Source organism: [Clostridium] saccharolyticum WM1, from assembly GCF_000144625.1.
Lineage (GTDB): Bacteria > Bacillota > Clostridia > Lachnospirales > Lachnospiraceae > Lacrimispora > Lacrimispora saccharolytica.
In genome coordinates this window covers 1,556,382-1,614,052 of sequence record NC_014376.1, presented here as the reverse complement: position 1 = coordinate 1,614,052, position 57,671 = coordinate 1,556,382, and the positions used below count along the sequence as shown (strand labels likewise).

The 57,671-nt window shown below is 44.8% G+C and carries 62 protein-coding genes (2 of these 62 cut by a window edge); 5 read left to right on the top strand and 57 right to left on the bottom strand.

What is annotated here, in order from left to right:
* The 31 genes from CLOSA_RS07690 to CLOSA_RS07540 all read right to left on the bottom strand — a co-directional run.
* Positions 1-268, bottom strand: the beginning of a protein-coding gene (locus CLOSA_RS07690; RefSeq protein WP_013272207.1) for a YitT family protein. Its footprint begins 605 nt before the window's first position; only the first 268 of its 873 coding nucleotides appear in the window; the start codon lies at positions 266-268; its stop codon lies beyond the left edge, outside the window.
* A gap of 139 nt (positions 269-407) precedes the next feature.
* Positions 408-1,565, bottom strand: a complete 1,158-nt coding sequence (locus tag CLOSA_RS07685) for a Sapep family Mn(2+)-dependent dipeptidase (protein WP_013272205.1) — start codon at positions 1,563-1,565, stop codon at positions 408-410.
* Positions 1,566-1,568: 3 nt separating this feature from the next.
* The gene (locus CLOSA_RS07680) at positions 1,569-2,537 is read right to left on the bottom strand and encodes a N(4)-(beta-N-acetylglucosaminyl)-L-asparaginase (RefSeq protein WP_013272204.1); all 969 of its coding nucleotides are present in this window, start codon (positions 2,535-2,537) and stop codon (positions 1,569-1,571) included.
* Positions 2,538-2,551: 14 nt separating this feature from the next.
* Positions 2,552-3,076, bottom strand: coding sequence for a GrdB-related putative oxidoreductase (locus CLOSA_RS07675; RefSeq protein WP_013272203.1), 525 nt, complete (start codon positions 3,074-3,076; stop codon positions 2,552-2,554).
* Positions 3,077-3,091: 15 nt separating this feature from the next.
* Positions 3,092-4,423: a PTS cellobiose transporter subunit IIC gene (gene celB, locus CLOSA_RS07670; protein WP_013272202.1), complete on the bottom strand. Its 1,332-nt coding sequence runs from the start codon at positions 4,421-4,423 to the stop codon at positions 3,092-3,094.
* A 55-nt stretch (positions 4,424-4,478) separates the two neighbouring features.
* Entirely contained in the window at positions 4,479-4,799 is a 321-nt protein-coding gene (locus CLOSA_RS07665) for a PTS sugar transporter subunit IIB (protein ID WP_013272201.1), read from the bottom strand.
* A gap of 36 nt (positions 4,800-4,835) precedes the next feature.
* On the bottom strand, positions 4,836-5,174 hold the full coding sequence (locus CLOSA_RS07660) for a PTS lactose/cellobiose transporter subunit IIA (RefSeq protein ID WP_013272200.1): 339 nt from the start codon (positions 5,172-5,174) through the stop codon (positions 4,836-4,838).
* Positions 5,175-5,323: 149 nt separating this feature from the next.
* A complete protein-coding gene (locus CLOSA_RS07655; RefSeq protein WP_013272199.1) occupies positions 5,324-7,243 on the bottom strand; it encodes a BglG family transcription antiterminator in 1,920 nt (639 codons plus the stop codon).
* Positions 7,244-7,289: 46 nt separating this feature from the next.
* Positions 7,290-8,381, bottom strand: coding sequence for a DUF871 domain-containing protein (locus CLOSA_RS07650; RefSeq protein ID WP_013272198.1), 1,092 nt, complete (start codon positions 8,379-8,381; stop codon positions 7,290-7,292).
* A gap of 129 nt (positions 8,382-8,510) precedes the next feature.
* Positions 8,511-8,768, bottom strand: a complete 258-nt coding sequence (locus CLOSA_RS07645) for an HPr family phosphocarrier protein (protein WP_013272197.1) — start codon at positions 8,766-8,768, stop codon at positions 8,511-8,513.
* A gap of 292 nt (positions 8,769-9,060) precedes the next feature.
* Positions 9,061-9,528, bottom strand: a complete 468-nt coding sequence (locus CLOSA_RS07640; protein ID WP_334299325.1) for a cupin domain-containing protein — start codon at positions 9,526-9,528, stop codon at positions 9,061-9,063.
* Positions 9,529-9,562: 34 nt separating this feature from the next.
* The gene (locus CLOSA_RS07635) at positions 9,563-10,648 is read right to left on the bottom strand and encodes an ethanolamine utilization protein EutH (RefSeq protein WP_013272195.1); all 1,086 of its coding nucleotides are present in this window, start codon (positions 10,646-10,648) and stop codon (positions 9,563-9,565) included.
* Positions 10,649-10,672: 24 nt separating this feature from the next.
* Complete coding sequence (locus CLOSA_RS07630) at positions 10,673-10,945, bottom strand: EutN/CcmL family microcompartment protein (RefSeq protein WP_013272194.1); 273 nt, start codon at positions 10,943-10,945, stop codon at positions 10,673-10,675.
* A gap of 13 nt (positions 10,946-10,958) precedes the next feature.
* Positions 10,959-11,576 carry a hypothetical protein gene (locus CLOSA_RS07625; protein ID WP_013272193.1) on the bottom strand — a complete coding sequence of 206 codons (618 nt, stop codon included), beginning with the start codon at positions 11,574-11,576 and terminating at the stop codon, positions 10,959-10,961.
* 5 nt (positions 11,577-11,581) lie between these two features.
* Positions 11,582-12,217, bottom strand: a complete 636-nt coding sequence (gene eutD, locus CLOSA_RS07620) for an ethanolamine utilization phosphate acetyltransferase EutD (protein ID WP_013272192.1) — start codon at positions 12,215-12,217, stop codon at positions 11,582-11,584.
* Between the two features lie 4 nt (positions 12,218-12,221).
* Positions 12,222-12,869, bottom strand: a complete 648-nt coding sequence (locus tag CLOSA_RS07615) for a hypothetical protein (RefSeq protein ID WP_013272191.1) — start codon at positions 12,867-12,869, stop codon at positions 12,222-12,224.
* A gap of 92 nt (positions 12,870-12,961) precedes the next feature.
* Positions 12,962-13,261: a BMC domain-containing protein gene (locus tag CLOSA_RS07610; protein ID WP_013272190.1), complete on the bottom strand. Its 300-nt coding sequence runs from the start codon at positions 13,259-13,261 to the stop codon at positions 12,962-12,964.
* A 55-nt stretch (positions 13,262-13,316) separates the two neighbouring features.
* Positions 13,317-14,795, bottom strand: coding sequence for an acetaldehyde dehydrogenase (acetylating) (locus CLOSA_RS07605; protein WP_013272189.1), 1,479 nt, complete (start codon positions 14,793-14,795; stop codon positions 13,317-13,319).
* The gene (locus CLOSA_RS07600) at positions 14,782-15,303 is read right to left on the bottom strand and encodes a BMC domain-containing protein (protein ID WP_013272188.1); all 522 of its coding nucleotides are present in this window, start codon (positions 15,301-15,303) and stop codon (positions 14,782-14,784) included. The genes CLOSA_RS07605 and CLOSA_RS07600 overlap by 14 nt, the downstream gene beginning before the upstream one ends.
* Before the next feature lie 11 nt (positions 15,304-15,314).
* Entirely contained in the window at positions 15,315-15,968 is a 654-nt protein-coding gene (eutL, locus tag CLOSA_RS07595) for an ethanolamine utilization microcompartment protein EutL (protein WP_013272187.1), read from the bottom strand.
* 31 nt (positions 15,969-15,999) lie between these two features.
* Positions 16,000-16,905 (bottom strand): ethanolamine ammonia-lyase subunit EutC, encoded by a 906-nt coding sequence (eutC, locus tag CLOSA_RS07590; RefSeq protein ID WP_013272186.1) that lies wholly within the window; start codon positions 16,903-16,905, stop codon positions 16,000-16,002.
* Positions 16,905-18,284, bottom strand: coding sequence for an ethanolamine ammonia-lyase subunit EutB (locus tag CLOSA_RS07585; RefSeq protein WP_013272185.1), 1,380 nt, complete (start codon positions 18,282-18,284; stop codon positions 16,905-16,907). The genes eutC and CLOSA_RS07585 overlap by 1 nt, the downstream gene beginning before the upstream one ends.
* A gap of 19 nt (positions 18,285-18,303) precedes the next feature.
* Positions 18,304-19,764 carry an ethanolamine ammonia-lyase reactivating factor EutA gene (gene eutA, locus CLOSA_RS07580; RefSeq protein ID WP_330362193.1) on the bottom strand — a complete coding sequence of 487 codons (1,461 nt, stop codon included), beginning with the start codon at positions 19,762-19,764 and terminating at the stop codon, positions 18,304-18,306.
* A gap of 42 nt (positions 19,765-19,806) precedes the next feature.
* Positions 19,807-20,151: a BMC domain-containing protein gene (locus tag CLOSA_RS07575; protein WP_013272183.1), complete on the bottom strand. Its 345-nt coding sequence runs from the start codon at positions 20,149-20,151 to the stop codon at positions 19,807-19,809.
* A 24-nt stretch (positions 20,152-20,175) separates the two neighbouring features.
* The gene (locus tag CLOSA_RS07570; protein ID WP_013272182.1) at positions 20,176-21,315 is read right to left on the bottom strand and encodes a 1-propanol dehydrogenase PduQ; all 1,140 of its coding nucleotides are present in this window, start codon (positions 21,313-21,315) and stop codon (positions 20,176-20,178) included.
* A gap of 29 nt (positions 21,316-21,344) precedes the next feature.
* Positions 21,345-21,923 carry a cob(I)yrinic acid a,c-diamide adenosyltransferase gene (locus tag CLOSA_RS07565; protein WP_013272181.1) on the bottom strand — a complete coding sequence of 193 codons (579 nt, stop codon included), beginning with the start codon at positions 21,921-21,923 and terminating at the stop codon, positions 21,345-21,347.
* Between the two features lie 2 nt (positions 21,924-21,925).
* The gene (locus CLOSA_RS07560) at positions 21,926-22,366 is read right to left on the bottom strand and encodes a EutP/PduV family microcompartment system protein (RefSeq protein ID WP_013272180.1); all 441 of its coding nucleotides are present in this window, start codon (positions 22,364-22,366) and stop codon (positions 21,926-21,928) included.
* 16 nt (positions 22,367-22,382) lie between these two features.
* On the bottom strand, positions 22,383-22,727 hold the full coding sequence (locus CLOSA_RS07555; RefSeq protein WP_013272179.1) for a BMC domain-containing protein: 345 nt from the start codon (positions 22,725-22,727) through the stop codon (positions 22,383-22,385).
* A 188-nt stretch (positions 22,728-22,915) separates the two neighbouring features.
* Complete coding sequence (locus tag CLOSA_RS07550; protein WP_013272178.1) at positions 22,916-24,904, bottom strand: oxidoreductase; 1,989 nt, start codon at positions 24,902-24,904, stop codon at positions 22,916-22,918.
* A 22-nt stretch (positions 24,905-24,926) separates the two neighbouring features.
* Positions 24,927-25,367 carry an aconitase X swivel domain-containing protein gene (locus CLOSA_RS07545; protein WP_013272177.1) on the bottom strand — a complete coding sequence of 147 codons (441 nt, stop codon included), beginning with the start codon at positions 25,365-25,367 and terminating at the stop codon, positions 24,927-24,929.
* Positions 25,368-25,369: 2 nt separating this feature from the next.
* Complete coding sequence (locus tag CLOSA_RS07540; RefSeq protein ID WP_013272176.1) at positions 25,370-26,641, bottom strand: aconitase X; 1,272 nt, start codon at positions 26,639-26,641, stop codon at positions 25,370-25,372.
* A 172-nt stretch (positions 26,642-26,813) separates the two neighbouring features.
* Between CLOSA_RS07540 and CLOSA_RS07535 the strand changes: the two genes are divergently transcribed.
* Together CLOSA_RS07535 and CLOSA_RS07530 are read left to right on the top strand one after the other, a co-directional pair.
* Complete coding sequence (locus CLOSA_RS07535) at positions 26,814-27,404, top strand: TetR/AcrR family transcriptional regulator (RefSeq protein WP_013272175.1); 591 nt, start codon at positions 26,814-26,816, stop codon at positions 27,402-27,404.
* Between the two features lie 284 nt (positions 27,405-27,688).
* The gene (locus tag CLOSA_RS07530) at positions 27,689-28,084 is read left to right on the top strand and encodes a RidA family protein (protein ID WP_013272174.1); all 396 of its coding nucleotides are present in this window, start codon (positions 27,689-27,691) and stop codon (positions 28,082-28,084) included.
* Between the two features lie 137 nt (positions 28,085-28,221).
* Here the strand turns inward: CLOSA_RS07530 and fsa are convergent, their stop codons facing one another.
* From fsa to CLOSA_RS07420, 22 genes are all read right to left on the bottom strand, one after another.
* Positions 28,222-28,875 (bottom strand): fructose-6-phosphate aldolase, encoded by a 654-nt coding sequence (gene fsa, locus CLOSA_RS07525; RefSeq protein ID WP_013272173.1) that lies wholly within the window; start codon positions 28,873-28,875, stop codon positions 28,222-28,224.
* Between the two features lie 221 nt (positions 28,876-29,096).
* The gene (locus CLOSA_RS07520; RefSeq protein WP_013272172.1) at positions 29,097-30,296 is read right to left on the bottom strand and encodes an ROK family protein; all 1,200 of its coding nucleotides are present in this window, start codon (positions 30,294-30,296) and stop codon (positions 29,097-29,099) included.
* A gap of 383 nt (positions 30,297-30,679) precedes the next feature.
* Positions 30,680-31,693 (bottom strand): SIS domain-containing protein, encoded by a 1,014-nt coding sequence (locus tag CLOSA_RS07515; protein WP_013272171.1) that lies wholly within the window; start codon positions 31,691-31,693, stop codon positions 30,680-30,682.
* A gap of 27 nt (positions 31,694-31,720) precedes the next feature.
* Complete coding sequence (locus CLOSA_RS07510; RefSeq protein WP_013272170.1) at positions 31,721-32,554, bottom strand: PTS system mannose/fructose/sorbose family transporter subunit IID; 834 nt, start codon at positions 32,552-32,554, stop codon at positions 31,721-31,723.
* On the bottom strand, positions 32,544-33,335 hold the full coding sequence (locus CLOSA_RS07505) for a PTS mannose/fructose/sorbose/N-acetylgalactosamine transporter subunit IIC (protein ID WP_013272169.1): 792 nt from the start codon (positions 33,333-33,335) through the stop codon (positions 32,544-32,546). Before CLOSA_RS07505 ends, CLOSA_RS07510 begins: the two co-directional genes overlap by 11 nt.
* A gap of 11 nt (positions 33,336-33,346) precedes the next feature.
* Positions 33,347-33,817 (bottom strand): PTS sugar transporter subunit IIB, encoded by a 471-nt coding sequence (locus CLOSA_RS07500; protein ID WP_013272168.1) that lies wholly within the window; start codon positions 33,815-33,817, stop codon positions 33,347-33,349.
* A 12-nt stretch (positions 33,818-33,829) separates the two neighbouring features.
* Positions 33,830-34,255, bottom strand: coding sequence for a PTS sugar transporter subunit IIA (locus CLOSA_RS07495; protein ID WP_013272167.1), 426 nt, complete (start codon positions 34,253-34,255; stop codon positions 33,830-33,832).
* An 18-nt stretch (positions 34,256-34,273) separates the two neighbouring features.
* A complete protein-coding gene (locus CLOSA_RS07490; protein WP_013272166.1) occupies positions 34,274-35,389 on the bottom strand; it encodes an SIS domain-containing protein in 1,116 nt (371 codons plus the stop codon).
* Positions 35,390-35,706: 317 nt separating this feature from the next.
* Positions 35,707-36,462, bottom strand: a complete 756-nt coding sequence (locus tag CLOSA_RS07485) for a GntR family transcriptional regulator (protein ID WP_242647787.1) — start codon at positions 36,460-36,462, stop codon at positions 35,707-35,709.
* Positions 36,446-37,201 carry a GntR family transcriptional regulator gene (locus tag CLOSA_RS07480; protein ID WP_013272164.1) on the bottom strand — a complete coding sequence of 252 codons (756 nt, stop codon included), beginning with the start codon at positions 37,199-37,201 and terminating at the stop codon, positions 36,446-36,448. The genes CLOSA_RS07485 and CLOSA_RS07480 overlap by 17 nt, the downstream gene beginning before the upstream one ends.
* 362 nt (positions 37,202-37,563) lie before the next feature.
* Positions 37,564-38,406 carry a sugar phosphate isomerase/epimerase family protein gene (locus CLOSA_RS07475; RefSeq protein ID WP_013272163.1) on the bottom strand — a complete coding sequence of 281 codons (843 nt, stop codon included), beginning with the start codon at positions 38,404-38,406 and terminating at the stop codon, positions 37,564-37,566.
* Positions 38,407-38,425: 19 nt separating this feature from the next.
* Positions 38,426-39,439 (bottom strand): SIS domain-containing protein, encoded by a 1,014-nt coding sequence (locus CLOSA_RS07470; protein ID WP_013272162.1) that lies wholly within the window; start codon positions 39,437-39,439, stop codon positions 38,426-38,428.
* Between the two features lie 15 nt (positions 39,440-39,454).
* Positions 39,455-40,183 carry a GntR family transcriptional regulator gene (locus CLOSA_RS07465; RefSeq protein ID WP_013272161.1) on the bottom strand — a complete coding sequence of 243 codons (729 nt, stop codon included), beginning with the start codon at positions 40,181-40,183 and terminating at the stop codon, positions 39,455-39,457.
* Positions 40,184-40,242: 59 nt separating this feature from the next.
* Positions 40,243-41,028 (bottom strand): fructoselysine 6-kinase, encoded by a 786-nt coding sequence (frlD, locus tag CLOSA_RS07460; protein WP_013272160.1) that lies wholly within the window; start codon positions 41,026-41,028, stop codon positions 40,243-40,245.
* A gap of 29 nt (positions 41,029-41,057) precedes the next feature.
* Positions 41,058-41,780, bottom strand: a complete 723-nt coding sequence (locus CLOSA_RS07455) for a GntR family transcriptional regulator (protein WP_041708993.1) — start codon at positions 41,778-41,780, stop codon at positions 41,058-41,060.
* A 108-nt stretch (positions 41,781-41,888) separates the two neighbouring features.
* Positions 41,889-43,250: an amino acid permease gene (locus tag CLOSA_RS07450; protein ID WP_013272158.1), complete on the bottom strand. Its 1,362-nt coding sequence runs from the start codon at positions 43,248-43,250 to the stop codon at positions 41,889-41,891.
* 96 nt (positions 43,251-43,346) lie between these two features.
* The gene (locus CLOSA_RS07445; protein ID WP_041708555.1) at positions 43,347-43,757 is read right to left on the bottom strand and encodes a secondary thiamine-phosphate synthase enzyme YjbQ; all 411 of its coding nucleotides are present in this window, start codon (positions 43,755-43,757) and stop codon (positions 43,347-43,349) included.
* A 32-nt stretch (positions 43,758-43,789) separates the two neighbouring features.
* Positions 43,790-44,674: an amidohydrolase family protein gene (locus CLOSA_RS07440; RefSeq protein ID WP_013272156.1), complete on the bottom strand. Its 885-nt coding sequence runs from the start codon at positions 44,672-44,674 to the stop codon at positions 43,790-43,792.
* Between the two features lie 26 nt (positions 44,675-44,700).
* Positions 44,701-45,531 carry a fructoselysine 3-epimerase gene (gene frlC / locus CLOSA_RS07435; protein WP_013272155.1) on the bottom strand — a complete coding sequence of 277 codons (831 nt, stop codon included), beginning with the start codon at positions 45,529-45,531 and terminating at the stop codon, positions 44,701-44,703.
* Positions 45,532-45,635: 104 nt separating this feature from the next.
* On the bottom strand, positions 45,636-46,262 hold the full coding sequence (locus tag CLOSA_RS07430) for an SGNH/GDSL hydrolase family protein (RefSeq protein ID WP_013272154.1): 627 nt from the start codon (positions 46,260-46,262) through the stop codon (positions 45,636-45,638).
* A 2-nt stretch (positions 46,263-46,264) separates the two neighbouring features.
* Positions 46,265-47,059 (bottom strand): fructoselysine 6-kinase, encoded by a 795-nt coding sequence (gene frlD / locus CLOSA_RS07425; RefSeq protein WP_013272153.1) that lies wholly within the window; start codon positions 47,057-47,059, stop codon positions 46,265-46,267.
* A 298-nt stretch (positions 47,060-47,357) separates the two neighbouring features.
* Positions 47,358-48,170: a BtpA/SgcQ family protein gene (locus CLOSA_RS07420; RefSeq protein ID WP_013272152.1), complete on the bottom strand. Its 813-nt coding sequence runs from the start codon at positions 48,168-48,170 to the stop codon at positions 47,358-47,360.
* Between the two features lie 294 nt (positions 48,171-48,464).
* Between CLOSA_RS07420 and CLOSA_RS07415 the strand changes: the two genes are divergently transcribed.
* From CLOSA_RS07415 to CLOSA_RS07405, 3 genes are read left to right on the top strand one after another with little or no spacing between them, the layout of a single operon-like run.
* Positions 48,465-50,009 (top strand): amidohydrolase, encoded by a 1,545-nt coding sequence (locus CLOSA_RS07415; RefSeq protein WP_013272151.1) that lies wholly within the window; start codon positions 48,465-48,467, stop codon positions 50,007-50,009.
* Between the two features lie 32 nt (positions 50,010-50,041).
* On the top strand, positions 50,042-51,598 hold the full coding sequence (locus CLOSA_RS07410) for a Na+/H+ antiporter NhaC family protein (RefSeq protein WP_013272150.1): 1,557 nt from the start codon (positions 50,042-50,044) through the stop codon (positions 51,596-51,598).
* Positions 51,599-51,620: 22 nt separating this feature from the next.
* Entirely contained in the window at positions 51,621-53,159 is a 1,539-nt protein-coding gene (locus CLOSA_RS07405; protein WP_013272149.1) for an FGGY-family carbohydrate kinase, read from the top strand.
* A gap of 165 nt (positions 53,160-53,324) precedes the next feature.
* Here CLOSA_RS07405 and CLOSA_RS07400 read toward each other — a convergent pair whose 3' ends face one another.
* The 4 genes from CLOSA_RS07400 to CLOSA_RS21705 form a co-directional block, all read right to left on the bottom strand.
* A complete protein-coding gene (locus tag CLOSA_RS07400; RefSeq protein WP_013272148.1) occupies positions 53,325-53,993 on the bottom strand; it encodes a hypothetical protein in 669 nt (222 codons plus the stop codon).
* Positions 53,994-54,167: 174 nt separating this feature from the next.
* Positions 54,168-54,899: a LytR/AlgR family response regulator transcription factor gene (locus CLOSA_RS07395; RefSeq protein ID WP_013272147.1), complete on the bottom strand. Its 732-nt coding sequence runs from the start codon at positions 54,897-54,899 to the stop codon at positions 54,168-54,170.
* 1 nt (position 54,900) lies between these two features.
* Positions 54,901-56,721 carry a sensor histidine kinase gene (locus CLOSA_RS21710; protein ID WP_166431299.1) on the bottom strand — a complete coding sequence of 607 codons (1,821 nt, stop codon included), beginning with the start codon at positions 56,719-56,721 and terminating at the stop codon, positions 54,901-54,903.
* A gap of 285 nt (positions 56,722-57,006) precedes the next feature.
* On the bottom strand, positions 57,007-57,671 hold the 3' end of the coding sequence (locus tag CLOSA_RS21705) for a hypothetical protein (protein WP_157669005.1). Its footprint extends 2,902 nt past the window's final position; the window shows 665 of its 3,567 coding nt (coding positions 2,903-3,567); its start codon lies beyond the right edge, outside the window; the stop codon is at positions 57,007-57,009.

Below are 57,671 nucleotides of genomic sequence, written 5' to 3'. Positions count from 1 at the left end.
AGGTAAAACGCATACTGATGCTTCTGCTGCACAGAATGGCCACTGGAATATTTAAAGCCAGCATCCCAAAGGATGTGGAGATATTGCGGCCGTACAGGGAGGCGATCCGGTCAATCAGGATAGCCACTCCGGTAAATCCGCTGGAGAGTAAGCTGGCAGGCCGGATGAAAACCTGGATGACATAGGTCTGAAGAAAAGCCGATGCAATCACTGCCCCAATGGTTATCAGTCTTCGGACCATCACATTTTTCTTGTATTTTGAAAGCATTGCCCTATCTCCCCTGTTCACCCATACGCTCTTGAAGTACCACATTCCAATCGGTGGCAGAGTCTGCAATCCGGTCCTTGCCGGAAGCATCATAGCAGCTGCTGCTGCAAATTACCAACATCCTTGTGTCCTCCATCTCTTATAATTGTCCCAGGCGGTACAGAGCCAGTGCATAGACCTTTGCATTGGTCATCAGATCATCCACACTCATCCATTCATTGGGATTGTGGCTGATGCCTTTCTGACCCGGAAAGCTTGGACCAAAGGGGACAATGCCCGGCATGGCCTTGGCATAAGTCCCCCCGGTGGTGGTTACAGGGGTGCCGTCAAGTCCAGTGACCCGTTCATAACTCTCCTGCATGGCTTTTACCATGGGTGTGTCCTTTGGAAATACTACCGGATCATAATTATGAACCAGCTGAGCAATAAGCCCCTCTGCCTCTGCCTTATTGCAGATCCGTTTCATGATTTCTTCTATGGTGACTCCTCCCGGATAACTTAAGGTGACATCAAAGGCTGCCTGTCTCTTGCCGCTGAAACGGTCTGAAGCCACGCCCAGCTTATATCCCCGCATCTCCATCACTCCATATTCCTGGTGACTAAAGTCAATCCCCAGCCGGTCTCCTGTATTCCTGGCTCCTATAAAATATTTATTTACAAACTCAAAAAATCCTTCCAGCTGCTTAAGACTTCCTGTGATCCGCACCAGTGCCCTGCCCCGCTCACTGTACACCACCGGATACTTACAGTCCGGTGTAAAACCATAAAGAGGCGGTTTCTCCTTGGAAAGATAATATTTCAGGTCCTCAAACCCGGTTTCTTCGTCGCATCCGAAGATGATACGCACCGGATTCTTAAGGGAAATTCCTGCCTCCTTAATAGCGGCCAGACCATAGAGGCAGGCCATAATCGGCCCTTTATTATCCAGCACTCCCCTGCTGTATATCACTCCGTTCTCCGTATAACCGCTGAAGGGCGGATGCTTCCAGCCTTCTCCTGCCGGAACCACATCCACATGACCAATGGCGCAGACATAGTTTTCTCCTCTGCCATACTGGGCATAGCCCATATAATGATCCAGGTTCACCGTGTCAAACCCCAGCTGTCTGCTGATGTCCAGGGCGCATTCCAAGGCACGCTTCACTTCCCTGCCAAAGGGAGCGCCATCATAAGCCTCCCTTTCCACACTGTCAATGCGCACCAGCTCCAGGACACTGGGGATGAACCGGTCCTTCAGCCGGTCCACCCAGTCCAGAATTATTTTATCTGATTCATTTTCCATCTGTCCGTATTCCATACCTTACTCCACCATAGGCGCCATACGCGTCTTCATATAATTTTCCATCCATTCATCAGAAGCTTTCTCATAAGTACATCGGCCGTCCCGCTCCCGGGTTACTAAGTATACCGTGGGTTCCAGTTCCTCAGTGACCACTGCAAAGGAAAATCCCTCTATATTTGTGGCAACGCCCCACTCTCCCTTCGGATTCATGGCAATAAGAGATATGTCGCCTGCTTCGCCCCGGCGTTCCCGAAGTTCCCTGTCCAGGCGGTACACCGCTGTTTCACAGGCATCCTGAGGATGCATCCCCTCTCCCATAAGACGGACAATCTCATAAGAAATACAGCCTTTCATCAGATCCTCTCCCAGGCCGGTGGCGCTGGCGGCTCCTTTTCTGCTGTCGGCATAGAATCCGGAACCGGATATTGGAGAGTCTCCTACCCTTCCCTTTTTTTTCATAAACAGACCGCTGGTCGAGGTGGCTGCCGTCATTTTACCCATTCTATCCAGGCAGGCCATACCCACGGTGTCATGGCCGGAATAGGGCTTAAGCTCCTTTCCAGCCGCCTGGGCCGTCATCTCCTTCACCCGCTTCTTATAATGGGCCCTGGCCCGGTCAGTCAGCATATTCTTACGCTCAAAGCCTTCCTTGTGGGCAAACTTCTCGGCCCCCTCAGCCACCAGCATGCTGTTAACTTTCTCCCGGCTTAAACGTCTGGCAATGGACACCGGATTGGCAAAATCCCTGATGGCTGCCACGGCTCCTATATCCAGTGTATCGCCGTCCATATAGGCGGCGTCCAATTCCACTTCCATTTCCTCATTGGGAAGTCCGCCGTAGCCCACGGATTTATAATAAGGGAAGTCCTCCACCTGACGGATGGCTGCCTCGATGGCATCCCCTGCGTTGCCGCTATTGGTTAGCATCTCAGCACCCTTTGTAATTCCTTCTACGGCCATGCGCCAGGTTGCTATCATACCCCACATGCAAAGACCTCCTTTTATCTAAAACAGAATTCATGAATCATCTCTGAAGTGTCCGCACCGTCAGCCAGGGCCCTGGCCAGAGTACACATGTTTCTTAAGGCGTCATTAAGGCCCAGGCCGCCCTTTTTCGGTGTTTCTACAATCGCTACTTTATCCTTATAAGCCGCAATGGTATCTGTATTTTCCACAGACATGGCTGCAAATGCCCTTGCCTCGGTGGTGGCGTTGATATCGCAGGCCACTTTGGCGCACATCTGTGCGTAGTCCGCATAGTTAAAGGCCGGCCCGCACATTACCACATCCGGCTGCAGCTTATTCACCATGGCACAAAGCTTGCGGCTGACCTCTTCCGGATCGGCAAGGTATGTGCCGCTGCCGCAGCACAGACAGGCCATTACGTAACCATCCACCTGCTTTAAGAAAGGCTCCATCATAATGGCCGGTCCGATGGGCTCCTTTTTCCCTGTAAGGGGAACCATAGTGTCGTCCTTGGTCCCAAGTCCTGACTGAATCTGGTCATATATCATAATAAGCTTCATACCATTCACCTCATTTTAAAGATCATCAAAGGAAAGGTCGTTAAGATCAATATCGTCATCATCGTTTTTCTCAGCGCCCTTTGTTTCGTCTTCCAGATATTGTTTATCCATCATCTTGATGAACGGCATATAGATGAACACGCCCATTACAAGAAGAAGCAGCTGAAGCACGGCTCCCTGCCAGCCGGTTGCCAGGAACCCGGAAAGGATCACAGGCATGGTCCATGGAATCGCTACACCGGAACACAAAGGAACCAGGCCGATGCTCATGCAGAAGTAGGATATCACTATGTTGATGGTGGGCACCAGCATGAAAGGAATGAGTATCATCGGGTTCAGCAAGATCGGCAGTCCGAATACGATGGGCTCATTGATGCCGAACAAGCCTGGGATAAATGCCAGTTTTCCCAGCTCCTTGATACGCTTGGAACGGCAGAAAAAAAGCATTGCGATCAGCAGAGACAGCGTGGAGCCGCAGCCGCCGAAGGTGGCGAACAGATCCTGGAACTGCTGGGATATAATATTGGGCAGCGGCTGGCCTGCCTGGAAGGCAGCTAAGTTCTCGGCGGACAAGGTCTGAAGGATGGGATTGAATACCGCACCCACCACGGAACCGCCGTTTACTCCGAAGAACCAGAAGAGATGGAGGAAGATATAAGCGATTACCATAGCCGGAAGGGTATTGCCCAGCTTAAGAAGAGGCGTCTGCAGGATGGTGAATACAAAGTTGAATGCGTTATCATAGGGAGTCATGGCAAAAACAATGTTGATGATGAAGAACACCAGCACAGAAATTCCGGCAGGAATCAGGGCAGAGAAGGACTTTGCCACTGTAGGCGGAACTCCGTCAGGCATCTTGATGATCCACCCCTTTTTATTGACCCATGCATAGATGTGTACAGACAGGAATGCCACAATAATTCCTACGAAAATCCCCTTGGACCCCACCCAGCCCAGCGGAATGCCGGACACAGCAGTATCATTTACCAGGATCTTATAAGGCATGATTAAAAACCAGCATACCAGTGATACGGCAGCGCCGAACAGTTTATCTACCTTCATCTGCTCGGAAAAGGAATAGCCGATTCCAACGACTGCCAGCATTGCCATAATGGAGAACGTGGCGTCGGTCGGCTTGGCGAAGTAGGCAGCCCAGTTCTCCCCAAAGAACCTTGCCCAGAAATTAGTCCACCCCGGAATCGGGAAATTGGCAATGAGCAGGAAAAAGGACCCCACGATTAACAGCGGCATGGACAGTAAAAAACCATCACGAATTGCAATGAGATATTTGTTCTTTCCGATTCTCTCCGCCAAAGGCATGAGTATTGACTCTAATTTACTTAACATATTGTTATTCCCCCATTTTTATTTTTACTATTATGAAAGTTCTGATTAATAAACCTTATTTAGCAGCTTTTAAAAGTTTGATTGCTGATTTCAGGACCTTTTCACCATTCATCATGCCGTAATCGGTCTGGTCAATGACCTGTATGGGGATACCTTTGCTTCCATACTTTTCCACAATCTCCCCGTAACGGTATTTGACCTGGGGCCCTAGAAGAATCACATCCGGATGCTTTTCATCGATGATCTGACCGATCTTGCCATCCGGGAAAGCTTCCACTTCAATGGGTAGGTTATGCTCGTTGGCAACGCTCTGCATCTTGCTTGCCAGCATACTGGTTGACATTCCTGCACTGCAGAATAAATACACTCGTTTCATTGTAAAACCTCCTTGCTATTTCATTTTTTATTTTGATTATTTACTCCCCATCTTCTTTTCCAGCTCTGTGATCCTTCCATAGCTGGCAATCAATTCTTCTGCGATGATTTTAAATCCTTCTGCACTCATAAGCTGGTCTTCCGCATGGATCAGAATCAGGGAACCGCCTACCGATTCCCCCTGGGCCTCTTTCTGGATCAGTTCAAAGTGGGCCTCATGTCCTGCCAGAAACATCTCCTGACCGGCCTTCATACATTCTCCGGCACCTCCAAAATCTCCATGCTTTGCTTTCTGGATCGCCTCAATGTAGCTGGACCTTGCGCCGCCTACATTGGAAATGATTTTAAAGCAAATCGTTTCTAACCCCTCTAACATATTGCTGCCTCCTGAATGTGTTAATAAATGCAAAATGCAGCAAAACCGTTTTGTTTGCTGCATCTTAACTTAAGCTGCCTTAATTAATTATAATGATAAGGCTTTTATTCGATTTTTCCCTTAAAAGCATTTCCTAGCTCTTAGGAAATTCACACCGTAATCCGGTCGATAAATTCCTCATATCCGCAGGGGGCCGCCAATTTTGCCAGCTCCTCCGGTTGATTCACGATGTTGGATATCCAGTCAAAAAAGATTTTAATCATCCGGGCATCCCCTATATTAATAGCAAACAGCATTACCAGCCGCACCTCAAAGACCCCCCATTTGACAGGATTCTTAAGCTGGGCCACCGCAATGGTGGAATTCCCGGCAAAGGCTCCGAACGCATGAGGAATCGCAAATGTATTCACAAAGGATGTTGGTGACATCTGCTCCCTTTTTAATACCACATCTGTAAATTCCGGATCCACAACGCCCTCCTGTACCAGACTTAAGCACAGCATGCGGATGATTTCCTCCGGGCTGGTGCAGCTCACCCCTGTATGGTAGTGCTCCCGTCGGATTAAACTGCTGATGTGGGAGGAAAATTCCAGCCGGAATCCTTTCTTATCCAACCGGTTGATGGCCTGGAGAATCCTTGATTCTGTCTCCGAATCCACGAATAAGTTAATGGAGACGGTCTCTACGTTTAACCCATGTTCCAGGGGAAATGTACTGAGCAGAAGATCCGGGTCCAGGGAAGATACTACCTCCTCTTCAAAATAACCAAAGACCTTTACCACTTCCATCCTCTCACGAAACATATCAGAAATCTTCTTCACGCACATATCAGAAAAAGACTGGTTATGAGGCAGGATCATGACGGCATGATATTTTCTTTCTGTTTTCATACGCTCACTGGCAGCTCCCAGGTGAAGGGCGATATAACAGCTCTCTGCATCGGATATGGGTGTCTGAAGCCTTTCTTCCAGAAAAACTACCACGTAGATGCCCATCTCGAAGACCAGAGGGTATTTGCGCTTGATCTCTTCCACAAACACGTCCTCCATCCGAACGTGGTTTGTGACACGCTCTACCAGTCCGTGGATGTGCATCTTAAGACCGGCGACTAGGTCTCCATCCTCACGGAAATCCAGCCCGAACAGCGTGTATATCTGCTCCAGGGCCTCTCCCACCAGCTTTCTGGTACTCAGCCACCTGCCTCCAAAATTCACATAATCGTCGGTATAATTGGAAGCTTTTCTGCCCATGACCACCAGGGCAAACATCCCCACTTCTCCCTCATGGATCTTTATATGCAGGCGTCTGGAGATCCGGTCAAAGAAGTCCTTGGAAATCTGGTACTCGATGGTATCCTCCACCCCCTGCATCTCCGCTTCCATACTGATGTAGTTGGCGCAGTTCATCCTCTCTATACTGGTGCCGGCGTGCAGAATAAGCATGGGAAACATGGATTCATGAATGGAATAATCGTATTCCTTCAATACATCCACGAAAATGTCCTTTACCTCAATTAAATTGAAGCTTTTGTATAAATTGGCCAGCATATTTAAATTGAGAAAATTTTCCTGCACCTCAGCCATCAGTAAATCCCTGTAAAACCGCCGTTTTCCGGCCTCATCCCCCTTTAGGGATATGCATTCCTTATTGCGGACCAGCCTTAAACCTGGATAGGGTTCCAGCATCTTGCGTATACGCTTTAAGTCATTGTCAATGGAGGCTCCGCTGACATAGATCTGACTCTGGAGAAGGGTAAGGTTCAGTTCCTTCACCTCGAATAACAGCTTCTGAATCATATAGGCGCAGCGGGCACCTGGAGTCTGGGGAATCCCCGTCCCCCTGGTTTCTTTTGGCTGCAAAGGCGATAGACCGGCCTTTTCACAGATGCGGTAGCCCCTCCTCACATTAGACTCTATGAGAGGAGGAATCATATGTCTGTTAATGGTTTCTACATCGGAACGTATGGTGCGGTCCGATACCTGCAGAAGAACGGCCAGGCGCCGGCTGGTGATCCAGTCTCCCCGCTCTGTTAATATGGCAAGCAGCTGCTCCTGTCTTTGATTCTGCATGTCTTAATACTCCTTTTCTTCCTATGTTCTTCCTCAAAAACCCTGTTTAGAGGATGCAGAACGCAAACATCTTCCATGGTTCTGCGTAATCCATCAGAACGTGTTCATGCTCAGGAAGATGACCGATCACATTCTTGCGGCCGTCATTTGGCATGTCTTTGGTGACGATTTGCAGTTCCCCCTTATATTTGGGATAGCCATCATTTAATATAACCACATCGCCAGGTTTTAAGTCTCTGGTATTAGCAGCAGGAATAGACCGGTCCGCATAAGTGACTCTGGGACCGGAGGAACGGATCATATAGTCGTTTAAATCCCCTCTTACTACATGATGGAGTTCATAATCCAGAATCTGGCGTTCGGTCTCAGTCAGTTCTTTCTCCATCTGGATATGAAAGGTCAGGATGCTGGAATTGAGAGCGGCGCAGGCTCTAAGCTCCTCATCCGTGGCATAGGCGTTGGCGATCAGCACATCATCTACCATTCCGGTAGCATACAGATGACGAACCTGAAAATCAATTGGCAGTCCACGATGCATCTCCAGAGTACACAGTCCCTCGTTTACGGGCCATGGGCCGTATGCTCCGGGTGCGTTGCTGGATACAAAGGCAGCTACCTTAAGCCCAAGTGATTTCATCTTTTTATTACAGGTATTAAAATGCTGAAGGCTTAATCCTGTATACTTCTGCGGATAAAAATTGTGGCAGGTAATCAGCTTATCACGATCTGGATGGTAGTTTATGATATTCTCCACATATGCCAGTCTGGTGCTGGCATTAAGCTCCACTTGAAGCCCCTGGGGATTGTAGGTCATAAGGCTTTCCTTCATGCCGTCAAAGCCTTCGTCAAGACGGATGCCATCCACATGCATTTCCTGAAATATGGATAGGTCTTCGTAGGAGATTCCCAGCCGGGAGAATACGGCAGGGCTCACATCCGGTATGATCTCCATACCCCAGGCGTGGGCTTCATCTGCCAGTCTGCGAAAACGGCCGGTCACCTCTTCCCTGCTTTCCTTCACACTTAAGAGGCAGGTAAAGATTCTCTTATACCCCAATCTCCCCGCCTTTCTAATATATTCCATGTCTTTTTCTTCGGTAGAATGTTCCGGATAAACGGAAATGCCCAATCTTGCCATATGATTTACCCCTCTCTTATTTTTAACCGGCCGGTACTTACGTACCGGATGGTCTTTGACATTAACTATAGTCTGTCAATAAAGAATTCGGAGGTAAATCTGTTTCCTAATTGTTAGGAAATAGTACTGCTATAAATTGGCCGGAAGAAACCCCTTAAGGAAATCACATGCTTTGTTTTCATCCGGCCCCTCTGCAATAAACTCCAGACATTCCCCAATGCGTACTCCAAGACCCAGGAGTGAGAGCACATCTTTGCAGTCCGCTGTGCCTTTGCTGCTCTTAAGGGTTATATGGCTTTCATATTCTGATGCTGCCCTGCTCAGCCTCAAAGCATTCATGGCGTGAAGGCCCTGCCTATCCGTTACTATGTATTCATAACTAATCATTTCATCACCCTTTTTATGTTTTGAAACACTCCTGATTCGAATCAGGCAGAAGTTCCATTCATACCCTATGGGTCTGACCCTAAAATAAATTCCGCCAATCAAAACATTGGCGGAATCGCATCTCTTTCTTCCGTTACAATCTATATTTTATAATCGCATTATATCATCTTTATACTTAAAAGTATAGGATTTATAGATCCGTGGCTTCATCGCCTGCTTCGCGGCATTTATGTTATGTAATAAAAAGAGTGTGCGAACAGCCCCTACTCTTTTCATATATTGGACAGTTTTATTATTTATGCTGCCAATCAGCCGGATAAGTCACATAGATAAATCTTGCCTTTCCTTCCACTGAAAACTGAATCCTTGATCCACTTGGAATCAAAATCAATTCTCCTGCATTGGCAGTGATACGACGGCCATCTATAATAATAGTTAAAGTACCTTCTATGATATAATCAATTTCATCATACCCTAACGTCCAATCGAAGGTAGTATCTTCCATTACCATCAGCCCGCAGCCTAGTCTGGGGCTTTCAGCAAGTGACACCAAATCCTTCGTATACACTTTATGATTCGGGTCGCCTGTGTCCAATCGGTCTTCTTCACTTACAGAAAACAGCGGCAGCGAAATGGACATTATGCCACTAGAATCAACATGCCTCTTTGATGAATCATTTATCTGATTGCTGTATTCTTCCATTATGATACTACGAACCAGCTTTTCAATTTCTGATCTGTCAATATTCAATCTCTTCACCTCCATCCGTACTTAAATTGCTATCGTATTCGCTTTATTCAATCCTAAATACACGTTTCGATAAAAATATGGCAACAAAAATGGCAGAAATACCGCCGATCAGCTTGCCAATAATCATAGGAGTAATCAACTCTGGGGCAACACCGGCTGTAAATCCTAAATGGTCACCAAAGGTAAACGATGCTGAAACTGCAAAAGCGATATTAATCACCTTTCCACGTTTATCCATATCCTTTACGGTTTGGAACATGGCAATATTGTTGGCAAGAGATGCAATGAGACCTGCTGCTGCAATATCATTCATACCTAACAAATGACCTAGTTTCATCAATGGTTTCTTGAATAACTTTGTGATCAGGAACACCAACCCATAAGCACCAGCTAACGTAATGGCAATACCGCCAACTGTCTGGAATCCAACCTCCAGTGTATCTTGATTTTCAAATACTTTGAACCCTAATAGTAAGTCTAACCCTCCAATGGCCAATCCAATGGCTCCAACAGCCACTATAATTTTCCCAAATACATTAAACCCTTTAATCATTCCTTCCGGGATTTTAAATAGTCCAATGGAAATTAAAACCGCTACAACTATGATAGGTATTAAATTCATAAAGACTTTAACGATTGGCATACCCATCAATATTCCAGAAACCAATGCTCCGATTGGAATCGTAACAATCCCACATAATACTCCTTGTGCCAGATACTTTGTATCTTCGTTGCTGATAAGCCCCAGTCCAACCGGGATGGTAAATACAAGTGTTGCTCCCATCATGGCACCTAAAATACCACCTGAGAAAAGTACAATGAATGGATCAGTCGTCATTTGTTGTGCCAGGAAAAAACCACCCATATCATTTGCTAATAGAGTTCCTGCAAACATTGCCGGATCTGCTCCTAACAATTTGTATAAAGGAACTATGATAGGACTTAGCCAGTCCGATAACTTCGGTGCTAAAACAATGATACCCGCCATTGAAAGTGCTAAGGAGCCCATTGCCAGTATTCCTTCTTCAAATTGTTTTCCTAAACCAGTTTTATTGCCCAGGGAACGGTCGATTGAACCTATGACCATTATAATTACCATAAGCCAAATTATGATTTCATTTATACTCATTCATTTCACTCCATTCAGTTTTTATCATTCCTTTGGATAGTCCACGGTGTCTATAATACCGACAATAACCATATCAACAGGAATACTTTTACCATCAAACGATAGGCGGCCGGAGCTGCCAGTCGTAATCAATACAGATTCTCCAATGCCTGCACCTACATGATCAACGGCAACAACCAGAGCAGGATCAGCCTCATGTTCGTTTCGTTGTTTTTCAATGAGCAGGAACTTTAAACCATTTAACTTTTCATCCTTACGAGTAGCCCATAAACTGCCAACAACTTTTCCAATGAACATCGCATGCTCCTTTCTATATGATCTCAACACCTGAATCACGCAAATAATCCCTGGCCAATGCTGTAACAATGAGGTTCTTATCTGCTTCAAAGATGTCACCTGCATGTAGGTTCATTTTTCGCACTTTTGCTATGGTAAGAAGCTCCTTCCTATCACTTTTATGAGTTTTATCTTCTGCTTCCTGATGGATTGCCTCATTGATCTTTTCAAAATGCTTTAACGGAAGTATAGAAGCACCATATCTTACCAATTGGTTTTTATAATTCTCAAGGACCTGCACCAATGCCCGCGGGGCCGTTTGCTGACTTGCATGAAGTTCCATTCCTTCTTCTAAAAATAAAACATTTTTCTTATTTAATAAATGCCGGAAAACAACACCTTCTTCTTCTGTTTGAGGAAGTCCCAGGGCAATACGATTCATACTTAAAATAGGAAGTTCCGTAACAATTACTAGATCCATATCAGATTGATCTTTTACTGACACTATTTTATAGCCTCTATTTTCATAGTATGTCCGAATACTTGCATATTCTTTCCCCAAAAATAAAACGGTCTTTCTATATTCTTCTTTCTGCAAACGTTGTATGATAATATCTGTGATTTTTTGCACTGCTGCTTCAATATGATCCATTCATATCACCTCTTAACAATACACCCACGTACTCCTTTATTATGGCCGCAAGCATTTGCTTCATCGTAATCAATGTGCATATATGTTTCAAACTTGGGGCTTATTCTCACCAGAACATCCTCAAAGATAAGGGGTCTTTTACTAAACACCCGAACAGCTACACTTTCTTGATCCTTCACACCTAACCTTTCAGCATCGGTATCTTTTACATGAATATGGCGTTTTGCAACTATGACACCCCGATCTAAAACAATGGACTTAGCGCCATTCCGCACAATAATCCCTGGAGTGTTTTCAATATTTCCACTTAATTGAACCGGCGCATTTACACCCAGAGAACGTGCATCGGTGAATGAAACCTCCACCTGGCAGTTTTTTCGCTCTGGTCCAAGAATGATAACATCGTGAATCGTGCCTTTCGGTCCTTCAATACTCACTCGTTCCTCTGATGCGAATTCACCTGGCTGAGACAAATACTTTGTTGGGTGTAATTGATAACCCACACCAAAGAGGATATCGATTGCCTCCCGATTCAGATGGATGTGGCGCCCACTTGCTTCAATTTCAAACGATTGATCCATTACTTCTTGTATTCGGGAGACAACGGTATCTACAATTGCATCAATACTATAATCCTTCATATTATTACCCCTGATTTTCTTTCATCTGCACCATCAAAACCCAACAATATTCCTTCAACGCAGTTGCTATGGAAATGCATTTTAAATAATCCTCAAATTTCAGGCCGTCCTTCATTTTTTTTGCAATAAAATGTTCTAATTCTTGTAAATATGCATGTAACTCAAATAAAGCTATGACACATTCTTCATCTTTATAGGTTGGAATAAAGGAACCTTCTGGATAGTAACTGTCAATGTATGGCTTTTTGTCTTCCAGCAGCTTTTCCAATTCCTGTACCAGATCTGCCCTGTAGGAAGCGAATGGATCCATTGGGACTGTCTTGACTATCATAAGGATCGTATTTAAAGCCTCTGTGAGCTCCGTATTTCCTATACAGTGGCTTTTCTTTTGCAAAGTCACGATATGGCTTATTGCAATATTAATTTTCATTTCAAATTCATAAGTTAAGCGGTGAGTCATTGGGAAGGCAGCGTCTTGAGTCTTAGTCTCAGATGCTTCTGGTATTTTCCTATATTCAATCGTAATATCCTTTAAATATTCTTTTGCAGATGGTGTAATCACAGTCCCAGGATCTAAGACTAAATATTTTGTTTCTTTTAAGTTCGTCGTACGTAGCAGTCTTTTTATATTACTTTCCGTTAAAATGGCCATTAGTACTCACTTCCCATCGTTAAAGGAAAGGCTGGGCATACGCTTTTATGATGCCTCAGCCTCACTTTAAAACTTGCATCTTTAAGCGTTCATCATGAGTTCGAAGCCTGTGAATCGTATTTTGGCAGGATTACATCTACTTCCATATGGGGACGTGGAATTACATGAACAGATATTAATTCACCAACAGCTTCTGCCGCTGCCGCTCCGGCATCGGTTGCTGCTTTCACGGCTCCTACATCCCCACGAACCATAACAGTTACCAGTCCGCCACCTACTTGTTCTTTTCCAATCAACGTTACGTTTGCTGCTTTCACCATTGCATCTGCTGCCTCAACTGCAGCTACCAACCCTTTTGTTTCAATCATTCCTAATGCGTTTGTATTCGCCATTGTATCTACCTCCTAGATTGTATTTAATTTTGTTGTCAATGATTGTGTTCCTGGCTTATTTTAGTTTTTGCAGAACACGTTCAACGAGTAAATCGATTAATTGATCCTTATTCAGTCCCAAGTCTTTAACAGCATTCCCGCTGACATCTTCAAATTTATCTTCTCCACGTATTTCCTCTAATGTCCTGACGCCATATACGACCCGGCGAATATTAATTAAATTCTGTGGGCCTACATTGTCAGAAGTAGAACTTCCCCCTATCGCTCCACAACCAAGTGTCAAGGCAGGTTTAAGGTTCGTCGTTGCCCCGATTCCGCCTAAGGTAGCCGAACAGTTTATAAGGAGACGGGAAACCGGTACTTTTAAGGCAAAATCTTCAATAATTTGATTGTTTGCTGTATGAATGACCATGGTGTGTCCTGCGCCTTCAAAGTTTAAAATCCTGATGCTTAAGTCGCGGGCTTCTTCCCAGGTATTTACCGTATAGAAGGCTAAAATTGGTGTTAATTTTTCTCTTGAAAAAGGGGCCAGATCACCAACACGTGTTTCTTCGGCAATAAGAACTTTTGCATCTTCTGGTACAGAAATACCAGCTAGCTCAGCAATATCCTGCGCCGTCCTTCCAACGATCTTAGGATTCATGGTACCGTTTGGCCGCAAAATATACTTTTCAAGTTTTAGTGCATCATTTTTTGATAAGAAATAACCGCCCCGTTTCTTGAATTCCGAAATCACTTTTTCTCTACTGATTTCTTCAACAATAATCGACTGTTCCGATGCACAAACCGTACCATTATCAAAGGTCTTAGATTCAAGAATTAGAGCAACTGCTTTTGGAATATCTGCACTGTGTTCGATAAATGCAGGTCCATTCCCCGGCCCTACTCCAATAGCCGGTGTCCCGGAGGAATATGCTGCACGAACCATGGCAGAGCCGCCAGTGGCAAGAATTAAATTTGTATTTTCATTTTTCATTAATTCATTTGTTGCCTGTGTTGTTACGGTTGTAATGACACTAATCGCACCATCCGGTAAACCAACGCTTTTACCTGCTTCGTTTATGATGCGGACTGTTTCCTTGATACAATTTAATGCACTTGGATGAGGGGAAAATACAATCGAATTTCCTGCCTTAATGCATATGAGCGCCTTGTAGATCACCGTTGAAGTCGGATTGGTTGAAGGAATAAGGCCTGCAACGACTCCAACAGGGACTGCTACTTCCATATATTTTGCTTCTATATTGTTTGTGATGATACCGACTGTCTTCATATCTTTTATCGAGTTTAATAAATCTCTTGATGCAAAGGCATTTTTAAGGACTTTGTCCTGCCATCTTCCAAACCCGGTTTCTTCTTGTGCCATTTTAGCCAGCTTCAAACGATTGTCAAAAGCTGCTTTTGCCATAGCCTTACAAATGGTGTCGATTTCTTCTTGAGATAACTTGGCTATTTCTATTTGCGCTTCTTTTGCTTTTTTCAGTAAATCTCTGGTTTCCTGAACGGAAACAAGATCTTTATCAATTAATCCCATTATGCTTAACTCCTTTATCCAGCAATGTTTTAATAAGCACTGCTTTGTTAGCAGATTTAATTTCTGACTTCTTTATGGCAGAAAGATTTAATTGATATGCCAGGGAACGTAAATCGGTGACTCTCATTTTTTCCAGCTGTTCTTTATCAAGGGATGAATCCACATCTTTCTCTGTTTCTTCTACATTCGGTTGATTTAATTCATTTGAATCCGAAGGATTATCTTCCTTCTTATCAAATGATTTCATCAACATCTGCTCAACCTGGTCAGCCAAGCGTGGGATAACATGACTGCTGATTAGACAATTCTTATTTGCCACAGCAACTTCACCTGCCTTAATTGCTGCTTTTACTGCCGCAATATCTCCAATCATATGAATGGTTGTCAATCCTCCACGGATTGTTTCACTACCAAGCAGAATTACATCTGCCTCCTTTGCAGCTGCATCTGCTGCCAGGATTGCTCCTAATTTTCCACGTACTTCAATTAAACCCAAAGCTTTAGCCATATGAACGCCGCCTAATAATTAGTTGGGTTGTCAGCAACAGCTTCTACCGTTTTCGCAAAAGATTCACATGCTGATCTGCAAGCAGATTGAGATCCTGTCAGTAACGCTCCTGCAAAGTTTGTTTCAGATGGCGGCCCGTAAAATACACGCATTTTTACATCAGCAGCTTTCAAAGCCGAATCGATGGCTACCATTGCTTCAAGCGGTGGTGCGATTAAATAAGCAATGGCTTCTCCTTCTTTCACATTTGCTCCTTTGGAAAGATAGGAACCAGTTCTCGATACACAATGGGCAAAATAAATGATTGAGTTATCCTCATTTGCACTATAGAAGCTGGCTTCATTATTGATTACCTCAATCGCACGATCCAGACCGCTTCGTACCTCTGCCGGACTTGGACCAGCTAAAATACCGATAACTTCCCCTGCTAATTTTGTAGAAGCATTGGCTGCTCCTGCATACATACTTCTTGCATATACAACTGCTACATCCGATGCCTTGGTTGCTTCATCCAATGCCACATAGGTTACATCATCAGAATCAGAAGTAATAATCCCTAGACTTTTTTGATTTGGTGCTAATTTTAATTCCTTTGCCAATCCATCATCCACATTGGGGATGATTTTTACGCTTAGAACATTTGCACCCAATCGTTCGTTTTTCATTAGGAAACCTCCTTTTTAAATCAAACGGTTTTTATTTTTCTTTTAAATCTAATCCAGACACTTTTTTGTCTAACATTCTCTTGATAATTTCAGCAATATATGCTCCTGCTTCTACTGCCGGGGTTCCTTGTCTGTGAATATTGGAAACGACTGTCCTTCTGGCTTCCGGCATACCAATGGTTGGTTTATAAGCGATATACGCACTCATCGATTCTGCTGTAACAAGGCCCGGTCTTTCTCCGATAAAAAGACAGACGACTTCAGCTCCTGTTGCTTCACCAATTGGATCCATTGCCGGGACGCGGCAATGTTTTATAAAAACAACCTGTCCAAAGTCAAGTCCAAACATCTTTAGACCTTGTTGCAAAGAAGGTAAAACATCTCTGATATTTGCCTCGATTGCTGCTGAACTTAAACCATCACCCACGATAACCTGAACTTTCTGATTTGGTTTCACCGCATTTTTAATTGTATTAATTGCTTCATTGGAAAACCTACGGCCTAAGTCCGGACGAGTCACATATTCGTCTTTGTCCTTGCATTCTGTAGCAACTTCTACAAATCCCATTTCTTTTATTAAATCTTCATTTACATAGGAGAATACTGCATCCTGGGCAGCCGCATGGTCAGCACGGAATCGAAGACTAGGCTCTGTTAAATATCTGGCGCCGGTCCTCCACAATCCCAAACGGGCCGGCGTATAGGATTTCATTTTTAAATAACCTTCTTTATCTGCTGCATCGGGAACTAAAAATTGCTTGCGGATGTCTACCTCTGTAATATCTGGTATCAATCCCTCTTCCACTTCGCAGGACTTGGCGGTTTGCCTGGTGCTTACGGATGCTTCCGCTGATGGACCATTTTTTACTGGCGGTACTTCATTTACCATTTCATTTAAAATGGATTTAATCATTTCTTTTAAGTTTAATTCGTCCATTAGTTATCCCTCCTCTGCTTTAAAAATACAGATGCATCACCAGCTTTAGAAGTTAAATGTCCATTTTCGCTGAATCCCATTTTTTCTAACCATTGGTCAAATTCTTTTATTGTCCGTTTGTTTAATAATTCTCTAATGGAAGCACCCTCTTGGTATCCCGTGGTTTGATAATTCAACATAATATCATCACCATATGGAATCGACATAATAAAGTTTACACCGGCTGTCGCAAGTAAAACGGTTAAGTTTTCAGCATCATTTTGATCTGCCTTCATATGGTTCGTGTAACAAACATCGCACCCCATAGAAATACCTGTTAATTTCCCCATAAAATGATCCTCCAGACCTGCACGGATTACTTGCTTGGAGTCATACAAATACTCTGGTCCAATAAATCCAACCACGGTATTAACAATGAATGGATCAAAATATTTTGCAAATCCATAACATCTGGCTTCCATCGTCAGCTGATCTACCCCGTTATGAGCATCGGAGGAAAGCTCAGAACCTTGTCCTGTCTCAAAGTACATCACATTTGGACCAACTGCCGTACCAAGCTTCAAAGCCATGTCTTTTGCTTCTGAAAGCATCTTAGCCGTAACTCCAAACGCTGTATTACCTTTTTCAGATCCTGCAATGGATTGGAATACCAATCCGGTTGGTGCTCCTTGTTCCATTGCTTCCATCTGAGTCGAAACGTGAGCTAAAACGGCATGTTGTGTCGGTATTTCCCACTCATTAATAAAATCATTGAATTTGTGAAGTATACGCTTTACACTTTCTGTTGTGTCATCTACCGGGTTTAAGCCTATGACTGCATCACCAGATCCCATAGACAGACCTTCCATAACGGAAGCCATGATACCATCCACATTGTCAGTCGTATGGTTTGGCTGCAGACGGGTTGAAAAAGTTCCCGGGATACCAATTGTCGTATTTGCAGTCTTCGTTACGATGATCTTCTGAGCACCTACTATTAAATCCAGGTTGGACATAATTTTAGCAACTGCTGCAACCATTTCAGAAGTTAAACCATTTGAGATACGATGAATGTCATAGTTTGTCGTTTTGCAATCTAAAATCCATTCTCTTAATTCGGCCACTGTCCAATTTTTAATCGTTTCATAGGTTCTAAGATTCACATGATCAATTATAATGCGGGTTACCTCATCCTTTTCATATGGCACAGCAGGGTGATTAAATAAATCTGAAAGCGTTAAGTGTGATAAGACAACTTTCGCTGCAACTCTTTCTTCCGCGCTGTCTGCTGCAACTCCAGCTAATTTATCCCCCGATTTTTCTTCATTTGCCTTCCCCATCACTTCCATTACCGATGAAAATTGATAGGTTTTGCCAAAAAGTTTTGTTTTTAAAATCATTGTACAACTCCTTTTATCATTAATTAAATACTAATGTCTTTACGATTACCGGTAAAACAGAACCATCTGCAATGGGCATTCCGATATCGATATAATCTCCATTCCTTACATGAACACTATCAATACATACAAAAGGATAATCTTTTGGAAGATGTGCAGAAAGGCTATGTCCTAATGCCTTTGCCATGTCTTCTTTTACTATAATAACAAGCGGCAATTTCTCCTTAATCAACAGATCCAAACCTTTTATCATTTCTTTTGCCAGGCCCTGAATAAACTGGAAGGAAGGACTATGTGCACCTTCGATCCCTAATCCAATCGTTTGTACTTCTCCATCTACCATAAACCACTTTACTTTTTCTTCAATAATTTTCCCTAAATTCCCACTTTGACTGGTACTTTCATCCTCTTTCGACAACTGTAAGATGGGGATATTCTTAAGTGGAAGTATCTCCTCTTTATAGGTAATTGTACTCCCGGAAACATCAGTGGTGTGTGATCCTGCTCCTACCACTGTTGCACGAATGGTCTCGACCGTTGGAATCCGCTTAAGGGCAGTCATAAGGAGGGAACCACTTATTTTCTTACCTAACAAAAGTCCAATATCACCATATTCAAACGGATTTTGTAAATTATCTCTCGTAATACCATCTGCCACGCCGCCTGAAAATGAAATACATTTCAACGGAAGCTTTGTGTTCAACGGCTTGTTGGTTATCAACAAGTCAAAATAAGGATTTTTATTTCCTAATCCAATGCTATTTTCCAGTACTTGTACAAATATATCCAAGAGTTTCTCTAATTCCTTAAGATTTATCTTTTCATTTAGGTGAATATCGAAAGCTTCTCTTTTAATAATTTCCTTCACTTTCGGTGAAATATAACGAATGATTTCATTTGTATCTACCTTGATCAAGCGGCCTCCAATATCAAAGCAAGCCGTATCCTCAACATCTCCATTGTTAAATACTACCAGATTTGTTGTCCCGCCTCCAATATCAAAGTTTACCGCCGTTGTGTATTGACTTTCAGAATAAGAATAAGTCCCCGCTCCTTTCCCAGCGATGATACTCTCCAGATCAGGACCAGCCGTTGCCACAACAAAATCTCCGGCAAAACCGCTTAAAGCTTTGGCAACTGCCTGGGCATTCTCCTTTCGAACGGTTTCCCCAGTGATAATGACTGCCCCTGTTTGAATATCTGCTTTTGTAATCCCTGCTTTTTTGTATTGCTGCTCTACAAATGCTTTTATACCATCAGTATCTATCAGATTGTTTTCTAATATAGGAGTAAAGATAATATCACTTTTAAATATCACCTTTTTGTCCTTAATGGAAACTCTTGGAATTGTAAAAACTGATGCTATATTTTCAATTGAAAGTTCTGATAAAATTAATTGTGTTGTTGATGTTCCTATGTCAATACCAACGCTTAATAAAGTTTCAGTCATCTTATCTACTCCCTTTGTATCTGTTTCCAAATATTGACTTCCATTGCCATGGTAAAGATGATTTTGTATTTATTAAGTGCTAGATAAAGGTACAACCGTAAAATCCAAAAGACTTTCCATGATTTCTAAAATGTTTTCTAAGGCAATTTTAACCGAGGAAACATCCCCGATGATAACCACTGCACCTGAAAATCTGTCAACAAAACCAATTTCAACTTCAGCGGCTTTTGTTGCTATATCGACAACGATAATCGATGCTTCACTGGGTGTTACCGTTAAAATACCGACTGCTTCATTTCCAGATTGTGCGATTCCCAACTTTTGATATAGTTCTGAATCAGGTTTTGCAATAACATGTGCAACGGTGATTTGTTTACCAGGAACATATTCCTGTATAATTCTCTCATTTACATCCAAGTAATCACCTCATTGAATCATAATTTATTTAAATGATTTTCCTAAAACACGAATGATATCCTCTTTTGTTGGAACAATCGGGTTTGTTGCTGTACAACGATCTGCAAGAGCAGCTTCCGCGATTACATTTTTATCTGATTCGAATTGTTCCTTATTCACTCCCCATTCAGAAAGACTCTTTGGAATAGAAAGTGACTTTTCAAGTGCAAGGATTGCATTAACCAAACTTCGTACACCCATTTGTGCGTTTCCTGCATTTAATCCTAAGAATTTCGCTATTTCAGCATAACGTTTGGCTGCAGGAGAAGTATTTTTACGGTAGTCTCCTTCCATAATTCCTGCATTATAACGAATAACATTTGGTAACAGGATGCCATTGATTCTTCCATGGGGAATATGCCAACGTGCTCCTGCTGCATGTGCTATCCCATGGTTTAACCCTAACGAGGCGGTGTTAAAGGCCATTCCAGCCATGGTTGATGCCATATGCATTTTTTCACGTGCCACTTTATCCTTTCCATCTTTATAAGCCCGCTCTAAATAAGTGAAAACACAGCGTATGGCTTTTTCGCTTAAGGCATCAGAGATATCATTGGCACTGGTGGAAACATAAGCTTCTATGGCATGAGTAAGAACATCAATACCCGTATCAGCCGTTTGCTTTGGAGGCAAACCAGCAACAAGGCCAGAATCTAAAATCGCTTCATCTGGCAATATTTGATCTGTAATCAAAGGATACTTTGTTCCCTTTTCCTTGTCCGTGATAATGGAAAAATTCGTGACCTCTGAACCCGTTCCACTCGTTGTAGGAATCGTGACAAATCGTATCCCATGAAACCGATCCGTCAATTTGCCAAAATAGAGCATAGCTTTTGCTGCATCAATCGCAGAGCCGCCGCCGATTGCTAATAAAATAGTAGCAGAAAAATCCTTGCTGGATTCCAGCCCGGCAACAATGTTATCAATTGGGGGATCCGGAATAACTTCAGAAAACACCATGGTTTCATTGCCGCTATCAATATAACTTTTAATATGGGAAAGTAACTCTGATGAAGCAATAAAAGAATCTGTTACTATTAAAATCTTTTCATTTCTGAAATCTGATAATCGTTTCAGGCTTTCGTCACCAACGTACAATGTTGTTCCAAATTGAATCTCTTGCAAAGCATACTCCTCCTTTCTAATAAATAGTTTTATAAATCTTCTTTTTTCAAATCTATATGGAATACCTTCCCGCTTCTTTCATAAAGCACATCTTTAATGCCTTCGTTTGCATTGGCAACACGTGCTACGGAAAAAAAGTAATCGGATAAGCGGTTTATAAATATCAAAACTTCATCATTCATATCATTCGTCCATTGGAACGTTACGATCTCTCTTTCTGCTCTCCTGGCAACGGTTCTGCAAATATGCAGAATACTTGCTGCCTGTGAACCACCTGGCAAAATAAAAGACTCCACTTCCGGCGGAATATTTACATGGGCATCAATACATGTTTCAATCCACTCTGTTAAAGCAGGTGTAACCCGGTACGTTCCTTTTCCTTTTGGTGTTGCTAAATCATTGCCGCAATCAAATAAACACTGTTGGATCTGCGTTAATTCCTTTTTCAAAGAATCATTGTTTTTTATAAGTGTAATCGCATAACCTACGAAACTATTTAATTCGTCAATCGTACCATAGGCTTTAATACGTTCACTATCTTTTGCTAATTGGATGCCGCCGATTATCCTGGTATATCCTTTGTCACCTGTTCTAGTATAAATTTGCAAATTTATGATTCCTCCTTAGAAAGATAGGCAATCAATTCTGCCACTCCTTTATCTTCTACCGCAGAGAGTCGGAAAATTTTCTCAACACCTGCTAATTTCAATCGTTTCTCCGCATTGATAATTTCTTCTTCGTTTGATGCCAAATCTATCTTTGTAATAATTCCTATACAAGGTTTTGTAAAATTTTGAGCAAAATAGGGGGAAAATGTCTGGCTTTGCTCTGTCACGTTACAAACGAATCCAATAATATCGGAACTGGCAGCCATCATTTGTAACGCGCTATAGAATCTTCTATGCAATACAAACTCACCCGGTGTGTCAATCATCTGAGAATAGAATTCAACGGATTGTGTTTTTTTATATTTAATGATCTCACCTTGAATCCTTTGGCAAAGGGTGGTTTTCCCACTTCCAACGGATCCAATTAACATGATTTTCATCATTTTCTATACCTGCCTGTTATGTTCTTGTTATCTTGGGGACAGAAAACTGCATAAATTCACTTAAATAAAGAACAACCTGTTCGACGGCAGATTGTACAGCTGCTACATCCCCCAGAATAAATACAGACCCACTGAACCGATCAACAAATCCTATTTTAACAGGTGCAGTCTTTTTAGCTATATCTACAGCGATGATTGCAACCTCCGGCGGGGTTATGGTTAAAATACCGATTGCATGATACTTTTCTTCATTCAAGCCTAATTTCTCAAAGATCCGTTCATCTGGATTTGCTATAATATGTGCTAATGTCACTTGTTTGCCTGGTACCGATTCAAATATTTTTCTTTCTAATACATTCATATAGCTCCTCATTTTACAACACACATTATATTCTTTGCTTTACAATGGCATAGTATGTACTTGATAAACAAAATCTAATCTCTTAGAATTTGTTTATTTTTACATTACAAGTAGAAAGCGCCTTCTGATTTCCTATGAAATCAAAAGGCGCTGAATGAAATTATTCTATTTTCGGACTGTTTCACCAATTATAGTTCTCTGGCAAGCTCGTATGAATTCCAGATGGAATACATGATATTATGGACCTTCTGGGAATCCCCAATATTGTGGACAGGTATATCCAAGTCCTTCAGTTCATCATACAGTGCATGATTTTCGCGATAGCCGATGGCTGAAATAACTGTATCTGCCGGAAATGAACGTTCTCCTTCCGGAGTTTTAGCAGTCACCTTGCCTCCCTCTATACTCTTCACCGTACTGCTTGTATGGATATCCACCTTATGGAATGCCAGCAAATCCACAAGCATATCATGATTCATATGCGGAAGCGCACCGTGACCGCCCAGAATGTCTTTCAGCATTTCGATGACTGTAACCTTGGAACCATTCTGTGCTAGCCATAGAGCTGTTTCACATCCAACCAGGCCACCGCCGATCACAACGACATTTTTTCCAGCCTCTGCTTTTCCAAGAAGGATATCATCTGCAGTAGCCGCAAAAGCCTCCGATCCAAACTTGCTTTGAATCGGCTTCGAACCAGTTGCCGTAATGATTTCATCCGGCTTGAAATCGGAGATATTTTCTGCAGTAATCTCACAGTTCATCCTGACTTCCACATTCAGAAGCTCAAGCTGTCTCTGATACCACTTGACCAGGGCTCTGTCATAGCGTTTGAAATGAGGAACACTTCCCGGAATCAAATTTCCTCCAAGGCTGCCGCTCTTTTCACACAGGGTAACGCAGTGTCCCCTTTCAGCCAGCACTCTTGCTGCTTCCATTCCTGCTATTCCGCCTCCAATCACAAGTACATGCTTCTTCTTATTGGCCGGTACGAGTCCGTAAATTTTTTCTCTGCCGCAGGCCGGATTCACGGCACAGCTTACAGGGGCGTTTGAAATTCTGCCCAGGCAGCCTTCATGGCATCCGAGGCACGGTCTGATTTCATCAAGCCTTCCAGTTCTCACCTTTTCCGGATAATACGGATCGGTCAAAAGCTGTCTTCCAAGTCCGATGATGTCGCAGGAATCGCCGAGGGCTTCGATTGCCATCTCCGGATTTTCCATTCTTCCGGCCAGAATAACGGGGACATCTACGTTCTGCTTTACAAGTCTGCCGAATTCCCGGTACATTCCATCTTCAAAATACATCGGCGGATGATTCCAATACCAGGAATCGTAGGTTCCTGCATCCACGTTTAATGCGTCATAGCCTGCTGCCTCCAGAATTTTAGCAGCTTCGATCCCTTCTTCGATATCCTTTCCAGCTTCTTCATAATCTTCGCCCGGCAGCCCGCCGCGGCGGATTCCCTTCATACAGCTTTTCAGGCTGTAGCGAAGGCTGACCGGGAAGTCAGGCCCGCAGGCAGCTTTGATCCCTTTTACAATGTCCGTTGCTACCCTCAGCCGGTTTTCCAACGAGCCCCCATATTCGTCCGTTCTGCGGTTGAAAAGGGCGATGGCAAACTGGTCCAGGAGATATCCTTCATGAACCGCATGAATCTCTACGCCGTCAAAGCCAGCTTTTTTCGCAACCACTGCGGACATGACAAATTTCTGAATCATGTTCTTGATTTCTTCTATGGTCATTTCCCGGTGCCTGATGCGGGGATCAAACCTGTTTTCATTCTCCGACGGAGCGATAAACTTGGTAGCAAATCCGGGCAGTGCGCTTCTCCCAAGACCTCCGGTGAGCTGAAGAAAAATCTTTGTGCCGTATGCATGGATTCTTTCATTCATCTGATATGCTTCATGAATAAAAGCCAGAGGATTCTGAGTCGGACATGGGAGGCCCGGTCTGACCAGACCTTCAATATCCAGATCCACACTGCAGATACCGGTAATAATCAATCCGATTCCCCCCTTAGCCCGTTCCACATAATATTCCTGCAGCCTTTGGTTCATAGCTCCCAGTGCATCAGCATATCCGACAGGCCCCATTGGCGCCATGGACAATTTGTTTTTTATTTGTAATTTCCCGATGTATGCAGGCTCAAAAAGCTCTTTGAATTTTGTACTCATGTGTTTCCTCCATTTCTTTCCATTAAAATAATGTTACAGTGCCATCTTCCGCAACTTCCACCGTCTGCCCCTCCTGAACCGACTCCAGGAAGCGCTCCCCCAGCCCATCAACCGTAACGATCTTTGTGTTTTCCCAAATATCCGCCAGCAGAACACCTGAGATCGCCAGGGACTCGGCTGTTGCTAAAAACAGCATAGCTTTCGGCTGAATCCCCATCGCTGCAACGGTCTGAATCAGCATCCCTGCCGTAGTGGAACCGATCACCTGAGGAATGCAAAGGATGGCTCCGGTAAGATCCTTCTGAAACAGGTCCGGATTGTTCTGGTCCGTACACAGGGTCTGTTTCCCGTTTGATACCAGCGCCCCCATATAGGAAGAAAGCACATTGAATCCCTTTTTTGACACCATAGCGTTTCCCTTAACCTGTCCTGGTATGACTGCTCTTCCCTGAAATTTATCCATTGCTAAAAACCTCCCTTTACCACAAGATTTACAAGCTCCAGGTCGTCTACGTACCGTGCTGAGGAATAAGTTCTCAGTTTATTGGAATTTGTAATAATCGGTTTTTTTGCACAAAGCGGATTTGACATATACATCAACGGACAGATGTGAGACACCTTCACTCCTGTTTTCAGAAGCCGGTCATAATACTCTGTCCCTTTAAATCGTTCGATAACATCCGGTGCACTGGTTATGATGGTATCCACTAAGATTTTGTCCTGTCCCCTCTCCTTCAGGGCCTGTTCAAAGATTTCGGTCCATTCTGTCAGCTGGTTGAAGGATGCATGGGGACATCCGATAAATGCCCTGTCTGGTTTCGCATTTCTATCTGCCCAAAGGACCGGATAGGAGTTTACCACTCTCTGAAGCTCCGCATCATCGATAACATAAACGGACGCATTCTCCCTGATCAGTTCTTCTCCGTATCTCTTCGCCTCCGGTGTCAGGTTTTCCGCATGGTAAAGCCCTACCGCACCGTTTGATGCCGTTGCGGCTCCCATATCCTTTAAGTAGTCCTTTACCGCCGGAGTTAGTTCCGTCCCGAGAAACTGATCCAAGCCTTTTATGTATGGTACCTTTTCCACTACCTTCATTCCGATGGCGCTTCCCAGAATCTGGGGACGAGGAATGTTCGTTGTTTTCAGTTCTATGATCCAGTCAGCATACCTTCCTTCCTCGGTCAGGAAACCGAATTTCGGCGTCTTTCCGATAATCCCGCTGAAGAACTCCATAACACCAGAGGTCCTGTTTGTCCGGGCTCCCAATACAGAGTTGGCATAAACCACCGCCGAGGATTCCGCCCAGGCCAGATTGTCTCCGAACTTTGGAGTGTTGCCCACCTCATCAAAATAACAGGCGCAGGTATAGGCATTTTCATCCTTCATTCCCAGCTTTACCAGCATGCTCTCGTATTCCTTCTGGGTGCCGTATAACAGTTGATACATCTCCTTCTCCTGCTGGCTGGCCGGTACATTCTCGTAATCAAGAGGCTGCGGATCCGCCGTAAAAGGCAGCTTGGTCCTGATTCCGGCATCAATCATCTCTTTCATAATTCTTGACAGAGGCTTTAAGGCCGGCATTCCAAAGGAACACACAAGATGCACAGGTCCATCCAAAGGTACCAGGCATTCCGCGTCATACATTTCTCCGTACCTTACAAGGGTTTCCATTGTTTTCTGCAGTATATCTCCGTATTTGCCATTGAGTATATCCTGCTCTTCGTTTGTTAACTTCATAATCTTCTCCTTTCATTTATTTTTCCAACGAACATTTTTAACCGAACGTTGTTATGTCAATATTATCATTTTGTTATTCTTTTGTCAATTAGGTCCAATGAGTTTCCCTTGCAAATTTTTTTAAAAAAGATTATGATTAGAGAAACTGTATTTAATTGGAGCAAACTCATTTATGGCTAGAAAGAAAAGAGACGAGCAGGCCGCCCAGACAAAAAATAACATCATACGGGTCGCTTTAAATTTAATTCAAAAAAAAGGGTACCACAACATGAGCATCCGGCAGCTATGCCAGGAAGCCGGGATCTCCACGGGAGCGTTTTACCATCATTTTAGTTCCAAGGAAGAGATGATCAACAAGGGCTTTGCCCTGTACGACGATGCTTTGGATCTACTGCTGCAGCATTATGAATTCCGCAATCCCGTAGAAGACATAAAATTTATATTACTGCACCAGACAAAATTTGTTATGGAAGAGTCAGCCAACTTAACAAAAGAGCTGTATATCGCTCAGTTGTCAACGGATGTGAAATATTCCGTTAAGCCCGTAAGAAAATACTATCAGACAGTAGAAGAACTGGCGGGAAAAGCGTTAGAAAAAAAGATGATTCATACCGATATGACGGTGCAAGAGCTTACAGCGTTTCTGATCCGAATCAACCGGGGGGTGATTATTGACTGGTGTCTCAACGATTATTCCTACGATCTGATGAAACAGGCAGAAAAGGATCTGATATTCGTTCTGGACAAGCTGACGGCTCCTTGATCCATTTAACACGTCCATCCAAAAATTCCGGACTCTTTTTATTCGCTTCAGCGGGAAAAACCCCTTTGTGTGTATGTCTCATTGACAAAATTCACTTTCACATCTATACTTCTGGTGTAGGAGGTGTTGGAATGGAAAAACTTATCTATGCCAGAAGCATTGAAAACAATCGATATTCCATCTCTGTATTTGTTAAATAAATTTCTATCAAAGGATAACTTTATATTATAAAATATAGAGTGGTAGAAATTATTTTATCCCAATACAGAAAGGTCGATCATAAAATGCAGAATCATGTAGTTCGTAGATTAAATTCATCAAAAGTAAGTAAAGCAGTAGGTAATTATACTCACATAACAAAAATAGAACCTAATGCAACTTTTTACACATTTTCCGGTCAAGTTGGAGCAGATTTGGACGGTAATTTTCCTGAAGAATTCAATCAGCAAGTAGACAATACATTTATAAATATATCAAATCTATTAAAGAGCATCGATTTAATTCCGGATAATGTTATTAAGGTTAATATATGGTCAACGGAACAAATTGACTGGGATTATTTTGATCAAGTATATGAGGATTTTTTTGGTAAGCCTTACCCTTCCATGACTGTTGCCTATGTAAATGCCTTAGGGTTAGAAGAGATAAAACTAGAAATTGAACTATGGGCAGCTAAATAATTGATTCAGCCTTCACAACAAAAGCGGAAGAAAACCTATTCGGTTTCACTTCCGCTTTACTTAACTCCTCTGGCAACTTCCAGCACCTGCCGGAATATTTCCGTCTCATCCGACGGATATTTTAGCAGTCATTCCGCTTACGCTCCAAAAACTGCACGATAATCCGCCTGGAATTTTTCAATCCCCTGCTCGGTCAGCGGATGCTTCGTCATCTGCTCCAATACACCGTAGGGAACCGTGGCAATATCCGCCCCTGCAAGCGCACAGTCAATCACATGAATCGGGTTCCGCACACTGGCAGCAATGATCTCCGTCTCAATTCCTGAGATCCGGAAAATATCTGCAATTGTCCTGATTAGGTCCATACCTGGCTGGGAAATATCATCGAGACGCCCCAGAAATGGTGATACATAAGTCGCACCTGCACGTGCTGCAAGCAGCGCCTGGTTTGCGCTGAAAACCAAAGTCACATTGGTTTTGATTCCCTCGGCAGTCAAAACCTTCACCGCTTTTAAGCCTTCGACTGTCATCGGAATTTTAACCACCATGTTCGGATGGATTGCCGCAATCTCACGCCCCTCTTTCATCATTCCCAAGGCATCTGTGGTCGTAGCTTTCACTTCCCCGCTGATTGGTCCATCTACAATCGAAGTAATCTCCCGGATTACTTCCACAAAATCCCTGCCTTCCTTGGCAATCAGTGACGGGTTCGTTGTTACCCCGCAGATAATTCCCATATCATTTGCCTTTTTGATATCCTCTACCTTCGCTGTGTCGACAAAAAATTTCATTTTCTTTCCCCTTTCATTCATCTTAATCTTATTTTCATTTTATGTATTAATTCATTTAATTAATATATCTTATTAAACAATACCATTTTTTGCAAAAATGTCAATAGGATATTTGCTTTTTGATATTTTTTCTTTTGAACCGGCAAACAAAAAACAGCACCAAAGTCATCCTGCCCGTAAATATTCCATGACTTTCATGCTGCTTTCGCATATTCCAATATTCAGTTCTTTATAAACTGTCCAGGGCAGTCAAAGACCCTGTCAATCGCCACAATAGCCGCACCTGTCAGAATGGGGTCTCCCTGGTACTCACTGATGGAAAGCGTAAGCTCCTCCCATACATCCGGCAAAATCCCTTTTTGCACCGTTTCCCGCACGGTCTGCTCCATTAATTCCGGATTCGGACGTGCCATATCATCACCGATAATAATCCGGTCCGGGTTAATTACATTGATAATGTTTATGATTCCAACGCCAAGGCTCTCACAGGCTCTGCGGTAATGCTCGGTACCGATAGTATCCCCGCTTTTGATCCGCTGTTCCAAATCCTCGAATTTACAGCCATCCATACCGGCACGCTCTCCATACACTGTCTTTACAAGTTCCAGCGAGGAAGCGTAACGCTCCAGACAGCCTCTGTTTCCGCAGGCACAAGGTTTCCCGTTTCTGTCAATCGTCATATGTCCAATCTCTCCCGATGTTCCCAGCGCCCCTTCGTAGATTTTGCCATTCATCACGATTCCTGCTCCAATCCCCTGACCGGCAGCAATGTAAACCAGGATGTCATCATGATAGGCCTCCTTCAATTCCCACATATGAGCATAAGCTCCGGCATTTGCGTTGTGTTCCAGGAACACCGGGATATCCAGTTCCCGGTTAAAAAATGCTTTCAACTCAATATCTTTCCATATATCCGCACCCGTAATCAATGCGATACGGCTTTTTTTTGCGATAAACGGTCCCGGCACTGCAAGCCCTGCAGCCAGTACAGAGTCCTTTCCATACTGCTGAATCATCAGGCGCATCCGCCCTACAATCTGATTTAAGATTTCTTCCGCACCAGGCTGCTTTTCCAGCTCAAAATCCACCCGCTCTTTCACAATCTGTTTACCTGTCAAATCAAATAGTCCCACACTGTAATGCTTTCTCGCAAGCCGCACGCCCATCACCCGATAGCCGTCAGGATTGATGGACAATCCAATCGACCGGCGGCCTTTGCTGCCATTTAAGAAACCAATCTCCTTTACGATTCCCCAGTTTAAGAAATCTTTCATGATGTTGGTCACAGTCGCCTGTTTGAGTCCCGTAAGTGCCGCCAGATGCGCTCTGGAGCATACGCCTTCTCTTCTTAAACTTTTCAAAAGGAGAGACCGATTCATCTCCTGTGTCACATCCTGGTTAATTCCCCGGTTCTGATTCATTCCGTTATCCTCGCCGCTCTATAATATGCATCAGATATAGCTTCCGTCAGCATTTCCTATTATATCATGTTTATTTAACATAGGTCAAATACGTCGTTCCTTCTTTATGCAAATCTTTTATTCATCTTCTATTATATCCCTTTTTTCCTATCAAGCAAAATAACCCGGCAAAAAGCCGGGCTATGCTTGTAACTCCCCAAGGTTCATAATCACTTAAAATTTTCCCTAATTTCCAATTATGTAATCTGCCTTTGATTGATCCTGCAAATAGCCTTGATTCTGAATCGCCGCAACGACAGCACCTGCTCGTTTCCCCACAGTAAATCCGTAATGCATACCGTTACCATCCTTTCGTGGAGAAGAGGATGCCAGCCCTCCCATTTTTAATATTCAAACTGACGGTAGTAACGCCTGAATTCCAGACTGTGTCCCGTGTTCAGTTCATAATGGACCGCAAGTCTTTCCGTAAGGATGGCAGTTATGATCATGGGCGTTACAATCAGCCGGAACTCGTCATCAATATCTGTCAAATGAAATTCCTTGGTATCAAAGACTTCAAGCTTATCTGTAAATTTCCTGGCAAACCGCTCTACCCGTTCATCAAGCGGGCGGTATTCATCTTCTCCCATGACCAGGAAAACCGGCACATCCTTTTCCACCAATTCCAGAGGACCGTGAAAGAAGTCGGCGGAAGTTACGGCTTTCGTGCGTACCCACTGCATCTCTTCCAGAATGCACATTGTAAATAGGTAGGTTTCCCCCCATAACAGACCAGAGCCCACAAACATGGTATAGGGTTCCTTTGCATATTTTTTTGCAATTTCTGCAGCTCTCGGTTCAAATTCCTCACGAATTCTAATTAAATTGGTATATAAGTGCTGCATTTGATCCGCCCACCTTTTATAGGAATCAAAATATCCCATATTGTGATACAGGCGCAATGCCAGCATAAAGTACATCAAGTAGGAATGTTCACAGTCGCCACACGGGTTATAGATTGCTTTCGTTAATAATTTAGCCAAAGGTGTTGTTTCATCTCTTGTAAATCCATATACACGGATCCCTTCGGCCATACATAGCTTTACTGCTTCCAGGATTTCTTTCGTGTTTCCTGATGCCGAGGAAGTGATGACCAGCGAGTCCTTAGATAAGTAATTCATGTTCTTTTTTACCAGGAACTCGGCGGCATTTTCCAGATAGATGGGGAAATCACTTAAATGTCTGCAGTATTCTACGATGGCATACCATTCCGCCCAGGTTCCTCCAATACCAAGTATAACAATATTCCTGAACTTTTTTTCCGTCAGGCTGTCTGCCAGGTTTTCAATATCTTCCCGTTTTGAATATGTTTTTTTCCCGTCTTCCAAATACTTTTCCAGCTTAAAATTTCGTAACATAATTTCTTACCTCTCTTTTTTCATATTTTATACACCTAAGAACCCGAAATAAGCCCCTATTATTCCAAATACCAGCAATGACAGCATGATAACAAGCGGATTCATCTTCTTTTTAAGCAGCTTATATGTAATTCCAAATAACATGAAAGTGGCCGCTCCAGGAAAAATCCCATCCAGCAAAGATTGCAAGGTAGATATGGATTCTCCGATACCGATTTCAGAGATGAAATTGATATGAACCATCTCCATGGTCATGGCTCCAACCACCATCATTCCCATAATGGAGGCATACTGCACTATTTTATTCATTAACCCGGATTCCTCAATTTTAGAGATAATATCCGAACCAAAACGATATCCAAGAAATGTGCACATATAACGAATCAAGTAATGGGGGATATTAAAAGCCAGGAAAAACAGTATTGGCCCAAGAATATTCCCCTGCAACGCCAGGGTGGTCCCAATTCCTGTGGCCAGGATCCGAAGAGTCCCCCAATAAAAGGCATCTCCCAATCCGGAAAAGGGGCCCATCAGCGCCAGTTTCACATTTGCGATTGATGTAGTGTCAAATTCTTTGCTTTCCGCATTTGCTTCTTCCATCGCTGCTGCGATACCCAAGGGGAGCGTAACAATATATGGAGTGATATTATAAAGCTCCATATGGCGCTTCATGGCATCCGACAGATCTTTTTTATCGGGATACAGTTTTTGCAGAACGGGCAGTAGCGCGAAGGTAAAACCCACATTTCCCAAGCGCTCATAGTTCCATGAATGCTCGTAAGGAATGCTCCTCCAGAAAATTTTTATCAGATCTTTTTTATCCAGCCTTTTCGTAAATTCAGGATATAAATTAAAATTCATCGAATCCATCTCCTTTTATGGGATTGCTGCATGCGGCTGCCGAAGTTTTTACCTCCTGGGTATTCTGATGCAGCAGCATGACGGATACTAAAATGATTGCAAAAATTGCCGCTCCTGTGGTTGTAATACCTCCGTACGCCACAAGGAAAAATCCAAGGAAAAAAAACGGGGCAACCTTTTTATTCATGATCATCTGCGCCAGCATAGCAAAGCCCAGTGCCGGAAGCAATCCTGCGGCAATTTCCATTCCCGTCTGTATGAAAGAAGGTATATTACCCAATAAATGCGTCACCGCATCGGAACCAAAATAGAATGCAATGGGTACGAAAATAATCCCACACCAGTTCTGCATATACCCGGCAATCAACATATTCCTTTTAAAGGCCTTTAAATTACCGGTTTCAACATTTTTATCACACTGGTGAATGAGCATCAGCATGACAGGCTGTCCGAATCCGGTGTTCATGGCCAGCATTATAGTAGCCACAGGTATTCCCAGGGTTAATGCAGCGGAAGCTCCTGCCCCCGACTGAATAGCCAGAGAAACTCCCAGCACTGTTCCTGAAATAAGATCCGGAGGATTGTAGGCACCCACTGAAACCGCCCCCACCAATGCAAGCTCAAGCATGGCTCCCATAATAATTCCACTCTGTAAATCCCCCATAATAAGCCCTACCAAGGGACCCAGAACTATGGGCCTCTGTATAAAGCTTGTCCCGGTTAACCATTCCGAATAACCGAGTAATGTAATTAATGCGATCCCCACTGTTTTTAGAAACATATTACCGCCTCCTAGTCTAGAATTGTCTGGCAATTAATTTTCTTTTCTGTTGGCACCATCTGAATGTACAGATCATAACCGTCCTTTCGCATTTCTTTTAACCGTTCTTCCTCCTCTCTATCTAAAAAAACACTTTTACTCACCTGCCTTTTGCCTTCCGCAAAAGGTATGTTGCCTAGATTAATGGATTTCATTTTAACTGCTTTTGCAATCTCGGCTGCCAGTTCAATGGTTTCGCAAATAATAAATAACTGATACTTATCTGCCACACCGCTTTGTAAGGCACTGACTGCGTCTTCTGAATTTTTTACGACTACCTTTACCCCTTCCGGCTTTGCCAGTTTCAACGTCTGCATGCGCAGAGGATCATCCCTGATCGTGTTACTGACCAGAAGCAGACAATCCGCTCCCAGCATGGAAGTCCAGGAAAAAGCTACCTGTCCATGCAATAACCGGTAATCCACACGAATCATTTTTATCATTTCGTATCCCTCCTAAAATTGATCAAATTCCAACTCCTGCCCGCCATTGTCCACGAAAGCATTGCAATAGATAATTGCATCTCTGGCCCCCTGTATACTCTTTTGGATCAGCTCAGCGGTGGAACCGTTTTCTCCATCCGCCAGTAACTGAATGACCAGAGCTAAATTCACCCCTGCAATGATATGTACATTATCAGAAGGCAAAATACCCATGGATTCATTATTGACGCTGCCGCCAAATAAGTCCGTTAAAATAATCACTTCCCCCTCTTTTATCAGTTTTTCAACAAGGTCCTTCAGCTTTTGTTGAAAGTCCATACACACCGGCGTATAAGCTGCCAGAGCATGAAGCCCTTCCTGTTTTCCCAATACAAACTCAGCGGTATGTACAATTCCGTTTGCCATTTCCCCATGGGTCGCAACGATCAAATGCCTCATTTTTCAACCTCTCTTTCTTTATGACCGGTCTCTTTCCTCTAGGTCCTGCAGTATTTTGACATAGTTCTCTGTCTTGCATGAGACCAACTTCTCAAATTCCCGAAAATACGGGTGGGAATGACATGTGTCTAAGGCTTGCATTAATTCCGCCGAAAGATATTGAAAAACCACTGTGCTTAACAGCGGAGTCAGCCCTTCTTCCTTGACAAGAGGAAGCTTTATGCACCGTTCATCAGGGACATCTTCCCTGCTGGTGATGAAGTACGCCTTACCGGTTACCTTTCCGGCCGCCTGAAATATATGATAGATCCGGTCATCGGGCACTGGATCATCGATGAAATACACCGTGTAATTTGGTGCCAGCTGCATATCCGGCCCGTGTAGGAATTCTTCCGTTTCATAGACGGCAACAGGTATTTTTAATGTCTCCTGGAATTTTAAGGCCCCTTCTAAGGCCGCCCCCTTATTAGGACCATTTCCGCAGATAAGGGTGGGGCCTGTATCCGATAAGTTCAGTCTGTATTTATCAAAAAATGCGGAAACTGCTTCCACCGCCCGGCAGTGCTTTGCTATTGCATGATAAAAATTATCCAGGCTTTCCCTTTTTTCTTCCATGGTCAGTTTACCCTTTCTGTATCCCGCTTCCAGGGCAAACAGCATCAGGAATTCCATCAATGTCACAACTCCCATGGTTACGAAATCCACAGTTTCGATTCCCACACCATAATCAATGATCAGATCCCCATAATTTTTAATATTGCTTTCCATATTTCCGGTTAAGACAATCCGGTACTTTCCCTTTTCTCCCATGTACTTTAACGCTTCGATGCAATTCGTGGAACATCCGCTTTGGGAAATGACGATCTCAAACATATTCTTCAGCGGCAAGTCATCAAAATGTACATATCCATGGGGAGTGATCACATGTACCACCTCACCTAATTTATTCTGCATATAATATCTGGCAGCTGCAGCACTATTGTAGGAAGAACCAGATGCAACTATTTTTATACCACATTTTCCACTGTTAATATACTCCCTGCACAGTTGTTCCACGATGTCCTCGCGTTGTTCAAAATTATCCGTCAATCTGTATGATGACAGTTTAATATAGTCAATCATTGATTTTTTCATTGAGCCCCTCTTTTCCGGAATCCTCACATCAATCCCATTTTCTTTTTGACTTCCTCGCTGCTTATAACTGGTTTCTTTTGTAATCCTATTTTCAATTTTAATATACCACTTTTAAAAGAATTGTACAAGTGTTTTTTTACAGGAAAACTATTTTCTTTTATTGCTGCCGCATATATCCGGTTCACCGGCATCGGCTTCCAAAGCCTGATACCTTCACCGGACAGCCAATGTCGTGTCAAAAAAAGACTATCGTTATAAAAATAACGATAGTCTTTTCCATTCTCTTATTCATTTATTAAAACCGGATCAATGGAACCTTAATTCTCATCTGCATTGACCACCATATACTGAAAATCAATATTTTCGGGATTCATATAGCTTTCCGTAAATTCTACAATATTATAGCTGATGTCTGCGCCAATGTATTCCATTAGAAAAATAGCGCTTCCCTCCTTCACACCAAGTAAATTCGCTTCCTTTTCCGCTGCCTCCACGACGATTAAATTTTGAACAAAATGCCGCGGCGTATGGCTTCGGGCTTCCATGTAATCATAAAGAGAAACGTTTTTAAAATCAATCTCATCCATATCCTGAAAAAATTTCTTTGGTACATAAGTATATTCAACAGCAATCGCTTTATCACCCGTCTGCCTGACCCGGTGAAGTCCATAGACAGGTTCATCAAAGGCCAGACCCAATTTCGCACATATAAACCGTCCGGCCTCAACATCTCCTTTTCCAAGCACATGGTTGGTAACGGTCATTCCCACGTCCTTTAACATGGCTGTGATTCCTGCATTTATCATTTCATTCACAAATCCCATATTGACTTTTACTCTTTCGCTCTTTGCCACATAGGTTCCGCTTCCCTGAATCCGGTATAAGTACCCTTTTTCCACTAGTGCATGAATGGTCCTTTTTACTGTCATCCGATTAACACCGTACAATTCCGCCATTTTTCTTTCACTGGGTATCAATTCTCCCGGTAAATACTCTTTATCCTCTATTTTCTTAATGATCATATCCTGTAATTGAATATACAATGGCATCCTGTAATCAATCAATAAATCCACCTATCTTTCCATTTATAATGGGATTAATCTGCTTAAATGAAGTCCAGTCTTTATTCTTTATGGAATAAAGATATTGTATTAACTCCCCGTTTTTATCATATGTCATGCTTTTTTTCTTAACTAAGGGCGCCAGTCTGGAAACATTTAAAATATCCGCTTCTCTTTCATTTGCATTTACAATGGACACTCTCTGAAGATCTTTAAAAGGTACGGTACCATACTGCTTTTTTAAAATTTCAAATAAAGAACAATGTTCCAAATCATAATCCATTAATTCCGGCGCCAAGTCCATGGGAATATATGCTTCATCCAGCGAAACAGGGATCCTTTCCAAATCATCAAGGATATACCGTACCCTTGCTATTTTAAACATTTTTCTTCCAATGGGCAATTTAATTATTTTCGATAATTTCTTGTCTGTCTCCACGATTTCCAGGGACAGCAACTTGTTTTCTATATCCTTACCTATATTTTTGGCTTTTTCAGACAGAGACATGATTTCCCTTAAGTCAATGTCTATCCTTTTGGGTCTCACATAATATCCGCTTCTTTGCCTTACTTCTATAATGCTTTCCCGTTCCAGCCTCTGCAGGGCCAGGCGGACCGTCATTCTCTGAACATTATATTTTTCAGCCAGCTTTCGTTCGGATGGCAGCTTCATTCCTTCTTTGGCCTGACTGGCAAAAAGGTCATATTTAATTTCCTTAGCGATAAATTCATCTTTATTCATCAGTTTCATATCCGGACTCCACCTATGCAATTCTTCGATCTATAAATAATAAACTACCTGAGTAATATTCTTGCAGGCACTCTCTTGTTTGTATTATGTTCCATGCTTATCATACCATGAAATGATGGAAGATTAAATATATATTTCCTGATATAAAAGAGAACTCCTTCCCAGTATTCGTAAAAAGCATCTGAAATCCCAAACGACAGGCAGGAAAGCCTAAGCGGTTCCGGTTTTCTCACGATAATTCTTTGATTTCATGCTGATACGAAGAAAGTGCGGTTCCATATCCTGGAAACGCACTTTCTCCGTATTCTTCATTTTTATCCAATGATGCAAAGAGTTAACATCCATTTTTTCAACCATAGGATCTAATCCAGATTTTCCTTCAGCCATTCCACCGATTTTACAATGGATCCATGAGGATCATCCCAGTAAATGGAATCGTTGATTTCCAGATCCACAATTCCTTTATAGTCATAGGCTTCCAGCGTCTGCAGATATTCCTTCAAGGGAAGTTGCCCATCTCCCAGAATATAATGGCACGTATCGGCAAAATGGATGAGTTTAATCTTATCAGTACCCAAAACCTCAAAATAATCCTTCAGCTCTTCCCCTGCCACGGCCATGGCTACTACATCCACACATACGAAGAGTGCCGGGGAACCGACCTCGTCCAGGACACGCTTGACATCCCCCAGATTCAGCACCAGATTGCTTTCATATGGCTGAAGCTGTTCCAGTACCAGCTCAATTCCCTTTTTCTCGGCAATTCCCGCTATCTTTTTGTAAGTATCCACCAACCTGGCAAAAGACTCCTCCCTGGGCAGATCTAAAAGTCCGCAGCCGGAATTCAGAAAAACCTTGTTGGTGCCCATTGCCAGAGCATCATCCATGGCCATACGGAAATAATCCACTGTGCGCTTTCTAACTGCCTCCTGGGGATCTGAAAAGCTGTAGGGATAAGATAAGGTCTCCGGGGTGTAAACCGCCACATCCAATCCCCTCTCATCCATCATTTTCCGGATGGCATCCAGTTTGGCTCCTGCATCTTCCGCAAAGGGATAGTCCAGTCTGCAATAGTGAGGTATTCCACCCCACAGATCCACGTGCTTCAGACCGCATTTTTTCATGGAATCCAGATAATATTCCAGGGAATAATGGACGTATTGAACGCTCATTACCCCGATTTGATCCATGGTAATCTTCGACATTTCCGCCTGCCTCCCCTTATCAATAGTCAAACTGGCGGTAATAACGGCGGATCACCATGGGATGGCAGAACTCCTCCTCCATATGGGCATCCACACGGTTGTTCACCGCATGCATCACCAGGTGGGAAACAGAACCTCTGAACTCCCGGCTGATTCCCTTTAATTCATAATCCTTCGTATCAATGACCGTGTAGTTCTTGCAGACTTTCGGCAGGAATCCTTTCACCCGCTCTGCCAGGGGACGCTGCTCGTCCTCTCCCATGAAAAGAGTGACAGGAGTCTCGGCATCTATAACCTCCAGCATGCCATGAAAAAATTCGGCGCTGGTGATGGATTTGGTACGGATCCACAGCTGCTCCTCCCAGTAGCACATCGCATAGGAGTAAGTGGCTCCCCACTGGTTACCGCCGCCCACAAAATAGTGGGGCATATCCGGGCGGGCCTTAAAATACTCGTATTTATCCTTTGCAAACCCGGCCGCCCACTGATCCGCTTCCTTCTCAACCTCCACCAGGGCCCTGGCCAGATGAGCCTCCATCTGTGCATTGTACTGATGGTACTCCGGGAACTCCCCGTTGTTGAACATCAGACGGTTGGCTACCATATAAAACTTCAGCTGCTCATTCATAGGGTAAGAAATGCACCAATCGCATAACTTCACCAAGGGCGCATCCGGCTTGTCGATGAAACCAAACACTTTGGCGCCGGTTTCCCGTGCCTTTTCAATGGCCTTTACCATCTCCTCGGTACTTCCCGTCACCGATGAGAAAATCACGATGGAATCCTTGGTAAAACGCTTGTTTCCGGTGGTAATGAACTCCGCACCGTTTTCCACATATACCGGAATGGAGCTTCTGCCCCTCATATAGACCTCCGTCTGCATGCCGGAAGCCCAGGTTCCGCCGATACCAATGAAAAAAATTCCGTCAAACCCTCTCTGCTGGATTTCATCCACAATTATTTCTATCTCCGGCCGCAGCGCCAGAGCACCGTTTACACTTTCAATCTGCTTCTGTTCCTCAAACTTTAACATAACTGCTCCTTCCTTCTACTTATGGAAATGCACCTTAAAGTTGCACTTGTCTCCACGGGTATAAGATTTCGAATATTCTATCACACGGCCATCCTCGTCACAGGTAATGCAGGTGAACAGGAATACCGTCTGGTCTTTATTAATGTTAATCAGCCTGGCATCGGACTGGGTCAGCCGAACCAGATCCAGGGTCTGCCATGCCTTTACTGGGTTAATCCCATAGAATTTATAGATTTCAAACATGCTGAATACAGTTAAGTCGATCCCTTCCATCTCAGGTACCAGATTATAGGGAATATAAATTTCCTGAATGGCAATGGGTTCTTCATCTGCATAGTCCAGACGCCTGATATCATACAGCATATCATCTTCATCGATTCCAAAGATTGCCGCAAATTTCTCTCCAGCCTTCCGCTGCCCTTTCAGCAGGATCTTACGCTTATTTTCCACATGCTTATCATCCATGGTCTGGGTAAATCCGCCCAGCACCTCTAAGTCTCTCTCGATCTGGGCCACAACGTACACGCCCTTCCCCTGGACTCGCTTTAACAGCCCCTCATTCACCAGCGCGTCAATGGCGCTGCGAACGGTCAGGCGGTTGATTCCGTAGGTGCCTGCCAGAACATTTTCCGAGGGAATGGCCGTTCCGGGAGCGTACTCCCCGTCCTCAATTTTAGAGCGCACCACTTCCCGAAGCTGCAGATAAATCGGCGAATTGTAAGCCACCTCTGCTGTTTTGGACAACTCTTCTCCTCCTTATTACGAGAACATAGGGGCTGTTCTTTTCCCGCTTATGAGCGGTACTACCAGGCGCCGTTATACTCCAATGTCACGCTGGAATTAGCAGCACCCATTCTCATGCACTCTTTCACTTCTCTGCCTTCCAGGATACCCTTTAAGAATCCTGCGATAAAGCTGTCTCCGGCTCCCATGGTATCCACCACGTTGCAGGGTACAATTCCAAATGTGGTAAACCCGGTTCCGTCATAGGCAATACTGCCCTTTTCGCCCATTGTTGCGATCACCAGTCCAGGGCCTTTTTCCTTAAGCTCCATCATGGTCTTCCGGAGTTCCCCGGTATCTCCGTCGTCTGTGGCAAAAAACAGGTAATCCACAGAAGGTACCGCAGCGACAGCCGCCGGATCCTCCGGTCTTGTGGCTGCATCGAAGGCAATCCTGATTCCCCGCTCCTTTAGCTGCGCCAGATCGTCGTGGATATTTCCCCATAGTCCTGTCACAATCATATCATGCTCACATATAAAATCCTTTTCCTCTTCGGTCAGTTTGAATTCGGCCAGTACGCCCTCCTCGTAATCTCCGAAAATGCGTTCTCCGTCCACCAGTTCCACATGTGTAATGGCGGTGTTTCCCTCCATGAACCGGATATGGGATACATCCACGCCTTTTTCTGAGATCTTCTCCTTCATTCGTACGCCGTATGGATCCGTGCCCACCACGCCGGTGTAGGAAGCCTGTCCTCCCAGCCGCACAAAATACACCGCCACGTTTACCGGATTGCCGCCCGGGTAAGCGTTCCCGGTATTGTCATAGACATCCATACAGTTATCGCCAACTGCAGCCAGTTTCATATTTTATTCCTCCATTTGCCGAAAGGAATTCACCTTCTCGTAAGCTCGCTTGCAAAGCAAACGTATTCTGAGCGGATGATCTCCTTAAAATATTCAAACACCGTGTCCTGCTGATCCATCGTCACACCTGACTGATAAATCACAGGAGCGCCTTCTTCTATCTCCAGATAACCCGCTTCTTCCTCATCGCAGTAGGCAATGCTCAGCTTCTCCATACCCCCGGAAACCTCCACATCATACTGTTCCTTCAGTACAGCGTAGAGAGAAACCTTATTTAAATCCATCTGTTCCAGCCCTGCAAAACGCTGGGCATCCAGATAGATGGTGGAAATCAGCACCGGTATTCCATCCAGATAGCGCAGGCGCACAAGCCTTATCAGCTTGTGCCCCAGCGGCAGTTTCATTTTGCGCCCGATATTCTTGGGAGTCTCACAGAAATCCATGAGGAGCACCCTAGTATCAACCCTTCGCCCCGCAGTCTGCGCAATCTGGTAAAAACCGTAGACATCCTGAAGGTTGCGGACCAGCTTTTCCCTGGCCACATAGGTTCCTGAACCATTCTTATTATAAATTTTGCCTTCCAGAATCAGCTGTTTAATCGCACTTCTGAGGGTGGAACGGTTAAAATTCCACATCTCGCTCATACTCCGCTCAGAAGGAAGCTTCTCATCCGGTTTTAAATGATGTTTTATAATGTAATTTTCAATTTTTTCCATTGCCTCGTCACGAGGCTTCTGGCGATCTAAACTCATGGCAGACATTCCTTTTATTTTCATACTTATCCTACAACTATTGCTTCACTATCTTCAATCTTAGAACATCTGCCATAAAGTGTCAATCTCTCTGATTTTAGAAAACCGCTATTTTCCGGCCTCTGCTTTCTTATTCCGGCTCTCCCAGAAGTAGTATACGGGAAGTCCTGTAACCACGGCGATCACCGCACAGGCGATACCGGCCATAGGCGCCCAAATAAAGGTTGACCAGATCAGGGTTCCGGTGATCAGCATAGCCACACCCACCATCAGAGGCCTGGCAGGCATCCTGTATGCCGGATTGTAATGTGCTTTGTTTCTAAGCACAATGATCGTACCAAAGGTAAGAAAATTCTTTAACAGAGCAACCAGGGTAAAGTAGCCAAGCAGGTCAGAAAGCGAGGTGGCGAAAATCAGAACAATCGCAACTGCACACTGCACCAGTATGGAGAAATAAGGAGTCTCATACTTTGGATGAACCTTGCCAAAAGCCTTGAAGAACAAACCATCCTTTGCCATGGCGTACTCAATACGCGGCTGGAACATGATACAGCTGGACAGAGAACCGATGACCACGATCACTGCCATCACCGCTACGATGGTTCCCGCATATCCTCCGATAACCGGGATCTTAGATGCCAGCAGTGCGATAGGAGCCTCGGAGGCAGACAGTTCATCAACAGACAGCAGACCGGAAGCGGTCAAGGTCAGTCCAACATAAAGGGTAAGTACGATAAATGCAGTAAGAATCAATCCTCTGGGTAAGTTCTTCTTGGGTTCTCTGATCTCTCCGGACATATAGCATGCCGCAGCCATGCCGTCAAAGGACCAAGTGGTCGCAGAGATACCGGCCAGAAGAGCGGTAAAACCGGTTGCGGTCACGCCTGCCAGCGGCGCGGAGGAAAGGAATAAGTCACCTTTAATGAAGAAGATACCGATGCCGATGATCAGTACAAAGGGAATAACCTTCAAAGCGGTGATAATGGTCTGGAATTTCCCGCCGCCTTCCACAGAGCGCAGATGCAGCACCATGAAAATCAGTACAAAACCAACTGCCACCAGGCGAAGGATCAAACCATGCACCGGAATGAAGAACGCCAGGTAGTTTGCAATTGCCAGGGCCATGATGGAGATCGACGGCGGGTCGGTGGCCCAGAAGCTGATCCATCCGCAAAGAAATGCCAGAGGACGGGACCCCGCTTCCTTAAAGTAAACATACTGGCCGCCATCCTCAGGGAAGGCGCTGGCCAGTTCCGCATAGCAGAAGTTGGCAGGGATCTGCAGCATTCCGCCAATCAGGAAAGACAGCACCAAAAACAGACTGCTTCCTGCGGCTCCCGCCACCTCACCCAGTGATGAGAAGATTCCGGATCCTACTGTTGTGCCGACTCCCAGTGCGATTACTGTGCCTAGACCAAGCTTCCGCTTTAATTCGTTGGCACTTTGTTCCGGTGTTTTAACGTTTGACATACTCTTTCTCCTTTTATTTGTATTTTTATTAGATAGGTTCCCCATAACCGTATGGATCTTCACGTCCCAGGGACGTGCAGCCGATGCTTGAAACCGCTACTCCCCCATCACCTGGATGAGTATGGTTCTCTGGGCCGGTCCGTCAAATTCGCAAAAGTAAACCTCCTGAGCCCCGCCCTTTTGAATGCAGCCTCCGCTTACCATCAGATGACAGTGGTTTCCTGTGAGCAGTGATTTTAAGTGACCAGTGGGATTGCCGGCCGTAGAACCATAGTCACGGAGCATTCTGGCGTGGGCGTATGGCCAGTCCTCAGGGGCCATTCTGGACAGAAACTCCGCGATATCACTTTCCAGGCATTCCAGAGACTCATTCACTGTAATTCCGGTGGTTGTGTGCCTGCTGATGACATTGACGATCCCGTCACGAATCCCGCTTTCCTTCACAGCTTTTTCGATTTCACCGGTAATCCGGATCATCTGGTTGTATTCCGTCGTCAGGAGTGTCATTGAACTTGTACTTACCACTGATATCCCTCCTCTTAGCATTCCCCGGAAACATGGCCGGAGAAAGTATCTTCTAATCCCCCCAGGAACTCGATGGCATTGCCGCCTTTAATAAGTTCCAGGGTACTGTCTCTGAAGCCCAGCTGCGAAATGGCATCCGCCATGCGGATCTGCTCGAAACGCGGATTGTTGCTTCCGAACATTACCTGATGCCGCAGACTGCGGTCGATCCATGTGGCAGGGATGTCATGGTTAAATACCCTTTTGTAAAATTCCAGAGCATTGTCAAAATACAAAATCCCCGTATCCGCATAAACATTGGGATATTTTAACATCAGCATGGCTGTCTCCTGCACCCAGGGCCAGCCGAAGTGGGCCAGGCAGATCTTCATGCCCGGTCTGGCGGCTGCCAGTTCCTCGAACTCAATGGGCCTGGAATATTTTGTCAGAGTATTGGGTTCCCAGGACATTCCGCTGTGAAAGATGATTGGCTTGTGATACTTCTCGCACATGTCGTAAATCGGATTCAGCCGCTCATCCGACGGATAAAAATGCTGCCTGGCTGGATGAAGCTTCAATCCCTTAAGTTTCAGATCACCAAATGCATGCTCCAGCTTATCTAGAGCCCCGTCGGCAAGGGGATCCACCCCTGCGAATCCTATCAGACGGTCCGGAGCCAGATCCACCAGCCTTTTAATCTCCTCATTTGTCACCAGCGGCCTGCCGTACTCTGTGGAGTAGTCCTCCGGCAGCAGGCACAGGCGGTCCAGTCCAGCACAGCGCATCTGATTCAATATGTGCTGCAGTGGTGCCGTACCGTTTAAGTGGATGTCCAGAGCATCATGCCTTAGCTCCTCCACCTTTGTGTCTTCATTAATAGGCTCATAAAACGCCGGATGAACATGAATGTCAATAAACATGATCAGTCTCCCTTCCCCTACTTCTGTCAGAAGCCAGCCTCTCTCATATAGGCGCGGGCATTGTCAATGGCTCGTCTGGCATACAGCCTTGGTTCGTTGATATATCCTGTCACCAGTTCCAATGTGGCTGTCTTCTCATATCCGGCATCCTTCAGCTCCTTAAAAAGCTCCGGAAGCGGTATGGAGCCTTCGCCAGGGACAATGTGGCTGTCTGTCCCCTGATTCCCGTCAATAATGTGCATGTGATACATTTTTTCACCCAGCTTATCCATGTAAGCCATGATGCTTTCATGCTGGACAAAAGGCGGCACCACATCGCACATACCCACAATGAAAGGAGAATCAATGCGTTTAAACAGCTCTATCAGGTCATTGGCACTCTTGAACGCATTGCTTTCATAGGGTGTCAGTGTCTCCACCACCAGCTTTACGCCAACCTTCTCAGCGTGGCCGGTCAGCTCTTTTAAGGTATCTACCATGCGGGACCAGATCTCCTCATAGGTTGCCAGGTATCCGGCATGGGCCGGGGACACCAGCATATAGTCAGAGCCCATCTCCTTTGCCATATCCAGACACAGCTTTAAATAATCCACCGCATCTCTTCTCTGCAGCTCGCTTCCTATCATAAAATTATATGGATAGGCATTGTGCTCAGGTGTGAATCCCAGCACCGGCATCTGATATTTGTGGATCAGACGCTTCACCTCCTCAATCTCTCCCGCCTTTAAATCCGGTGCAAAGGCGTGGGGCCTGCCGCCCCAAAGCTCAATGAAATCATAGCCGAAACGCTTTGCGTCCTGAAAGCAGTGCTCCAGCGGATTTCGCTGGTAGCCAGAAGTAAACATTCCAAGTTTCATTATTTTATACCCCCTTTGATATGAGCACACAACGGCCGTATGCTGACCCCTTATGTGCGGTACATGCCAGCTTACTCAGCCAGACGCTTCATAAGCTTAGTAAGTTAATTTCTATCGTGTTCTTGAATGACTGCCGCAATTGCTTCTCCCAATGCCCGGTGCCCTTTAATGCTCAGATGGATTCCATCCTCCCCCACATCCCTGGTGACGGACCCGCCATCCAGGTACAGGCAGCCATATGTATGGGCCAGCTCCCGGTAAATCAGTGCCAGCTCCCCGCTCTTCCTCCAGGATTCCCGGCAAAACATGGGATCAGCCTCAGGATGAATGGGAACCGGGGCCACCAGTATGATTTCAGCAGGAATCCCTCTGGTATCCAGAATGTGCCTGGCTCTGATCAGAAGCTCTTCCATACCGAATCCGATTTCTCTGGCATTGACGTGGAAATGGCTTTTCGTATCATTTGTTCCCAGCATGATCACCAGATAATCCAGCGGCAGGTGGGACAGAAGAAACGGAAGCAGGTGTTCAATTCCGCAGCGTTCCGGTTCCATCCGGTCAGAAAACACAGTAGTCCGTCCGTTTAATCCTTCCTCTATCACCCGGTAATCCTCTCCCAGCAGTTCAGCCATAACTCCCGGATACCGGACATTCTCCTCATATCTTGCTCCGATCCCGGGCACGTAGCCCCAGGTATTGGAATCTCCATAACAGAGAACCCGTTTTCTCATCCTCATTCCTCCCAGGGATTAAAGGTACTGACCACTCTGGCTGCTATCTTCGCGCCTGTGTCCAGACACGTTTCAATGTCAGATCCATTGAGAATTTCATAGAGGAATCCGGCGATAAAACTGTCGCCTGCTCCTACAGTATTCACCACACGGGCAGGATAAATGCCACCCTTGTAAAACCGGCTGCCGTCATAGGCCAGGCTCCCCTTGTCGCCAAAGGTGGCAACTGCAACCTTCATGCCTCTGTCCACCTTATCCTTTAAGTAGGATTCAATAAACGAATCCCGCTTCTTGTGATAGGAATAAAATCCATAGTCCACATACGGCAGGGTTTTCTCAACCAGTTCGTGATCCAGCCTGTCCGCATAATCAAAACTGATCTTCGTCCCGGAAAGCTGACGGATCTTCGGAAGGGCCTCCTCCGCTTTTCCCCACAATGCGGTATGCACCAGGTCATGGGCTGCGGCAAAGCGGATATCCTCATCGTCAAACACAATATGCTCCAGTACCCCTTCCACATAATCACCGTGTACCCGGTCCAGCCCGTCCATATCCATGTAAGTAATGGCAGTCGGTCCGTCTCCCACTTTAAAGCGGCTTAAATCCAGCCCCTCTCCGGACAGTGTCTCCACCATCCATTTTCCATTTTCATCAGAACCAGTGGTACTGATTATGGATACGGGAATTCCCAGTTTCTGAATATTGACTCCTGTGTCCACCACATTGCCGGTGGGATATTTCTTTCCAATCCGTTCATACACGTCAATGCAGTTGTCTCCCATAGCAGCAACCTTCATTTTTCCCCTCCTCCAAATTTAAGTATATATGTTTAAAGTTTTTTATACCACTTGAAGTATATCAGATCAGTTTCTTAGTGTCAATTTATTATTTTTCACATAATCGTTTTAATTTTATAGTGCATATTTTACAAATATCATTCCAAACAAAGCCAATTATTCCCAATAAACCATTGATTTATCAGATGTGAACATGCTATTTACAAACCAAAGTCCATCACCGATGGCAGCGGCTGTATTAAGCCCGGCGGGCGGCGGCTTCTCTGCCTCCGGCCCGGTCCGTTTAAACAGACGTTGCTCACAGGCTTTTCCTGTATGCTTTAACCACTTCCATAAATTCCTTTACGCGGGCTGCGTCCACGCGTGAAAAGAAATTCCCATTTTCTTTAAATGTAGTCCCCACCACCGCAGCATCTGCAGTAGCCAGCTTCTGCTCTATGGTATCTCTGCGGCACCCGGTATTGCACAGTACCACCACCTCCGGAGCTGCCGCCTTCACCTGTGCGATCAGCTCATCGTCCACATCCTGCCCGGCGGCTGAGGCAGAGATACATAACCCGTCCGGATTTGCCTTGAAAATTGTGGACTTGGCAATGTCCTTCAGCGGTCTGGTATCCAGATTCCGGTCAGATTCGGGGTTGATGAAATAGAGCATCTTAAGCTTATCAAGGGGCAGGGCAGCCTTGCGCCTCAGAAGCTTTGAAAAATCATTATTGTACAGCCCTCCGTCCCCCACATAAACCCCGCAGAAGGTTCCCCGCACAAAATCGGCGCCCACTGCAGCGGCCAGCTCTAAGGTAGCCAGACCGTCTGAGATGCAGTCCACTCCAAAAGGCACCCTGATCTCGCTCATCAGTTCTCCCATAACCCGTGCCATGCTGGCAGGGGTAACGAAGCTCATATTCCGCTCATAGGGAAGGCTGAATTCATTGGAGAACAGAATCCCGTCCACACCGCCTTCCTGGAGTGCCTTAAGATCCGCTCTGGCGTGTTCCACAGTTTTCTTCATATCATTTTCCGGAGAATACATGGGATCTCCCGGAAGGGCATCCAGATGCAGCATAGCAATAATTGGTTTTTTCGTATGAAACATTTCTTCTGTCCAAAGCATAGGTGTTTTTCCTCCCAACAAAGTATATATGTTTGTGCTATTTTAATACCACTTTTACCATATCAAACGAAAAGTCCAATGTCAACATCAATCATTATTTTTCACCCACTTATTTTTTAAATTGTGCAATATGTACATTTTTTTATATATTTTTTCACTTTTCTTACAAATATCATTGAGAAACTCTTTTTTTGATTGAATCCAAATTCCTGCTGTGCTATGATGGCCCCAGATCTGGTATGAAATTATAGACAACTTATTAAAACCACTATTTTTATTAAAGGAGGCTGTATTATGCAGAAAGCTGATATTCTATTACGTTCCAACGCTGTCTTCTCAGGCCTTGCTTCCGCTCCGGAAGCTGGCTTCGTCGCTATATCAGGCAACCGGATCCTGGCCGCGGGTCCCTCGGATGGTGCCGGATACGCCGGGCCGGACACCCGGGTACTGGATTTGGGAGACCGGCTCATCTGTCCTGGTTTTACAGACGTGCACTGCTTCTTCAGCGGATATCTGCTGACGATCGCCGGAACCGATTTAAGCACATGCCAAAACGCGGAACAGGCGGTGGCCGAAGCCAGGGCTTACCAGAAAACCCTGGCTCCAGGTGCAACAGTACTTGCAAGGGGGGTGCGCCCCGGCTTTACGGAACTAAGCGGTGACCGGCTGGACCGGGAATTCGGAGATGTTCCTGCCATCCTCTTTATGGAGGGAGGAGAGAGCTGCTATATGAACAGCGCCGCCCGCAGGGAGTACCGTTTCACTCCGGACACCTGCTGGTCAGAAAGCTACTGGCGCCTTTTGAAGTATATTCTGGGGCAAAAGGAATTTTCCGTACCTGAATTCAGGAAATATCTGTCCATGATGAATTCAAGGGGAATTACTTCCGTCAAGGAAATGGGCTTTGACGACTTCTACGGTTTTACAGAAGAACTTAAGAAATTAGAGCAGGAGAACGCCCTGACCGCCAGAGTGCATTTCATGAGTCAGCCTGTAGGCTTTCCTATGAATCTGGAATACGGGAAAGAGATGAGAGATACCTTCCCCGGCAGTTTCGTACATTTCTCAGGCTATAACCAGATGACCGACGGATCCATCAGCCAGCTGGAAGGGGAAATGAAGTCTCCCTACCTCTGTGCGGACACCTGCTGCGTCAAGGAGATTGACTGGGAAGGCTTAAGAAGGGACACCATGGCAGCCGACAGGGAGAATTTCCGCTTTTCTCTCCATGCGCAGGGGGATGGAGCCATCTGCAGGACTATGGATATCTTTGACCAGTGCCAAAAGGGAGCGGACGGCAAGGTTAAAAACCGCCATGCTATCACAGACCTGGAGTGCTCGGATCCTGCTGATCTGGAACGCATGGGAGCGCTTGGCATAGTGGCGGAAATCTATCCCCAGATCATGTCCATCGCGGACCGGACAGGTAAGCTGGCAATGATTCAGGAGAAGATCGGCCTGGAACGCGGTAAAAACTACTGGAACCGCCGGAAAATGGCTGACAGCGGCGTGACCATTTCCTGCGGAACAGACCTGCCGCTGCTCTATGACGATATTCCAGAGTCCATCTACCACACGGTAGGCGCCCTGTTTCCCGAGGGAGGCGTGCCCTTTAACAAGGAAAACACCCTGACCATAACTGAACTATTAAAGGCATGGACCTATGGCGGCCAGTACAACCTGGGCTGCGAATCACAGCTGGGAACCTTGAAAGCCGGCAATCTGGCAGACATTGCTGTGCTGGACGGGAATGTGTTTGAAACTCCCATGGACCAGATGCGCAGCATCAAAGTGTGCCTGACACTGGTGGATGGCAAAATTGTCTATTGTACTATCTGAGGAAATTTATGAATTAAAAGGAGAACGGAATTTTGGAACCATATTATGCCGGGTGGCTATCATTGGTGCCGCCCATATTGGCAATTACTCTGGCACTTATCTCTAAAGAAGTTGTATTTTCCCTGCTGACAGGCATACTTTCCGGTACGTTTATCTACTCCATCGGTATAGGGCTGAATCCGGCAGCCGGCACAGTAGGCACAGCCCTTGACTTAATGGCGGACAGCGCCGACTTATATATTATCTTCTTTGTAAGCCTGCTGGGGGCGCTTGTATATGTTATCTCTATGGCAGGCGGATCCAAGGCTTACGGCAAATGGGCCTCATCCAAGATTAAATCCAGAAAGCTGGCCCTGGCTGCCACCGCTCTTTTGGGAATCATCATTTTCATTGACGATTATTTTAATTGTCTGACTGTGGGAACGGTCATGAAGCCACTTACCGACAAATACAAGGTATCCAGGGCAAAACTGGCCTATATCATCGACTGCACGGCAGCACCGGTGTGTATTATTTCCCCTATTTCATCCTGGGCTGCAGCTGTGGGAAGCAATCTGGAAGCCACCGGATTCTATGCCAACGGCTTCAAAGTATTTTTATCCACTATCCCCATGAACCTTTATGCCATTTTATCCATCATTATGATTTTCATGATCATTGTCAGCGGTAAGGACTACGGTCCCATGACATCTGCGGAATCCATGGCTGAAAAAGGCTTCCTGGGAGCTGTCAGGCAGGACAACGAAATGCTGGACAGCTCCACGGACCGCGGAACCGTGGGGGATATGCTGCTGCCTATCGTCATGCTGATCGTCTTTTCCGTACTTGCCATGCTGTATACAGGCGGTTTCTTCACGACCGGTCCGTCCTATATGAGCTTTGGAACCGCCTTCGGCAGCTGCGAAACCTCAAAGTCTCTGGCATGGGGAGGATTGGGTGCTCTGTTCATTGCCATGATTATGTTTGTGCCCAGAAACCTGATGACCTTCCGGCAGTTTATGAATGGTGTCACAGAGGGCATCAAAACCATGATTCCCGCTTGCTGCATCCTGTTCCTGGCCTGGACCATAGGAGCGGTCTGCCGTGATATTCTGCAGACGCCGGAATTTGTCAGCAGCCTCCTGGCCCAGGCCAATATTCCCAAATTCCTGCTGCCGGCCATGGTATTTGTGATAGCTGCATTTTTAAGCTTTTCCACAGGAACCGCTTGGGGAACCTTCAGCATTTTGATCCCTATCATCGCACCTGTGGCCAACATCCTGGCGCCGGAGCTTTTAACAGTCTCACTTTCCGCCACATTAGCAGGAAGTGTGTTCGGTGATAACTGCTCCCCCATCTCCGACACAACAATTCTTTCCAGCGCCGGTACCGAGTGCAATCACATTGACCATGTAACCACCCAGCTGCCCTACGCCCTGACTGTGGCTGCCTGCTGCTTTGCAGGCTATATTACAGCCGGTCTCAGCGGTTCCAACATGATTTTCACGCTGGCCGTGTCCGTGGCTTGCCTGGCCGCAGCATTTTTCACGCTTTACAGAATCGATTCCAAACGCAAGCTGGCCCGCAGACCTGCGGACATAGTTGAATAACATTTTATATACGGAGGTTAACATGAACGCCAAAAAATATTTTATGGGTATTGACACGGGAACCAACTCCAGCAAAGGCGTACTGATGGATCAGGACTGCAACATCATCGCCACCTGTACTACGGAACACGCCATGACCAATCCCAGGCCCGGCCATTATGAGCACGATGCAGATGAGGATTGGTGGGGGGATTTTTGTACCATCAGCCGTCAGCTGATCGCAGACAGCCAGGTGGACCCTGGGGATATTCTGGCTGTGGGAGCCAGCGCACTGGGTGCGGACTGCCTTCCAGTGGACCAACAGTGCCGCCCGCTGCGAAAAGCAATCCTCTATGGCATTGACTCCAGGGCCACCAGGGAGATGGCAGAACTGACAGAGCTTTATGGGGAAGAACAGATCAAGAAATGGTACGGACGTCCTCTCTGTTCATCCGATGTGATGCCCAAAATTCTCTGGATCAAAAATAATGAGCCTCTGGTCTATGAAAAAACACACAAATTCATTACAGCTTCCACCTTCATTACTGCCAGGCTGACAGGAAATTATGTGGTGGACCGGTTCTTGGGACTGGCCAGTTTCAATCCCCTGTACGACCGGGACGGAACACCAAACCCCGGATTGTGCGCTCCCATCTGCCGTCCAGACCAGCTGGCAGAGATCAAAGAAGCGAACGAGATCGCAGGCAGCGTGACTTCATGGGCATCAGCAGAAACCGGCTTAAAGGAGGGCACTCCTGTCATAACGGGAACCGATGATTCCGGGGCAGAGGCCATCAGCATCGGCGTGGTGGCACCCGGCAAGATGATGATTCAGTTCGGTTCCTCCATTTACATGATTCTGGGAACAAAGGAGCTGGTGGACGATGACCGCCTGTGGCGTGAAGAATTTATCGTACCGGGCCTTTGTGACATTTCCGCAGGAACCAACGCCGCCGGATCCCTGACCAAATGGTACCGTGACACCTTATTTCCCGATGCCCTGGCAATGGAGCGGGATGGCGGTCCGGATGCCTATCAGACTATGATGGAGGGTGTGGATCAAATTGCTCCGGGAAGCGACGGGCTGATCACTCTTCCCTATTTTGCCGGTGAACGGACCCCCATCAACGATCCTATGGCCAGAGGCTGCCTGCTGGGACTGACCCTGGCCCACACCAGAGCCCACATGTACCGCAGCGCCCTGGAATCCGTGGCATTCTCCGTTAACCAGCAGATAAGCCTTATGGAAGGCCACGACAACGTCATTATAGATCAGATATTTGCCGTGGGCGGCGGAGTTCAGAATCCATTGTGGATGCAGATTGTGGCGGATGTAACCGGTAAGGTGATCAATACACCGCTTGTGACCATCGGCGCCTGCTTTGGGGATGCCATGATGGCAGCCACTGCCGTAAAGTATCCCGGATTTGAGGATTTTTCCGCCTTAACCAAGTTTATCAAGCCCGGTAAAACCTTCCGGCCCGACTCCAGAAACCACGAGACTTACAAGGTATACCAGGATATCTATAACAGGCTTTATCCAGCTGCAGCAGAACTCATGCATGCGCTGGCTCTGCAGTAACAGCGTCGGAAAAAGCATGTCAGAAAAAATCGTGCCCGGCGGGCCGCTGTAATCAGCGGCCCGCCGGGCACAAATATTGGCTATGCGTTTTAACAGGAGTATGATCCTATACTCCTTTCCTCCTGAATCTCAAAAGTCGTGCAATCAGCAGTCAGTCCAGTAGATTTAGCATTTCAACCGGGTCATAAGGAGGGGAAGCTTAAGATCTGCCAGAACTTCATTGATATGAAACAGAACCGGAATATTTCCATCTGCCTTTCTTTCACCGGAAAGAAACCAGTAAACAACTGCATCATTGGGTAGAGATGCGGATAATACATATCCCGCTTTTTTTAGAAGGAGCTGAATTTCATCAATTCCAAGTCCCAGTGATATGGCGATTGCCAGTAAGGTTTCCTTAGATGGCTTCTTCTTACTCTTTATATATTGGAACATTCTCTCACTGACATTGGCTGCTTCGCAGATGGATTTATATCTCCCTCTTTTACCGGCAAGAAGCTGATGAAAATATCCGCAGAAATCATGATCGTAGAAAAGGGAAAGTCCCGCCTTATTGGCCAGAAGCTCAGCCTCCTCTGCATTTAAGTTAAATACTCTTGCACAGGAATAAATCACCCGCTTCTTGGATTCTCTTGTCTGGGTGCTGTATGGATGATTCTTCCACCAAGAGACCGCCTGTTTTTTAACACCCAGAATCAGATATACATCCTCAAGAAGCCTTATGCCATTTGTCTCCTGATAGACTCTTGCAAGATTATTTAGGGCTGTATAAAAGCTTTCCTCCAGAATTACTCCATGATCATCCAACCACTGCTTTGTTTTTCCCTGATCCATCTCATTTCCCCTTTTATCAACACGAGATCTGTCTGTTATTCTGCATCAAAAAAAGCCGGCTGGCTTTCGCTCACCAGCTGGCTACATTATATCTGTATCTCATTCATCAAAGGCGTTTTTTCCCCAAGATGCAAAAATTTGGCATATATTGTGAATCAGTGCGATATACGGTAATTAATTGAAATATAGTTTCAGTTCCTTTACCTTATTTCTACTGACTAATATGACATCGGGTATCTCTTTAAAGTACATATCATAAGTATAATTAATCCTCGGCCGAAACCGTTCTGCTTTGGCAAGATTGGCCAGATAACATTTATGAGTCCTGAAGAATGAACCTTTCTTCAGCTTTTCCTCATAAAAATTCAGTGTTTTATTTCCCCGGAATACGCCGTTTCTGGTATGGATCATACAAGCCCCCTGTACTGCCTCTATGTAAAATATATCAGAAGCCGGAATAAGAACAATATCATCGTCATTAAAACCGCAGATCATATCCAGATTATATGCATAGTGTCCGCTGATTTCCTGGTACACGTCCTGTCCGGTTTCCTTACTTACCAATTTATTGAGGCACTTGAAAAGCCGTTCTTCCGTGTAAGGCTTTAAAAGGTAATCTACAGCATTCAGATCAAAAGCCTGTACTGCATAATCATTATGGGCAGTTACAAAACAGATTCTGATATCTGGATAAAGACTGCTGATCTGCTCCGCAATATAGATCCCGTTGATTCCGGGCATATCAATGTCCAGAAACAACAGATCGCAGGGATGTTTCAGCAAATATGCAAACCCAGCCATTGAATCATTAAAAGCAGCCGCCAAAGAAAACTCCTCTTTTTTCTTCAGCAATTCTGTTAAATATTCTATAGAATTTTTTTCATCATCAATTATAACAACCTGCATGTTACCCCCTCTTTGGTATCTGAAAGCTGATTTTCGTTCCCTTTAACCACAGGCTTTGAATTTCCAGCCTGCTGCCAAAACATATTTTAAGCCGGTAATTAATATTATTTAACCCGACACCGCTTTTTCCTGCGTCAATCCTGCTAATGGATTCCAAAACCTCCGGTCTGATTCCTCTTCCGTCATCTTCTACACTGATTACCAGTCTATCTCCGGCCTGTCTGATCGTTACCATGATATTCAGCTCCCCGGAGTCGTATCCGTGTTTAATGGAATTCTCCACAAGGGGCTGCAGGGTAAGCGGGAGAATATCATTGGAGAGAAGCTCGTCGGGTGCATCGATAACAAGCTTTAGGGCATCATTCATTCTCACATTCTCCAGTTGCACGTATGCATTTACCAGATCCAGTTCTTCCCTTAACTGATAAAGAGTGTAGGTTCTGTAATCAAACCGGTATTTTACTCTTAAAAAATCAGACAGACACATGAGCAGTTTTTTTGCCATTTTCCCATTGGTATCCATAAGGCTATAGATGTTATGAAGAATATTAAACAGAAAATGAGGGGAAATCTGTGCCTGTAAAGAGGCAATCTCCATCTCATGGGCAAGTTCAGACTGGCGGTAGGTATCTTCCACATTGACTGCCAGAACATATCCCTGGCAAAGGAGGAAAAAAAGAACGCCAAAATAGTAGAAATTAATATCGCCTAAATACTTTATATCAATATTGTACTGAATGTCCACTATCTGCAGGATGCAGGACGCAATCAATGTACAATAGCCCAGAAAGATGGGGCCTGCATTTGGCTTTTTCAACCGGAAAGCCTTGGCAATCAGCAAAAAATAATTGAGCGCATTGATAAAAAGAACCGGTATAAAAACTACATTCTCATACAGAACAGGCATGACCGGCAGACAAAGAAGAATGGCGGTATAGAAAAAATCCATAACTATTAAAAAGCGAACCGGATGAGTTCTTCCCAGCTCCGGGTACATACTCCACAGGAAAAACTGTATCGCTGTAATCTGTACCATAAAGGAAACGTACTCTATTTTCAGCACTGCATTGATGGTAAGAAAGGATAAAACACTGACCAGGCTCTCACCGTCTATAATGGAAGAGGCAACCAGAACGGAAACGCAGAAAATCCAGAGATATACGGACTGAGCTTTTTTATTTAAGCACCAGTTAAAAACATACAAATAGCACGCCATTCCGGTGAGGATTCCAATAAACCCGATATTTTTTACCAGATTAAGAAGGTGGAACCGAAACAAGGGCGCCTGCCTTCCAAAATAAAGCGGAAGTACGATCCCCCCATTGTTGCAGTGAAAATTGGAAACCTTAAGCTTGATTACAATATCTTTATGATCTGCATGAAAGTAAATAAACTGAGGTGTCCAGCTTGGAATTTCCGTCATCTTATCCGTACCGGTTCTTCCATTTTCCAGAATCTTCGTATCATTTATGTAAAGCTCATATGCACTGGAAATATAGTTCAGCTTCATACAGTAATCTCCCGGAGACGGAACTCGTAAGCGAAGCTCATAAACCCCGATGTCATGCTGATCCATCTTCTTTCCGTTTATTACTTTTCCCCGCCAGGTTCCGGGAACTTCCAGACTGCCATAGGGCAGAGGGCCATTATCCTCAAAGGTACCTTCATAAAACCGCCATATGCCATTTAACCGGATGACCTTTCCTTCCATATTCTCTTCGGACAGGTCCAAAAATCCGTCTGAGATCGGATAGGAATCATATTGATTTCTGAAACTGATCAGCCCTGATATGATACACACTGACAGAATTAAAAAAAGCAAGGCATTTCTCTTCTTTTTGTGTTTTTCTTTCATTCTGTTCTTACATTTTCCCTCTGATTTCTTACCCTATATGCATCAAATTCCATTTATTTTTGTCTATTTTACTCTTTATGGGAAAATATGGCAAGGCAAAAATATAATTTCTATTGTAAAAATAATAGAAATGCACGATTGATTAACAAACTAACCTGCCTTCCATGTTCTGCTTGCTTTAAGCAAATCTAAAAGGAATTCCGCTGAAGTACCAATGTACCCCATATCGGAATTCCTTTTTGTCTGCCTTGGCTATGAAACCCGCGCCCCATCCGGACCTACCCGATACCCATCGGGAGTTATTGTGTCCTTAAGCATGGATCCTTTCGTTTCATCTGCTGTCTCACTGAAATAATACCATTTTCCTTCAATCACGTTCCAGCCGGTAAACATATAGCCTTTTTTGCCGTCGCTGACCGGATTTAGATAATACATATTGCCTTTGTATTCATACCAGCCAGTTACCATATAGCCTTTTTCATCAAAGAAGTACCAGTCCTTAGATCCCTTCCAGTCGGTGTACACCCATCGGTTCGCCGGACTGCTTCCATCTTTTCCGGAAAACCTCCAGCCATTTTCATCCGAATGCCAGCTTCCGGAGTAATAATGGTCATCGTCCCCGCCTTGCCGTTTCCTGACGGGTTTTGTGATTTCCCTGTCATCATCGTCATTCCTGTCATCTCTCGGCAGTTCTTTTATCATAACAGGGAACTCATCTGTAAACTCTTTTTCATTCCCATCACGGCCGGTTCCGTAATAAATTACCTTAACATTGCATGTTCCTGTTCTGGCAAGGTCATATTCCAGATCATACTGTCCCTCTGACAATACTGTTTTTCTGACTGCATTGGAGGGACTGGCTTTCTGGTATTCGGTTACCTCAAGCCCCTGGGTATCTAAGTCTTCTCCCAGCATAT

What these genes read in the sequence shown, in the direction of transcription:
- CLOSA_RS07685 (WP_013272205.1), bottom strand. Translation starts at nt 1,565, where the DNA reads ATGGAATACGGACAGATGGAAAATGAATCAGATAAAATAATTCTGGAC.
- CLOSA_RS07680 (WP_013272204.1), bottom strand. Translation starts at nt 2,537, where the DNA reads ATGTGGGGTATGATAGCAACCTGGCGCATGGCCGTAGAAGGAATTACA.
- CLOSA_RS07675 (WP_013272203.1), bottom strand. Translation starts at nt 3,076, where the DNA reads ATGAAGCTTATTATGATATATGACCAGATTCAGTCAGGACTTGGGACC.
- celB (WP_013272202.1), bottom strand. Translation starts at nt 4,423, where the DNA reads ATGTTAAGTAAATTAGAGTCAATACTCATGCCTTTGGCGGAGAGAATC.
- CLOSA_RS07665 (WP_013272201.1), bottom strand. Translation starts at nt 4,799, where the DNA reads ATGAAACGAGTGTATTTATTCTGCAGTGCAGGAATGTCAACCAGTATG.
- CLOSA_RS07660 (WP_013272200.1), bottom strand. Translation starts at nt 5,174, where the DNA reads ATGTTAGAGGGGTTAGAAACGATTTGCTTTAAAATCATTTCCAATGTA.
- CLOSA_RS07655 (WP_013272199.1), bottom strand. Translation starts at nt 7,243, where the DNA reads ATGCAGAATCAAAGACAGGAGCAGCTGCTTGCCATATTAACAGAGCGG.
- CLOSA_RS07650 (WP_013272198.1), bottom strand. Translation starts at nt 8,381, where the DNA reads ATGGCAAGATTGGGCATTTCCGTTTATCCGGAACATTCTACCGAAGAA.
- CLOSA_RS07645 (WP_013272197.1), bottom strand. Translation starts at nt 8,768, where the DNA reads ATGATTAGTTATGAATACATAGTAACGGATAGGCAGGGCCTTCACGCC.
- CLOSA_RS07635 (WP_013272195.1), bottom strand. Translation starts at nt 10,648, where the DNA reads ATGAGTATAAATGAAATCATAATTTGGCTTATGGTAATTATAATGGTC.
- CLOSA_RS07630 (WP_013272194.1), bottom strand. Translation starts at nt 10,945, where the DNA reads ATGTTCATTGGAAAAGTTGTTGGCAGTTTATGGGCTACTCGTAAGGAT.
- CLOSA_RS07625 (WP_013272193.1), bottom strand. Translation starts at nt 11,576, where the DNA reads ATGGATCATATTGAAGCAGCAGTGCAAAAAATCACAGATATTATCATA.
- eutD (WP_013272192.1), bottom strand. Translation starts at nt 12,217, where the DNA reads ATGAAGGATTATAGTATTGATGCAATTGTAGATACCGTTGTCTCCCGA.
- CLOSA_RS07615 (WP_013272191.1), bottom strand. Translation starts at nt 12,869, where the DNA reads ATGGCCATTTTAACGGAAAGTAATATAAAAAGACTGCTACGTACGACG.
- CLOSA_RS07610 (WP_013272190.1), bottom strand. Translation starts at nt 13,261, where the DNA reads ATGGCGAATACAAACGCATTAGGAATGATTGAAACAAAAGGGTTGGTA.
- CLOSA_RS07605 (WP_013272189.1), bottom strand. Translation starts at nt 14,795, where the DNA reads ATGGGATTAATTGATAAAGATCTTGTTTCCGTTCAGGAAACCAGAGAT.
- CLOSA_RS07600 (WP_013272188.1), bottom strand. Translation starts at nt 15,303, where the DNA reads ATGGCTAAAGCTTTGGGTTTAATTGAAGTACGTGGAAAATTAGGAGCA.
- eutL (WP_013272187.1), bottom strand. Translation starts at nt 15,968, where the DNA reads ATGAAAAACGAACGATTGGGTGCAAATGTTCTAAGCGTAAAAATCATC.
- eutC (WP_013272186.1), bottom strand. Translation starts at nt 16,905, where the DNA reads ATGGACGAATTAAACTTAAAAGAAATGATTAAATCCATTTTAAATGAA.
- CLOSA_RS07585 (WP_013272185.1), bottom strand. Translation starts at nt 18,284, where the DNA reads ATGATTTTAAAAACAAAACTTTTTGGCAAAACCTATCAATTTTCATCG.
- CLOSA_RS07560 (WP_013272180.1), bottom strand. Translation starts at nt 22,366, where the DNA reads ATGATGAAAATCATGTTAATTGGATCCGTTGGAAGTGGGAAAACCACC.
- CLOSA_RS07555 (WP_013272179.1), bottom strand. Translation starts at nt 22,727, where the DNA reads ATGAATGTATTAGAAAGAAAAATATTTGAATCGGTACCAGGCAAACAA.
- CLOSA_RS07550 (WP_013272178.1), bottom strand. Translation starts at nt 24,904, where the DNA reads ATGAGTACAAAATTCAAAGAGCTTTTTGAGCCTGCATACATCGGGAAA.
- CLOSA_RS07545 (WP_013272177.1), bottom strand. Translation starts at nt 25,367, where the DNA reads ATGGATAAATTTCAGGGAAGAGCAGTCATACCAGGACAGGTTAAGGGA.
- CLOSA_RS07540 (WP_013272176.1), bottom strand. Translation starts at nt 26,641, where the DNA reads ATGAAGTTAACAAACGAAGAGCAGGATATACTCAATGGCAAATACGGA.
- CLOSA_RS07535 (WP_013272175.1), top strand. Translation starts at nt 26,814, where the DNA reads ATGGCTAGAAAGAAAAGAGACGAGCAGGCCGCCCAGACAAAAAATAAC.
- CLOSA_RS07530 (WP_013272174.1), top strand. Translation starts at nt 27,689, where the DNA reads ATGCAGAATCATGTAGTTCGTAGATTAAATTCATCAAAAGTAAGTAAA.
- fsa (WP_013272173.1), bottom strand. Translation starts at nt 28,875, where the DNA reads ATGAAATTTTTTGTCGACACAGCGAAGGTAGAGGATATCAAAAAGGCA.
- CLOSA_RS07520 (WP_013272172.1), bottom strand. Translation starts at nt 30,296, where the DNA reads ATGAATCAGAACCGGGGAATTAACCAGGATGTGACACAGGAGATGAAT.
- CLOSA_RS07515 (WP_013272171.1), bottom strand. Translation starts at nt 31,693, where the DNA reads ATGTTACGAAATTTTAAGCTGGAAAAGTATTTGGAAGACGGGAAAAAA.
- CLOSA_RS07510 (WP_013272170.1), bottom strand. Translation starts at nt 32,554, where the DNA reads ATGAATTTTAATTTATATCCTGAATTTACGAAAAGGCTGGATAAAAAA.
- CLOSA_RS07505 (WP_013272169.1), bottom strand. Translation starts at nt 33,335, where the DNA reads ATGTTTCTAAAAACAGTGGGGATCGCATTAATTACATTACTCGGTTAT.
- CLOSA_RS07500 (WP_013272168.1), bottom strand. Translation starts at nt 33,817, where the DNA reads ATGATAAAAATGATTCGTGTGGATTACCGGTTATTGCATGGACAGGTA.
- CLOSA_RS07495 (WP_013272167.1), bottom strand. Translation starts at nt 34,255, where the DNA reads ATGAGGCATTTGATCGTTGCGACCCATGGGGAAATGGCAAACGGAATT.
- CLOSA_RS07490 (WP_013272166.1), bottom strand. Translation starts at nt 35,389, where the DNA reads ATGAAAAAATCAATGATTGACTATATTAAACTGTCATCATACAGATTG.
- CLOSA_RS07480 (WP_013272164.1), bottom strand. Translation starts at nt 37,201, where the DNA reads ATGAAACTGATGAATAAAGATGAATTTATCGCTAAGGAAATTAAATAT.
- CLOSA_RS07475 (WP_013272163.1), bottom strand. Translation starts at nt 38,406, where the DNA reads ATGTCGAAGATTACCATGGATCAAATCGGGGTAATGAGCGTTCAATAC.
- CLOSA_RS07470 (WP_013272162.1), bottom strand. Translation starts at nt 39,439, where the DNA reads ATGTTAAAGTTTGAGGAACAGAAGCAGATTGAAAGTGTAAACGGTGCT.
- frlD (WP_013272160.1), bottom strand. Translation starts at nt 41,028, where the DNA reads ATGAAACTGGCTGCAGTTGGCGATAACTGTATGGATGTCTATGACAAT.
- CLOSA_RS07455 (WP_041708993.1), bottom strand. Translation starts at nt 41,780, where the DNA reads ATGAGTTTAGATCGCCAGAAGCCTCGTGACGAGGCAATGGAAAAAATT.
- CLOSA_RS07450 (WP_013272158.1), bottom strand. Translation starts at nt 43,250, where the DNA reads ATGTCAAACGTTAAAACACCGGAACAAAGTGCCAACGAATTAAAGCGG.
- CLOSA_RS07445 (WP_041708555.1), bottom strand. Translation starts at nt 43,757, where the DNA reads ATGACACTCCTGACGACGGAATACAACCAGATGATCCGGATTACCGGT.
- CLOSA_RS07440 (WP_013272156.1), bottom strand. Translation starts at nt 44,674, where the DNA reads ATGTTTATTGACATTCATGTTCATCCGGCGTTTTATGAGCCTATTAAT.
- frlC (WP_013272155.1), bottom strand. Translation starts at nt 45,531, where the DNA reads ATGAAACTTGGAATGTTTACTTCTGGCTACCAGCGAAATCCGCTGGAG.
- CLOSA_RS07430 (WP_013272154.1), bottom strand. Translation starts at nt 46,262, where the DNA reads ATGAGAAAACGGGTTCTCTGTTATGGAGATTCCAATACCTGGGGCTAC.
- frlD (WP_013272153.1), bottom strand. Translation starts at nt 47,059, where the DNA reads ATGAAGGTTGCTGCTATGGGAGACAACTGCATTGACGTGTATGAACGG.
- CLOSA_RS07420 (WP_013272152.1), bottom strand. Translation starts at nt 48,170, where the DNA reads ATGCTTTGGACAGAAGAAATGTTTCATACGAAAAAACCAATTATTGCT.
- CLOSA_RS07415 (WP_013272151.1), top strand. Translation starts at nt 48,465, where the DNA reads ATGCAGAAAGCTGATATTCTATTACGTTCCAACGCTGTCTTCTCAGGC.
- CLOSA_RS07405 (WP_013272149.1), top strand. Translation starts at nt 51,621, where the DNA reads ATGAACGCCAAAAAATATTTTATGGGTATTGACACGGGAACCAACTCC.
- CLOSA_RS07400 (WP_013272148.1), bottom strand. Translation starts at nt 53,993, where the DNA reads ATGGATCAGGGAAAAACAAAGCAGTGGTTGGATGATCATGGAGTAATT.
- CLOSA_RS07395 (WP_013272147.1), bottom strand. Translation starts at nt 54,899, where the DNA reads ATGCAGGTTGTTATAATTGATGATGAAAAAAATTCTATAGAATATTTA.